This window comes from Amycolatopsis pithecellobii (assembly GCF_009707865.1).
In the GTDB taxonomy this organism is placed as follows: Bacteria; Actinomycetota; Actinomycetes; order Mycobacteriales; family Pseudonocardiaceae; genus Amycolatopsis_E; species Amycolatopsis_E pithecellobii.
Genome location: NZ_WMBA01000034.1, coordinates 1 through 57,671, shown reverse-complemented (window position 1 = coordinate 57,671; position 57,671 = coordinate 1). Strand labels below are relative to the sequence as shown.

Sequence of the window (57,671 nt, the reverse complement as noted above, 5' to 3'; positions counted from 1 at the left end):
CGGGAATCCCGCGCAAAATCGCGCCCCAGCACTGTGGTTGGTGTGGACGCCGGCTGGAAAACGCCGCCGCCAAAGGACGGCGGCGGCGCTATTGCGGGCAGTCATGCCGGCAACGAGCGTACGAGCGGCGGGCCGCCGTGCAACGCAGCGGCTTGCCGGAGGACGCGGTCGTGTTGTCCGACACGGAACTCGCGGCGTTACAGGACCGGTTGTTCCAGCTGCGCTGCGCCGCGGAGGACGTCGTGACCGCCGCCGACGACGGTGCGGCGGCCGACGAGCTGCGGCGGATGGCGTTCGAGCTCGCCGAGTCCGCACGCGAGCTCGAACGCCTGCGCTGAGGCCCCTCTTCCAGCCTCCTGGTTCAAGCGCCGATAATGTACATTATGTTAAGTAAGGGCGGCCTGAACGACGGTGACGTCCTGCTCGCCGGTTCCCCCGCTGGCCGCGATACCTCCGATGGTCCGGCCGTCGGCGACGATCGGCAGCCCGCCCTTGCTGAGCATGAACCGCCCCTGGGTGGCGACCTGGATCGCCGTGGTGAACTGGACACGGTCCGCGAACCGCTCGGCGACGTCGCTCGTCGGCATGCCGAACGACGCTGCCGTGTACGCCTTCCCGATCGCGATCTCGGTGACCACGAACGGCGCGCCGTCCATCCGCGTCAGGCTGACCAGATGCCCCCCGGCATCGACGATCGCGACCGTCATCGCGACACCGATCTCGCGGGCCTTGTCGCACGCGGCGGCGGACAGTTTCTGCGCGTGCTCAAGAGTAAGTTGTGACATGACGCCTTCCTGTTCGTGTTTCTGGTCAGAAGATGCCCTTGGCGAGCCCGCCGTCGATCACCAGCGTGACGCCGGTGATGTAGGCGGCGCAGGCCGAGGCGAGAAAAGCGGCGGCCGCGCCGATCTCCTCGGGACGGCCGAAGCGCCCCAGCGGGATCTCCTCCTCCAGGCCGGCCGGCGGCCCGTCAGGAAAGATGTCGTCGAACCGCTGTGTGAGGATCCGGCCGGGCGCCAGGTTGTTCACGGTGATGCCTTCCGGCGCGAGTTCCGTCGACAGCGTTTTCAGGTAGCCCGCGATGCCGGGCCTGATCGCGTTCGACAACCCCATGCCGGCGGTTGGTTCCTTCACCCCGCCCGTGGTGACGGCGAGGATGCGCCCGGCGGTACTGGCCCGAAGGTGCGGCAGCGCCCGCTCCACCAGGTCGACCAGCGGAACGACGAGCGAGTCGAACGTCGCCCGGGCTTGCTCGGCTGCCATACCCGCCGCCGGTCCCCCAGCCGGTCCCCCGGTGTTCCACACCAGGATGTCCAGACCACCGAACCGTTCGACGGTGGATTCGATCAGCCGCGCACGATCCTCGCGTCGGCTCAGGTCCCCCGTGAACGGATGGCCGCCGATCCGCTCGGCCTCCGTGCGCAGCAGTTCGGCCCGCCGGCCGACCATCACGACCTCAGCCCCCTCGGCGGACAGTGCCCGCGCGATGGCGAGGCCGAGGCCGGAGGTGGCGCCGCCGACGACGGCCACCTTGCCTTTCAGTTCGAGATCCATGTTTTCCTGTGCTCCTCAGGCGGAATGGGCGCCGGTCATCAGTGCGGCGAGGTCCTCGGGCTCGAGGAAGGACGGCGGTGGCGGCGGGCCCCAGCTGTAGAGCCCCTTGAGGCCTTCCCACACGCCGGGCCGCCACAGCTGCTCGTCCACGACGCAGTCGAGGTCGGAGTAGTACTCGCTGAAATTGCCCGCCGGGTCTTTCAGGTACCAGAAGAAGTTCGAGCCGATGTGATGGCGGCCCAGGCCCCAGACATGCCGGCCGGGGTCGGCTTCGAGCATGGCCGTCGCGCCGCGCCCGACCTCGTCGACGTCGTCGACCTGCCACGATGTGTGATGCAGGAACGACACCGGGGCCTGCTGGACCAGCACGTTGTGGTGGTCGGTGGAGCAGCGCATGAACGCGGCCAGGCCACGCACCGAGTCGCTGGTCTTGAAGCCCAGCCCCTCGGCGAAGAACTTCTCGCTCGCCTCCTGGTCGGTCGAGCCGATCACGACGTGGCCCAGTTTCCGCGGCTTGACCGGCCCTTCCCGCAGCGTGGCGTCGGCGCGTTCGTTCGCCCTGTCCACTCGCCCGGGCCCGTTGGCCAGTGCGGGCGCAGCTGACGTCTGTTTGATCGGCTCGGCGATTTCGACGACGATTTCGACGCCGGTGCCCGGCTCCCGGGTGCGCAGGGACGACGCCTCCCGGTCGAACGACGCGTCGAGGCGGGACAAACCGGCGGCGATCCGGTCGAGGTCATCGGGGTCGCTCACGCCGACCCCCAGCCGTAGCAGCCGGCGGGTCGGGGCGTGGGCGATGCGGAGCTGTTCGCCACCCTCGACCGTGCTGAACGCCTGTGTCGTCGCCGGGCCTGACTGCGGGGTGAGGCCGAAGTCGGTGTAGTAGGCGGCCGTTTCCGCCACGTTGGGGACGCCGATCGTGATCGAGGTCAGCCGGTGCAGGGGCATCCGTATCTCCTTCGGTGGTGGCTGTCATCCAGAATCCGATGAATCTGGCGATTTTTCAAGTTTTTATCGATATTTAGTAGGCAGACGTGTCTCTCCCATAGACGCAGGTACTCGGCGTCAGGAAGTGGCGGAGTACTGATCGGCCACCGAGAGCAGCACGTCGGTGGTGTGCTGGATGTGCCGGTGCATCAGCTCGACCGCGGTGTCAGGATCGCGGTCCAGCACAGCAGCCAGCAGTTCGCGGTGTTCCTGGGGAAGGTCACGGTCGTAGTCGTGGCCGATCGGCACCGACCACACCCGGTAGAGCGCCGCCGATTCCCGCAGGCCCTCCGCCAGCTCGGTCAGCAACACGTTGCCGCACCCGGCCAGCAGAGCCGCGTGGAACTTCTCGTGCGACGCCAGCCACTCCTCGTTCGGCTCCCCCGTCTCGGTGTACATCGGGGTGCGCTCCAGCTGGTGATGCGCCGCCACCACGGCCGATTCCCACGCCACATCACCACGTTCGACACTCAGCCGCAGGACGAGACCTTCGAGCTGCTTGCGCGCGTCGGTCAACCGGGTCAGATCCTCGACACTCAGCGGCGCCACGCGGAAACCCTGCTGGGGTAACGCGACGACGAGCCGCTGCTGGGACAACCGGGCCAATGCTTCACGCACGACCGACTGGCTCACCGAGAACCGGGCGGCCAGTTCGACCAGCCGCAGCCGGGAACCCGGGGCCAGGCGCCCGGCGAGGACGTCCGCGCGCAGCGCGTCGTAGACGCGGGCGGTGAGGGTTGGCGCAGAAGAAGTTCCCACAGCGGTATCCACATCTCAACTCAGGGCCGGTCGGTGTTCATGGTCTCACGGCTGGTCACGCCGAAGATCGCGGTCACTCGGCCCCTGCCGGACGCCACCGGCGTAACGCTCGAACTGGGTCAGTGCGGCCGGGTCGTCGACGGCGTCGCGGCTCGCCGCCACGGCCGGTGGCACGCCCTGGATGATCCGTTTGACGGGGATCTCGAGTTTCTTGCCGGTTCGGGTGTGCGGTAACGAGGTGAGCGCGATGATGTCGTCGGGCACATGGCGAGGTGAGGCCTGCGATGCGATCGCCGAGCGCAGGCGGGCGTCCAGCTCGGTGTCGAGCACGACGCCCGGCGCGAGCACGACGAACAGGGCCAGCCAGTAGCGTCCGCCGTCGAGTTCGGCGCCGATGACCAGCGCCTCGGCTATCTCGGGAAAGGCCTCCACGACCTGGTAGATCTCGGCGCTGCCGAGGCGGACCCCGTGCCGGTTGAGCGTGGAGTCCGAACGTCCGGTCACGATGACACTGCCGCGCGGGGTGACGGTCACCCAGTCACCGTGGCGCCACACCCCGGGATAGCGCGAAAAGTAGGCCTCGCGGTATTTGCGGCCGTCCGGGTCGTTCCAGAAGGCCACCGGCATGCTCGGCATCGGCCGCGTCACCACAAGTTCGCCGACTTCGCCGACCTGCGGGTGCCCGTCGTCGTCCCAGGACTCCAGTGCGACACCGAGGTTCACCGCGGAGATCTCCCCCGGCCACACCGGAGTGTTCGGCGTGGAGCCGGCGAATCCGCTGACCACGTCGGTGCCGCCGGTGCCGGAGGCGAGCTGCACGCGCGGGCCGAGATGGTCACGCACCCAGAAGTAGGACTGCGGTGGCAGTGGCGAGCCGGTCGAGCCGAGGGTGGTGAGCGCCCCGAGATCGAGATCGCCGACCTCCACGCCGGCTTTCTCGGCGGCGAGCAGGTAACCGGGGCTGACACCGAGCATCCGGGCGCGGGTCTCGGCGGCCAGCTCGAACATCCGGCGTGGCGTGGGGTGCACCGGGCTGCCGTCGTAGACGACGATCGTGGCCCCGGTCAGCAGGCCGGACACCACGAGGTTCCACATCATCCAGTTGGTCGTGGTGTACCAGGTGAACCGGTCACCGCCGGACAGGCCGAAATGCAGGCCGAGGAGTTTGCAGTGTTCGAGCACCACACCGCCGTGTCCGTGCACGATTCCCTTCGGCTGCCCGGTCGTTCCCGAGGAGAACAGCACCCACAGTGGCGTGTCGAAGGCGACGCGGTCGAACTGGAGTGGCGCCGGGTCGGCGATGGTGTCCTGCCACGGCGTCCACAGCTCGTCATCCCGGATGGCCAGGCCGAGGTGGGGCACGTGGACGCACTCGCGCAGTGTCGGCAGTGACCGCCGCAGCTCTTCGGCCGCGTCGCGGCGGTCACGGGTGGTGCCGTTCCAGTGGTAGCCGTCGGCGGCGATGAGGACAGTTGGTTCCAGCTGCCCCAGGCGCGCGGCAGCGGCGGCCGGTGAGTAGTCCTGCCCGCACACCGACCAGACGGCACCGATCGATGCCGCCGCCAGCAGGCCGATCACCGCATGGGGGCCGTTGGGCAGGTACCCGACGACCCGGTCGCCGTTGATGACGCCACGACGTCGCAGCCACGACGCGAGCGATGCGACCTGCGCGCGCAGCTGTCCCCAGGTGTAGGTGACCGACGTGCCGGGCTCGACGACGCCGATCATGGCCACGGCGTCGTCGGCGCCGTGGCGCAGGGCATGCTCGGCGTAGTTCAGATACGCGTTCGGGAACCAGTGGATTCCGGGCATGGTCGAGCCCGACAGGACCGGTTGCCGCTCACCGTCGGCAGCAATGTCGAAGAAGTCCCAGATGCTTTGCCAGAATTCGTCACGGCTGTCGACCGACCATTGCTGCAACTCGGCGTAGGACGATATCGGCGCACGGTGCTTCTTCGCGATGAATTCGCAGAACTTCCCGAGCTGGGAACTGCGGGCTTCCGCGTCATCGGGCAGCCATATCGGTGGATTCCCGTGGGCCGTGTCAGCCGGCATCTGCTGCCACCAAAGGGTTGCGCAGCTCGCCGATCTGGTCGATCCAGCTGACCAGGACATCGCCCGGTTTCAGAAACATCGGTGGTTTCCTGGCCATTCCGACGCCGGATGGGGTGCCGGTGAAAATGAGATCACCCGGCAACAGTGGGCACACCGCGGACAGTCGTGCGATCAATTCCGGCACACCGAAAATCAGTTCGCCGGTGCGGCCGAGCTGGAGTGTCTCCCCGTTTTCGATCCGGCAGCCGAGTTCGAGATCATCGGGATCGGTCAGTTCGTCGGGGGTGACGAGCACCGGCCCGGTCGGCCCGAAGCCCGGATAGGACTTGCCCAGCGAGAACTGGGGCGCCGGGCCGGCCAGCTGCACGGCGCGCTCGGACAGGTCCTGGCCGACGGTCACACCCGCCACGTGCTCCCAGGCCTTTTCCTCGCTGACCCGCTCGCCGCGCCGCCCGATGGCCACGACGAGTTCGACCTCCCAGTCGACCGACTCGCTGGGGAGGCGGACGGACTCGGCCGGGCCCGCAAGGCACGTCGGGAACTTGGTGAACACGGCCGGGCTGTCCGGCTGCGCCAGGCCGGACTCCCCCACGTGCTCGGCGTAGTTCAGGCCGATGGCGAAGACCTGGCGGGGACGCGGAACGGGCGGGCCGAGCTCGAGATCACCGGGCAGCGCCGGGGGCGTATCGGACTCCCCCAGGTAGGTGTGCGCCCAATCGGTGAACTCCTCCCACACGTCGAACACGGCTTGCGGGTCGGGCTGGAAACGACCGCCGCTTGCCGATGCGACGTCGACGAACCCGGTGGGGCCTTGCAACCCCAGGCGACCCTGCACAGTTGCCACACGCACGATCGAGCACCTCCAGAAATATCGATACTCGAGCACAATATCGCCGTTTGGGTCTCGGGGAAAGTGCATGTGATCCAGGCCCGGGTGAGGGCGTGGCGAGGGTTGTCACCGGTGTGGGCCACGCGGGGGGCTTCGGCGGCGAACTGGGCGAGTGTGCTTGGTGTGACGTAGCCACATCTTCTGGGCGTAGTCGCGCAACGCAGGATGGTTTGACCCTTCGGTTGCTCGCGGCGCCCCATCGGGGCAGGACCCGGCGGCCTGACCTGCGGGGGAGTTCCCCCAGCTGGCCCGCCCTGAGGGGCAGGGGCTGCGCCAGGTGGACCCGGCCGGCACGGTCCTGTTCCACGCCCCCGCCGACGGTGAGCGGTTCAAGCCGGAAATCGATCGCGGCCGCCCCCGGCAGCTGCACTTCGCCGACGGCTCCACCGTCGAAGCGGACCTCGTGGTCGGTGCCGACAGGCGATCGTCACCCACCACCTCGACCGCAGCGCGATCACTCGTTCACCCGGGACGTGCCACGGAGAACGGTGGCGCCCAGGTCTTCGCTGGTGGTGACCGCCGGAGTCAGGCCTGCGCGCGCGAAGATGCCGGTGGCCGCCGGTGCTTGGTGTTCGCTCGTTTCGACGAAAAGGTGACCGCCGGGTGCGAGCCAGGCGGGTGCCGCGGCAGCCACCCGGCGCAGCACGTCGAGTCCGTCGTCACCGCCGTGGAGTGCGGTCCGGGGTTCGTAGAGCCTCGCTTCCGGTGGCATGGTCGCGATCGCGTCGGCGGGGACGTACGGGACGTTCGCCAGCAGCAGCGTGACGCGGCCCCGCAGCTCCCGGGGCAGCGCTGAGAACAGGTCGCCCTCGAAGACGCGCCCCGGCACGTTGCGGCGCGCGCACCGGACCGCCGCCGGGTCGATATCGGCCGCGTAGAGTTCCGCGCCCGGCACCGCAGCGGCCACCGCCGCGCCGATCGCGCCGGTGCCACAGCACAGATCGACCACGACGGGCGCCGGGCCGGCGACCTGGATTGCTTGGGCCACAAGGAATTCCGTGCGGCGCCGGGGGACGAAGACGCCCGGTTCGACCGCGATGCGCAGGCCGTGGAACTCCGCCCACCCCAGGACGTATTCGAGGGGTTCACCGCCGGCGCGGCGTGCGACCAGCGCGTCCAACCCGGCTTCGTTCCCCGCGGCGGCGACGAGCAGCGCGGCCTCCTCCTCGGCGAACACACACCCGGCGGCTCGCAGTAACGCCGCGATCTCCTCCACCCCGGCACGATACCCATCAACGGGCCCGCCGCGTCGTCAGTCCTGGTGCTCACTGGTTTCGGCGGCGGGAGTGTCGTCGAGGAGGATCGTCAGCAGGTCGTCGCGCAGGGCGGTGGGTGGTTCCGCCGCTGCGGCCAGAGCGCGGCGGCGCACCCGTGACAGCAGCGCGGTGAGCTGCTTGTGGCGGGCGGCCGACTCCGAGAGCTGGGTACGGACCGCCTCGAGTTGGCCACCGACACCAGCCAGCTCGGCGTGGGCTTCGCCGAGTCGTGTCCGCAGTTCCGTGTCGCGGGTGTGGTGCTCGGCGATGAGGTTCTGAGTGCGAACCTCGGACTGGCGCAGCTGCCCCTGGATGTTCTCCAGCTCGCCGGTGAGTTCGGTTTTCTGGGTGGTCAGGATGCGTTCCAGGGTTTTGGCCTGGTGCTGGAATTCCTGCAGTGCGGCCTGCGCGGCGTCGCGTTCGGCCGTGCGCGCGGACAGCTCCTCGGCACGGCTCGACAGCTGACCGGCCAGGTCGTCAGCGCGGGCACGCTGAGCCGCGGCGTCCGCAGCGGACTTCTCGGCTTGCTCGCCGATCGCGGCCGCGGCGGCTTCGGCCCGAGCCTGGTCCAGCTGCGCCACCGAACGAGCGTGGACGGCCTCTTGTGCCGCCGTCTCCGCCACGGCCTGGGCTTGTTCAGCCTCCTCGACTTTCACCGCGGCGTCGCGGACCGCTTCCTGCGCTTCGGTCGCCGTCGCCAGGGCGGCGTCCCGCTGCCGCTCGGCGTCGCGGACGGCCAGCTCCGCGGTTTCCGCGCGGGTCACCGCGGCCGTGACTTCCTGCTGCAGCCGCGCGGTGATGGCGTCGAGCGCGTTGCTCAGTGCCCGCAGCGGTTCGCTCACCGCGGCGGCGGCGCTACCGAAGGCCTCCCCCGCCTCGCGTAGCGCCGCGGTCGGCACCGCGTCCTCGCCCAGCGCCTCGCGCAGAGCCTGCTCCGCCGCGGTGAGCTGCTTGCAGCTTTTGCCGCCCGGCCACGTCCGGTCCGGACAGAACTCGTACGGCCGCCCTCCGCGCGGCCCTGGCGGGGGTAACGGCTCCCGGCATCGGCGAAACCCGCATCGAGCCACGTCGGACGCACCGTCGGTCTTGGACAACTCCTGCTCAACCACAGTGTCAGCTTAGCTAATCAGTTATATATCTCTTAACTTGGGTTGTGGTAACTCTTACTTGAACATAACTCAGCTACAGAAGATTCATTTTGTAGCCGAGTTCATTTTGGCACGGTTAGTGATCGAGTCGTTGCGCAAAGTGATGGAATGTTGTGCGGGTCGCCGAAGCATCCGGAAATTCCGGGCGCAAATGATCGACTACGCTCACGAGCGGGAGCCGATCACCCGCTCGCGGTGCATGTTCCGGGCGATGAGTTTGCCCGCCTCCCAGCACAGCAACAGCCCGGCGGCCGGCGCGAGGGCCAGCAGGAACTGCGTCAGGTTGAGCTGAGTCGTCCCGAGGAGCCGGTTGAAGACGTCCATCTGGGTGACCAGCACGGCCAGCACACCCTCGACGAGCAGTGCCCGGTTCATCTGCTTGCTGTCGAATGTGGTGGTCGTGAGCACGGTTTCCGTGCCGCTGCGGCATTCGAGCGCGGCGACGATCAGGCAGACCGCGAACGCCGTGAAGGCGATGGACCGGCTGACATCGAGGCTGCCGAAGGCCCCTTCGCCGAAGCTGATCAGCAGGAGCAGCGAAACGGCGATGTACAACCCGACGAGCCCGATCGTCGTGACCAGGCCGGGTGTCAGCACGGACTCGCCACGCGGGCGCGGGCGCCGCCGCATCAGCCCCGGCGTCTCCCGGTCGAAGCCGAGGGCGAACCCGAATGCGGCGTTGACGAAGAAGTGGATCCAGAGCACCTGGGCCGGGCTGAACGGTTCACCCGCGGCGATGTTGAGCAGGCTGGCACCCAGGAACGTCAGGACGAAGACGACCAGGAGGATCAGCACGAAGCGGATGTACTTCGTCAGGTTGTCGTAGATCTTTCGGCCCTGCTCGACCGCGAAGACGATCGTCGCGAAGTTGTCGTCGGACAGGATCATCCGCCCGGCGTTCTTGGCCACCTCGGTGCCACTGCCCATCGCGATGCCGATGTCGGCCGCCTTGATCGCCGGCGCGTCGTTGACGCCGTCACCGGTCATCGCGACGACGTCCCCGTTCTTCTTCAGCGTGTCGGCGAGCAGCACCTTGTGCTCGGGGGCCACCCGGCCCAGGACGCCGATCTCGTCGATCCGCGCGAGCCGGACGTTCTCCGGCAGCGCCGCGAACTCGGCGCCGGAGACCGCCGAACCGGGAATCCCGAGCTGTGCGGCGATTGCCGCGCCCGTGGTGATGTCGTCGCCCGTGACCATCCGGACCCGGATGTTGGCGGCCTGGGCGTTCGCGACCGCGGCCTTCGACTCGTCGCGCGGGGGATCGACCATGCCGACGAGGCTGGTCACCCGCAGGTCGGTGACGTAGCCGAGCAGGTCACCGTCGGGGTCGAAGTCCGCCGCGTCGAGATCGCGGACCGCGGCCGCCATGACCCGCAGGCCCTCGTGTTCCATCCGCTCCATCTGCGCGACCGCGCGGTTCTGGGCTTCGGTGTCCCAGGGGATCTGCCCCTCGTCGGACAGGGCGGCGGACGCCCGGCTCATCACTGCCGGCGCGGCGCCCTTCACGAAGCACCGGACGACCCGCCGCCCGTGCCCGTCGGTGCCGGCGTTGAACGTGGCCATCAGCTTGTAGGTCGGGTCGAACGGGAGCGTGGCCAGCCGCGGCAGCTTTTCCCGTGTCGCGTCGATGTCGAGGCCCGCCTTGTGGCCGAGGACGACGAGGGCTCCTTCGGTCGGGTCGCCGACGACCTTGCCGTCGGTCAACTGCGCGTCGCTCGCCACGACGAAGGGGAGGATCGCGGTCTCGACGGACGGCGAGGTGCCCACGTCGTGGTGGATCTTGCCGTCCAGGCCGTAGCCGGTGCCCGAGACGGTGTAGCGGTTACCCGCCGTCACGATCTCGACCGCCGTCATCTGGTTCATCGTGAGCGTGCCGGTCTTGTCGGAGTTGATCGCCGACGTGAACGCGAGCGTCTCGACGGACGGGAGTTCCTTGACGATGGCGTTGCGCTTGGCGAGGTCGATCCCGCCGAGGGACAGGATCGTCTGTGTCACCGTGGGCAGAGCTTCCGGAATGGCCGCGATCGCCAGCGCGACCGCGCTGATGAACAACACGTCCCACGCGTCACCGCGGCTGCGCCCCAGCACGAACATCACGATCATGGTGAGGCCGGCCGCGGCCGCGATCCACAGCGTCAGCTGGTCGAGTTCCTTGGTCAGCGGCGACTTCTCCCGCGCCGTGGCGGTGAGCATGGCCGAGATCTTGCCGACTTCGGTGTCCGCGCCGGTCCCGGTGACGATCATGACGCCGGTCCCGTGGGTCACCGGGGTGTTCATGAAGGCCATGTTCGTCTGGTCGCCCGGACTCGCCTGCGCGCCATCGAGGGTGCGCGCTTCCTTCGCCACCGGAACGCTCTCGCCGGTCAGTGCCGATTCGTCGATCTGCAGGGAGTTCGCGTCGACGATCCGCCCGTCGGCCGGGACCTGATCGCCCGCGGACAGAAGAACGACATCGCCGACGACGAGGTCCTCGGCGGCCAGCTCCAGCACGGCGCCGTCGCGGCGCACCCTGGCCGTCGCCTTCACCAGCGACCTCAGCGCGTTCATCGCACTCTCGGCCTTGCCCTCCTGGCGAAGTCCCACGACCGCGTTGAGCACCGTGAGCACCAGCAGCAGCAAAGCCGTGCCCCACTCGGCGATCACCGCGGAGACCACGACCGCCGCGAGAAGGATGATCTGCATGTAGGAGCGGTACTGCTCCAGGAACCGCCGCCAGCCCGGTTTCCCGCGCTCTTCGGGCAGGGCGTTGGGTCCGTTGGCGCGCAGGCGTTCCGCCGCGGTCGCCGATTTCAGCCCGTCGGCGGGGTCGACGGCCAGTGTGGTGGCGACGTCATGGGCGGAGCGCGCGTACCACTCGTTGCTCACCGGGACGCCGACGTGCGACGCCTGCGTTGTCTCGGCCATCACGATCGCACCTTCCGGCGGTCCTTCGCGTGCCCGTCATGGGCGGCCAGGTACGGGTCCGGAAGCGCTCCCTTGGGTGCCTCGGCCTCGAGATCACGCCGCACATCGGCCAGTTCCGCCCGCTTCGCCTCGGTCACGGCAGGGAACTGCGGATCCAGTTCGATCAGGGTGTGCGCCAGCACCGCCCCGACGCAGATGCGGGCGAACCACTTGTGGTCGGCCGGGACGACATACCACGGAGCCCAGTGGGTACTGGTCGCGGACAGCATTTCGGAGAAGGCCGACTGGTAGTCCTTCCACCGCCCGCGCTCACGGACATCGGCGGCGGAGAACTTCCAGTTGCGCTCGGGGACGTCGATCCGCTTGAGGAAGCGGATCCGCTGTTCTTCCTTGGAGAGATTGAGGAAGATCTTGACGACCGCGAACCCGTTGTCGGTGAGATACCGCTCCCAGTCGTTGATCTCGCGGTAGCGCCGCTTCCAGATGTCCTTCCCCCTGGCCGATCCGGGCAGCTTCTGCCGGTCAAGGTGTTCCGGGTGCACGCGCACCACGAGCACCTCCTCGTAGTGCGAACGGTTGAAGATCCCGATGTCGCCGCGTGCCGGCAACCGGCACGCGTAGCGCCACAGGTAGTCGTGGTCCAGTTCCTCCGCCGACGGGACCTTGAACCCGGTGACGTGCACTCCTTGCGGGTTGACCCCGCTCATCACGTGCCGGATGGTGCCGTCCTTGCCGCCCGCGTCCAGGGCCTGCAGGCACATCAGCACCCCGTAGGTGTCCTGAGCGGCCAGGCGCATCTGGTAGTCCGCCAGCAGCTTGATACCGGTGCGGAGCAGGTTCACGCCGTCCTTCTTGCGGAGGAAGTCGGCCCGGTAGCCGGGGTCGAAGTCGTGCGCCAGGTCCACCCGGGTACCCGGCGGCACGCGCAACGGCTCGATGAACTTGGCGATTCGCTTCGCTCGTTTGCCGCTCATCGGTGACCAACTCCCCTCTTGCGGCGCTGGCCTGACAGTGCGCTCCCCACTGGTCGCGGACCTCGTCCGAAAAGGGTGAGTAACCGAGGGTGCGAACGGTGATCTCACTGGCGCGGGCGAGCCTCGCAGACCAGCACCGCAGGTCAGGCGAAGGCTTGCGTGGGCGTCGTCAGGGACGAACTGCGGTCATCCGGGTTTTGATCGTCACCGGTGGGCGTCGACGCCCAGGTGGTTGCGTTCCCCGTCGTGGTCGAGGATGCACAGGATTTCCGCGGGCTCCCGGTCGGCGCGCAGCGTGTGGGGGGTCATGGTGGAGAAGCCGGCGGCCTGGCCGGCTTCGACCCGGATCACGCGGGTGCCCAGGTAGAGGATGACGGTTCCGGAGAGCACGGTGAACCAGTCCCGGCCGGGGTGGACGCCGAAGTCGTCCGGGGTCGTGGTGCCGGCCTGTTCGGTGATGCGCATTTTCGCGACGGTCATTCCGCCGGGGCCGTTGTCGCGGCTGAGGAGCCAGGTGGTCAGTCCGCGGCGCTCGTCCTGCTCGGGCCGGATCACGACGTCGGCGTCGTTGGCGGATTCCACCAGTTGATCCAGTGAGGTGTTCAGGGCGCCGGCGAGCGCGGTCAGCTGGTCCAGTGCGATGCGGCGGTGACCGGTCTCGAGGCGGCTGAGCTGCGACGGGCTGATGCCGGCACGCTCGGCGAGGTTGTCCAGCGACCAGCCGCGGGCCTTGCGCAGGCTGCGGATACGCAGGCGGACGATGGCGTCGATGGCTGCTTCTTGCCGCATAGGCAAGAGTGTATGACGCGCTGACAAGGCGTCGTTAGCGTGGAAGCCATGAACACACACGCGAGCGCCGCCGATATCGCCATGGCAGAGCTGCTGGAGCTGGATGCCGAGGTCCTGCAGTCCCATCTCACGAATCTGATGGGCCGGCTCGCCACGTTCACCGATGGCTCCACCGAGCGGATCCTCGACGCGGGCAGCGGTCCCGGCACCGGCACTCTCGCGCTGGCAGACCACTTCCCGCGAGCCACGGTCACGGCCGTCGACACCTCGGCGCCCATGCTGCACCGCCTGGTCAAACGGGCTCTCGCGCACGGTGTCGCGGACCGGATCCGCACGCTGGAGGTTGACCTGGACGGGCCGTGGCCGCGCGGCGAGCCTTTCGACCTGGTGTGGGCCGCGGCGTTCCTGCACCACCTCAAAGACCCCGACCGCGCGTTGCGGCACGCGTTCTACAGCCTGCGGCCGAGGGGGTTGCTCGCGGTCACGGAGATGGACTTCTTCCCCCGCTTCCTGCCTGAGGACGCCGGCATCGGGCGGCCGGGACTGGAGGCCCGCCTGCACGCCGCCACGAATACCGTCCCCCCACCCGACTGGACCGGCCACCTGCTGCGCGCCGGATTCGCCCTGGAAGCACGCCGGCCCGTGACCATCGACCTGCCGCCCCCACCGGCACCGGCGGTCCACCGCTACGCACAGGCCTGCCTGACCAGGTTGTACCAGCACGCCGCAACCGAGCCCGAAGATCTGGCCGCCCTCGACACCCTTCTTCGCGGCGACGGACCGCTGAACATCGCCAACCGCGACGACCTGACCGTGCGCACCACACGCACGACGTGGGTGGCGCGCCGCCCGTAACGGCCCCTTATCCGACGACCAGCGAAGCGGATGGATGCCCCCATGACCGACCTGCACGGATTCGCCGACGAGGGATTCGGCTCCGTCGCCGACGCCTTCCGCGCCCACTTCGACCACGGGCTCGAAACCGGTGCCGCCGTGGCCGTGTACCACCATGGCCGCCTTGTCATCGACCTGCACGCCGGCCTCGCCGACGCCACCACCGGCGCGCCGTGGACCCGTGACACCCTCGCCGTGATGTTCTCGGCGACCAAAGGGCTCATGGCGTTGTGCGGCTACCTCGCCCAGCAGGACGGGCTGCTCGACTTCGACACGCCCGTCACCACACTGTGGCCCGAATACGGGGCCCACGGCAAAGAAGCCACCACGATCCGCGACGTGTTCTGCCACCGGGCCGGCGTCGTCGCCCTCGACACCGAGCTCACCCTCGCCGACCTGACCCGCTGGACCCCGGTGATCACGGCGATCGAGAACACCCGGCCCCAGTTCACCCCGGGCACCACCTTCGCCTACCACCCGCTGACGTACGGCTGGCTCACCGGCGAAATCCTGCGCCGCGCCACCGGCAAGCTTCCCGGCGCACTGCTCGAGCACTACCTGGCGGCGCCCCTGGCCGCACAGGCATGGATCGGGGTACCCGACCACGTCCAGCCCCGCGTCGCCCGCATCACCCCCGCGCCCGCGGACACCTCGTCGCAGGCGGCCGAGCTGATGCGGAAGGTGCTCGCCATGCCCACGTTCATCCGGGCGGTCACCCTCGGCGGGCTCCTGCCGGCGCGCCTCATCGACCCGGGCAGCACGCTGGACTTCAACTCACCCGCACTGCACGCCGCCCAGATCCCCGCCGCGAACGGCATCACCGCCGCCGGCGACCTCGCCCGCATCTACAGTGCGGCCGTCACCCCTACCGACGGCCGCACTCCCTTGCTCACCAAGGAAAGCATCACCGACGCGTGCACCGTTCGCTCCCACGGCACCAGCTGGCCCGGCGTCGTGGCGCAACCCGGTATCCGGTACTCCACCGGGTTTCTCCTCAACGGCTTCCCCGCCCGGCCCCTGTTGTCGGACACCTCATTCGGCCACGACGGCGCCAATGGCGGGCTCGCCTTCGCCGACAGCGACGCACACCTCGGCTTCGCCTACCTCAACAACCAGTTGCCCCCGATGGACGACGAACGGGCCAACCGGCTCACGCGAGCGCTGCGCCACGCACTCGACCGGTTGTGAGACACGCGCCCGGACGCCATGCGGCACCGCGCTACAGTGCGCGCGTGATCAAGGTGGCACCGTGAGAGAACCGGCGGGGCATGCCCTGACACCGGCGAGTACCGAGCTGGAGGCAGCAGGACAGCTGTGGCCGGGGGTGGCCGACCCGGCTGCGCTGCTGCAGGCAATCGAACAATGGCTGCTGGGCTACGGCAATGTGCAGACCCGCCGCACGTATGCCGAGGGGCTGGGGCTGCCGGTATCCGCCTCCGATATCGCGGACTGGGGGCAGGTCGAGGACGCCGGGGAACGCTGGGTGCACGCGGTCCTTCGCTACGCCGAGGCGGTCGGGATAGCGAAAGACCGTCCGGCTGCCGGGGCCGCTCCCCCGCCCGCGGCCCGGGGCCGGTTGCGCCACCTGCACTGGTTCCGGTGGTGCGCCACCCGCGGCCTCGATCCGACCGTGGTCACCTCCACCGAGATCAAACGCTGGCTCGCGGACCTCACCACCGGTGGGGCGGCGGCGGCCACCCGCGACCGGATGCTGGCGACCGTGAAGGTGCTCTACGCCTATCTGGCCGACATCGAGCTGGTCGCCGCGAACCCCGCGGCCCTCGACCGGCGCCGGCTCGGACTCGCCACCGCGGCGAGCAGCACCTCGGCCACCGTCACCTTGACCGCCACCCAGGTCCGGGCGCTGCATGCCGCGGCCGGGGCGCCGCGGCGCGGGGCCAGCCCGCTCGACACCGCACGGGCCGTCGCGATCGTCGCCCTGTTCACGCTCGGGTTGCGGGTCAGTGAGCTGTGCGGGCTCAACGAACCCGACCTGCACGTGACGCGCGGTCGTCGCGCGCTGCGGGTTTTCGGCAAGGGCGGGAAGACCCGCGTGGTCTACCTGAGCGCCCCGGCTGCCGAGGCACTCGCCGGATACCGGGCCGCGCTGCAGGCCACCGCTCGTCCGGTGACCACCGTGGTGCAGCCACACCTGGCGGGCGGTGGCACCACGGAACGGCCGCTGCTGGTGACCCGCACCGGGCGGCGTTTCCAGCGCCAGGCGATCTGGCAGTTACTGCGCCGGTGCGCCGCGGCGGCCGGCCCGGAACTGGCCGATGTGGCCGCCGCGATGCACCCGCATGCGCTGCGGCATTTCTACGTCACCGCCGCCGTGGAAGCGGGCGCGCAGCTCGCGCACGTCCAGGCGGACGTCGGGCACGCCAGCGTCGACACCACGCAGCGGGTGTATGACCACGCCGCACGTGACCCTGCCCGCAGCGCGGTCGACCTGGTCGCCGAGACCTGGCACTCGCCTCAGGACCGGGACGCCGCGGCGACGAGCACCCCGCGGAGTTCGATCAACCAGGTTCCGCACAGGCAGCGGCAGTAGCGCACCGGCCCGTCCGCGCTCCGGTGTAGCGAATCGGCGAGCAGTTCGGCCAGCGGGCAACCACAACGGGGACAACGACTTTCGCTCATGTCCCCCAGCGTGCTGTAATGAGTTTGTGCATTTCAACCCTTACGGCGGGACGGGGGCGCTCGCCGCGGCTGAGCTGGTGAATCTCGGGGCGGCGCCCGCGGCGAGGATGACGAGTGCGCTGCGCGGCGCCGGCATGGCGCTCGGCCGCCTCACCGCCGCCGAGGCCACCGAACTCGGCGCATGGGCACACCGGCTGCGCGCGGTGTTCGCGGAGTCCGATGTGGACATTCGCGTAGACCTGATCAACCGGCTGCTGGCCGAATCCGCCTGCAGCCCGTACGTGTCGCGCCATGACGGCAAACCGCCGCACCTGCACTACGCGAGCGAGCACGCCGGCCCGGCGCAGCGCGTACGCGCCCACACCGCGGGCGGGCTGGCGCATCTGGTGTGCGAGGACCCGGGCCGCCTCGGCGTGTGTGCGCGGGAGGGCTGCGGGATCGTGTTCGTCGACACCTCCCGTAACGGACGGCGCCGGTTCTGTTCCACGCAGTGCGCGACCAGGGTGCATGTCGCGGACCATCGTGATCGACAACGCTTACCCACAGGTGCCCGCCGACAGTGAATGTCCGTCTGGGTCTGGACTTTGTCGGGTTTCTCAGCAATCGTGGCTCGCATAGTGATGTCGGTCACTGGAGGCCAGGATGGTTCTCGGACGCAACGAAGCGAACAAGGTCATCGACAGCCAGGCCACCGAACGGCGAACCCAGGTGCGCCGCGCCGCGGTCGCCAGCGCGATCGGGACGACCATCGAGTGGTATGACTTCTTCCTCTACAACACGGCCGCGGCGCTGATCTTCCCGCAGCTGTTCTTTCCCGCGTCCAGCAGTTATGCGGGCGCGATGCAGTCCTTCGCCACCTACGCGGTCGGGTTCGCCGCACGCCCCGTCGGCGCGGCGATCTTCGGCTACTGGGGTGACCGGATCGGCCGCAAGGTCACGCTCATTGTCACGTTGCTGATGATGGGGCTGGCCTCGGCGCTGGTCGGGGTGCTGCCTGGAGCGAGCGCGATCGGGATTGCCGCGCCGGTGATTCTCGTTGTCCTGCGGCTGGTTCAGGGCATCGCGATCGGTGGCGAGTGGAGTGGCTCGGTGCTGCTGGCGATGGAATGGGGTGATCAGCGCAAGCGTGGGCTGCTGGGCAGTTTCGCGCAGATCGGGGTGCCGGTCGGGCTGGTGCTGGGCACCGGTGGCATGACGCTGCTGTCGGCGCTGCTGTCCGACCAGGCGTTCACTTCGTGGGGCTGGCGTATCCCGTTCCTGCTCAGCTTCGTGCTCGTCGGTGTCGGCCTGGTGATCCGGCTGCGCATCCTGGAGACCCCGATGTTCGCCTCGGCTGTGGCGAAACAGCAGATCTCGCGCAGTCCGGTCACCGACGCGATCAAACATCACTGGCGCGAGATCCTGCTCTCGGCGGGGCTGCGGTTCAGCGAGCAGATGCCGTTCTATCTGTTCACCAGCTATGTCCTGATCTATGTGGTGGCCGAGCACCACTATTCGAAGACGTTCGTGCTCAATGCCGTGCTGGTGGCGGCCGCGCTGGAGTTGTTCACGATCCCGTTCTTCTCACAGCTGTCCGACCGGGTCGGCCGCAAACGGGTCTACCTGGCCGGTGCGGTGTTCACCGGTGTGCTGGCGTTCCCGTACTTCGCGGTGCTGAAGGACGGCGGGATGGTCGCGATCTTCCTCATCGTGATCGTGTCCATGATCGCGCACGCGATGCAGTACGGGCCGCAGGCGGCGTTCATCGGCGAGAGTTTCCCGACGCATCTGCGCTACGGCGGCGCGGGCCTGGGTTACCAGCTGGCGTCGGTGTTCGCCGGTGGCCCCGCACCGCTGCTGGCGACCTGGCTGCTGCACGTGACCGGAACGCCGTTCTCCATCTCGGCGTACATCGTGTTCTCGGTCGTCGTCACGGTGCTATGCGCCGTGTTCATCACCGACCGGTCGCGAGCGGACATCAGCGACCACGCCAGCTACGCCCGCTGAAACGGCAACCGCCGCTCCCCGGTGTGAGGAGCGGCGGTTGCGGTGAAAGCGCTTACTGACGCGGCGGCTGACCCGGGTTCTGCGGAGGCTGCTGCGGCGGGTACGGGCCGCCCGGCGGCGTGCCCGGCGGCGTGCCGTAGTGCTGACCCGGCTGGCGCAGCGGAAGTCCCGGCTGCGGGCCGGTCTGCGACGCGGGCGGTTCCGGCTGCGCCTGCGCCTGCGGCGGCGCGGCGGGTGGCGCGGGCGGCGGGTTGTCCACCGGCGCGACCTGCGGTTGCTGCCCGGACGTTCCGCGCAGCACGTTCGCCGCGGATGACGACGTCGGCGTGCCCAGCGGTCCGGGAACTTCCTGCCGCGCGACCTTTTCCGCCTCCCGCACCGCTTCGGCGATCCGCGGGTCGGTGGAGGTGTCGAACCAGCTGGACACCTCGTCGTCGTCGAAGCTCGGCGGCTTCGCGTCGTCGACAGGCTGCTCGTAGCGGAACACCCCGTCGTCGCCCTGCTTGGCGAACGCGCGGGCGAACTGCTGCAGCGCGTTGCCGTAGTCGCTGGGCAGCAGCCACACCTTGTTCGCGTCGCCCTGCGCCATCTGCGGCAGGGTCTGCAAGTACTGGTATGCCAGCACTTCCGGGGTCGGGCGGCCCGCCTTGACCGCGGCGAACACCTTTTCGATCGCCTTCGCCTGCCCCTGCGCCTGCAGGTAACGGGCCGCGCGTTCACCCTGGGCACGCAGGATCCGCGACTGCCGGTCCGCCTCGGCGGCCATGATCGTGGCCTGCTTCTGGCCTTCCGCGGCGAGGATCTGCGACTGCTTCTGCCCTTCGGCGGTCTTGATCGCGGCTTCCCGCTGGCCTTCGGCGTTGAGAATCATCGCGCGCTTCTCCCGGTCCGCGCGCATCTGCTTCTCCATCGAGTCCTGAATGGACGGTGGCGGCTCGATCGCTTTCAGCTCGACACGCGCGACCCGGATGCCCCACCGGCCGGTGGCCTCGTCCAATACGCCGCGCAACTGGCTGTTGATCTGGTCGCGCGAGGTCAGGGCCTGCTCGAGGGTCATACCACCGACCACGTTCCGCAGCGTGGTCGTGGTCAGCTGCTCGACACCGACGATGTAGTTCGAGATCTCGTAGACCGCGGCCCGGGAGTCGGTCACCTGGAAGTAGACGACGGTGTCGATCGAAACCGTCAGGTTGTCCTCGGTGATCACCGGCTGCGGCGGGAACGTCACGACCTGCTCACGCAGATCGATGCGGGCACGCACTCTGTCCAGGAACGGCACCAGGAAGTTCAGGCCCGGGGAGGCCACCGTGCGGAAACGGCCGAGCCGCTCGATGACGGCGGACTGCGCCTGCGGCACCACCATGATCGCCTTCGCGATCGTGATGATCACGAACAAGGCGATGATTGCGACAACGATGATCGCTGCGGTTGCCAAGATCTCTCCTGTTGCTACCGGTTTTTCTGGTTACGGCTCCGGGGTCACGACGGCCGTGGCACCGGAAATCTCGATCACCGTCACTTTTGTGCCGGGTTCGAGTTGTTCGTCCTCGACGTAGCTGCGCGCCGACCACACGTCGCCACCCAGCCTCACCCGCCCGCCGTGCCCGTCCACAGTGGACACGACGATACCGTGCGTGCCGACGAGGGCGGCGACGCCGGTCTTGATGTGCGGCCCGTGCAGGAAGCGGCGTTTCAGCGCGGGCCTGGCGAGCCAGATCAGACCCCCCGACGCGGCGGCGAACACGATCACGTCGATGATCGCGTTGCCGGTCAGCGCCGCGGTCCCGGCGGCCACCAGTGCTCCGGCGCCGAGCATCACCAGGACGAAGTCGCCGGAGACCACCTCGGCCGCGATGAGCACGACGGCGGCGATGAGCCAGATCAGCGCCGGTGTCATGCGCTCATCGTGGCAGATCGTGAGCACTCACAGCCAGTGAACACGCAAAAAGTTCACGGGGCCGGGCGGCGGTTCAGCCTTCCGGCAGAGTCACGAAGTCGATCAACCGTTCGACGGCGCCGATGAGCGGGGTCTCCAGGTCGCGGAAACTGGACACCGCGCCGAGCACCCGCTGCCAGCCTTCGTAGGGTTCGCCCCAGCCGAGCGCGGCGCAGATTCCTTCCTTCCACGGCGTTCCGCGCGGCACGACCGGCCACTCGCGGATGCCGACGGCCGCCGGTTTCACGGCCTGCCAGATGTCGATGTAGGGGTGCCCGGTCACCAGCACGTTCGCGTCGGTGATCGCGTCGACGAGCCGGGATTCCTTGCTGCCGGACACGAGATGGTCCACCAGCACCCCGAGGCGCCGATGCGGGCCGGTGCCGAATTCCCCGATCCGCCCGGCGAGCACGTCCACCCCGTCGAGCGGTTCGACGACGACACCTTCGACGCGCAGGTCGTGACCCCACACGCGTTCGACGAGTTCCGCGTCGTGCTTGCCCTCGACCCAGATGCGCGAGTCACGCGCGGTGCGTGCCCGCAGGCCTTCGACCTTGACCGACCCGGACGCCGAAACCGTGCGGGCCGGTTTCGCGGTGGCCTTCGGCGGCACGAGCGTCACCGGTTTGCCCTCCAGCAGGAACCCGGCGGGGCTGAGCGGGAAGACGCGATGTTTGCCGCGCCGGTCTTCGAGCACGACGTTGCCGTATTCGAGCCGGACGACCGCGCCGCAGAACCCGCTGCCCGGTTCTTCGACCACCAGCCCCGGCTCGGCGGCGACCTCCGGGATCTTCCGTTTGCGGGGCGCGGCGAAGACGTCGTCATACGAATGGGAACGCACGATTCGCGACGGTAGCGCCGGATTCACCGTCGCGTCGCGCCGCCACGCCGGGAGTTCACAGCGCGGCGGCGAGCGCGAGCAGCCGGTCGGTGGTCGCCGATGGTCCCTGCTCCCGGAGCGGGCGGATCGCCACGAGCACGGCCAGGGCTTGCGACCAGCGGCGCAGCCGGACCGGATCCTGTGACGGCAGCGCGGCGATCGCGTCCTCGAGTTCGCCGTCCGCGCGCAGAACCCAGTCCACGGCGTCGAATGCCGGGTCACCGACGCACGGACGCGGGTCGATCACCATGACCCCGTCGTGTCCGGCGAGGACGTTGGCCGGGTGCAGGTCACCGTGCAGGAGCGCGCGCGGGCCGCCGGTGGCGAGTTCGAGGGACGCGGCACGCGAGGCCGCCATCAGGCGCGGTTCGATGACGCCGTGCGCGCCCCGGCCGGCGAGCTCGAACATGAACCGCACGCGGTCGGCCAGCGGCGGGAACCCGTCCGGTATCGCGACGGCGCGCAGCGGCGGCAGGAGCTCGTCGATCTCCTCGTGTGTCCAGCCGCGCTCGGTGAGCGGGGTGCCGGGTTCGACGCCGGCGAGCAGGATCGCGCCCGCGTCCAGATCTGCCGCCAGCACATCCACCACCCGCGGGCAGTCCCGCCAGGCACGCAACGCCCTGGCCTCGGCTTCGGCGATGGCGCGGTCCGGGGTGAGTTTCAGCACGGCCCGCTCGCCACTTTCGTTGCGGCACAACAACGTCCGGGCGGTGTTGCCCGCCGCGGCGCGTTCGGCACGCAGGCCCCAGCGGCGGGTCAGGCGCGCCACGAGCTCCGGCAGGTCGTCGCACCACGCGGTGACCTGCGGGCCGAATCGCTCGATCAAGCGGGTGCGGGCGGCGGCGTCGAGGTTCAGAACAGCGGCCACGGGATGGCACGCCAGTCGTCACCCGGCTCCGGGAACACCCCGGCCGCCAGCAGCGCCTCCGCGCGGTCGGAGATCGCCTTGATCTCCAGGCCGGTCAGGTGTTCGGCGAGTTCCTCGCCGAGGGAACCGTAGATCTTTTCCGGCAGTGCTTGCAGTTTCTCCACCGCCTCGGCCGGCAGCGCGTCACCGATCCAGCCCCACAGGACCGTCCGCAGCTTCGGCTCGGCGTGCAGGCAGATGCCGTGGTCCACGCCGTAGACGCGGCCATCGGTCCCGGCGAGGACATGCCCGCCCTTGCGGTCGGTGTTGTTGGCGATGATGTCGAGCACCGCGAGGTCCCGGATGCCGGGATGGTCGGCGTGGGTGAGCACGGCGGGTTCGCCGAGCCGGTCATGGGCGTGGAGCACGACACGCCAGCCCGGTGGCACGTCCTCGGGGGCGCGGATGTCGATGAACTCGTCGTCGGAGGTCTCGATCCACAGCTGCACCATGCCCACCCCGAACGGGCCGTCACGCAGCACCGTCGGCGGGACCGCGCCGAGACCGGTCGCGTCCGCCAGCAGGTAGGTCGCGACCTCGCGGCCGGCGAGCGTGCCGTCGGGGAAGTCCCACAGCGGTCGCTCCCCGTTGACCGGTTTGTACACCGCGTTCGCGCGCAGCCCGTCGAGTTCGACCGCGCAGAACAAGGTCACGTTGGAGGCGTCCACCAGGCGGCCCTCGACGTCGAGCTTGCCGTGGACGATGAGGTGCTTCGCGGCGGGGTCGGTGGGGTTCGGGGAGGTGGACACTAGTCTCCGGCCAGATCGGTCTCGCGGCGGTAGCCGTTCTGCCGCGGGCAGATGTGACCGGCCGGGTCGAGCGGCTCACCACACAACGGGCACGGTTTGCGCCCGGCGTTGACGACCCGGTCGGCCCGCTCGGCGAACGCGCGCGCCGCCGCGGGAGTCAGGAACACCCGCACCGCGTCGGGGCCTTCCTCGGTGTCGTCGAGCACGACCGTCTCGTCGACCTCGCCCTCGGTGACGGCGAGCAGTTCGACGACGACGGCTTTGCTTTCGGCGTCCCAGCCCAGCCCCATCGTGCCGACGCGGAACTCCTCCTCCACCGGCACGGTCAGCGGGTCGACATCGACCAGGTTGTCGGGAACCTGCTCGGGCACATCGGCCCCGAACCGGCTGGCGATCTCCTCGAGCAACGAGGCCAGCCGCTCGGCGAGAACCGCGACCTGCTGCTTTTCGATGGTGACGCTGATGGTGCGGACATCCTCGGACGCCTGCAGGTAAAAGGTGCGGTCGCCAGGTTCCCCGACGGTCCCTGCGACGAACCGGTCGGGCTGACGGAAAACGTGGATTACACGAGCCATGGCACCTTCGACCCTAAGCCACCGCTTCATGATCGGCATCCGCCCCCCTGGGATACCGGTTGCGCGGACTTGCTTGGCGGTGCGTGCGGCGGAACCCGACGCGGCCCTGCGCGAGTTGCACGTTCCCGCTGCGCGAGTTGCACGTTCCCGCCGCACGCAACGCTCAACTCGCGCGCTCCCAACGCTCAACTCGCGCGGGCCAATGCCGACTAGAGTGCGGCGGGTGGCTCGGACTGCACCGTATGGAACTTGGCTGTCACCGATCAGTGCGGCGGATGCTGCCGCGGCTGGGGGCGGGCCGCAGTGGCTTGATGTGGTCGATGGCGAGGTGTGGTGGGCCGAGGCCCGGCCGGCCGAAGGTGGGCGCATTGCGCTGGTTCGGGCGGACGGCGCGGAAATGCTGCCCGCACCGTGGAACGCGCGCAACAGGCTGCACGAATACGGGGGCCGCCCGTGGCTGGTCGCCGGGCGCTCGCTGTACTTCACGCACTGGGACGACCAGCGGGTCTACCTCCGCGACCTGGACACCGGTGACGTTTCGGCCGTCACGCCGGAACCCGCGACACCGCACGGCGTTCGCTTCGGTGATCTGCGGCGTGGCACCGGCGGTGAGGTGTGGGCGGTCCGTGAGACGAGCACCGGGCCGCGGCGCACCGACATCCGCCGCGATCTTGTCGCGTTCGCGTACAGCGAAATCCGATCTCTCGCCGCGAGCCACCATTTCCTCACCGCGCCGCAGCTGTCACCGGACGGACAGCATGCCGCGTGGCTGGGCTGGAACCACCCCGCGATGCCGTGGGACGAAACGGAACTGTGCGTAGCCGAGGTGCGACTCGACGGCACGTTCGGCCAGCATCGGGTGCTCGCCGGTGGCGCCGGGGTCTCGGTGTGCCAGGTGGAATGGGAGTCACCGTCGGCGCTGCTGGCGCTCGCGGATCCGGACGGCTGGTGGAACCTGCACCGCATCACTCTCGACGGCACCACGACGAACCTCGCGCCCGTCGCGCGGGAACTCGGCGGGGCGCTGTGGAAGACCGGCTCACGCTGGTTCGTCCCGCTCGGCGAGCGCAGGCACGCGGTGCTGGACTCCGGGCGGCTCGCGGTGCTCGACGAGCATGCCGCCACGGTCACCACCGTCGCACCCGGGCTGAGGTGGGCGGCCTCGATCGCCGCACATGACGGCGGGGTCGCGGGCATCGCGGCCGGGGCGGACTCCGAAAGCGCCGTCGTCCGGGTGGAGCTGCCCTCCGGCGCGGTCACCACGATCGCCGCGGGCGCGGACGCACCACCGGCGCGCTTTCTGCCGGTACCGCAGGAGAGGGTGTTCACCGGCCCGGAGGGCGAACAGATCCCGGCCTTCCTGTACCCACCGTCCAATGTGGACTACACGGGGCCGGACGGGGAGCTGCCGCCGTATCTCGTGCATGTCCACGGCGGACCCACCGGCCGCAACCTCCCGGTGCTGGACCTGGATTTCGCGTACTTCACCAGCCGCGGCATCGGCGTCGTGGCCGTCGACTACGGCGGTTCCACCGGCTACGGGCGCGAATACCGCGAGCGGCTGCGCGAACAATGGGGCGTCGTCGATGTGCGGGACTGTGTCACGGTCGCGCGGGCGCTGGTCGCCGAAGGGCTCGCGGATCCGGCGCGGCTGGCCATCCGCGGTGGGAGCGCGGGCGGGTTCACCACCGCGGCGGCGATGACGACGGAGCGCGTTTTCGGTGCGGGCACGATCAAGTACCCGATCCTCGATCTGGCGGGCTGGACCGGTGACGGCGGCGAGACCCATGACTTCGAGTCCCGATACCTCGACGGCCTGATCGGCCCGCTACCGGAAACCCGGGGCCGCTACGTCGAGCGTTCCCCGTTGGCGCACGAGGATTCGCTCGCCGGGCCGGTGCTGGTGCTGCAGGGGCTCGACGACCAGATCTGTCCGCCGGAGCAGTCCGACCGGTTCGTGAAGTCGTTACGTGGCAAGGGGATCCCGTACGCCTACCTGACCTTCGACGGGGAGCAGCACGGGTTCCGCAAGGCGGAGACGATCATCGCCGCGCTGGAGGCCGAACTTTCCTTCTACGGTCAGGTGTTCGGGTTCGCCACGCCAGGTGTGCCCGAGCTGGAGCTACACCGGTGACGGGTCTGCGCGCCGGGGACACGGTCGCGCTGGTCACCCCGGCCGGGCCGGTGCGGGCGGACCTGCTCGACCGGGCGACCGCGGCGCTGGAGACGTGGGGGCTGACCGTCAAACGGTTTGCCACCGCGGGAAACCGGCACCCGGCGCTGCGCTACCTCGCCGACACCGACGAGCGCCGCGCGGCCGATTTCCAGGCGGCGTGGCGGGATGCGAGCGTCTCCGCGGTGATCTGTGCGCGCGGCGGCTACGGCACCCAGCGGATGCTGGACCTGCTGGACTGGGACGCGTTGCGGGCGGCGGGGCCGAAGATCTTCACCGGCTCCAGCGATGTCACCGCGCTGCACCAGGCGATCGCGGCCCACCTCGGCGTGCCCACACTGTTCTCCCCCATGCCCGGCGGTTCGCTGTGGGACGAGGACGCGGCGGCGCACCTGCACCGCGTCCTGTTCGATCCCGGGACGCCGGTCGTGATCCACGCGCGGGACACCCTCGTCCCGGGCACCGCCGACGGCATCACCACCGGCGGGAACCTGAGCCTGCTCGCCTCCAGCGTCGGTGCTCCCGAGCATCGCCCGGTGCGCGGGGCGATCGCGATCCTGGAGGACGTCGCCGAGGATCCCTACCGGCTCGACCGGATGCTGACCCAGCTGCTGCGCGCCGGCTGGTTCGCGGACGTGACCGGAATCGTGCTCGGTTCCTGGACCGGGTGTGGTGACCCGGCTGAAGTGCGCACGGTACTGGCCGAGCGGCTGGGCCCGCTGGGCGTGCCCGTGCTGTGGGAGGCCGGGTTCGGGCACCTGCCCGGTTCCGTCACCGTCCCGCTCGGGGTGCCCGCCACCATCGACGGGGTAGTCCTGACCTGTGGACCCTACTGCGCCGTTCGTTACTGATGCGACCACAGCCACGGCGATCCGGCCTGCGCAGCAACGTTGCGGACTGCTCGATGTCCGCCTACTTTTGGTCGCATCAGTAAAGCCCGCTTCGCCGCCGCCCGGGTCGCCCGGCTCGCCACCGCCGACGCGTCGGGTGTGCCGCATCTGGTGCCCGTGACGTTCGCGCTCGACGGTGGGGCGATCGTGTTCGCGGTCGACCACAAACCCAAGCGCAGCACCAACCTGCGGAGGTTGCGCAACATCGCCGCCAACCCGGCGGTCAGCTTCCTCGCCGACGGCTACGACGAGGACTGGTCACGCCTGTGGTGGGTCCGCGCCGACGGCGTCGCCCGCATCCTCGCCTCCGCGCCGAGCGCGGTGGAAGCCTTGCAGGCCAAGTATTCCCAGTACCGTGAGCATCCCCCGGAGGGACCGGTGGTGCGCACGGAGGTCAGGTCGTGGCGGAGCTGGTCGGCGAGGTGACCGCGCCGCCCTCAGCGACGCTCTGGCGCCGCCACGCGCCGAGAAGGCCCAGCGGGTCCGGGCGCAACAGCGAGGCGGCGGCGTACACGCCGACGCCGATCATCAGCACCACGAACCACCAGTCGTAGAGCGCCTGCTCGCCGGTCGGGTAGTACGCCATCACCAGGAACACCGCGACCCCGACGACGATCGCCAGATGCCGCCGGCGCCACGGGAACGCCGCCGCCACGACGAAACCCCAGGTGAGATACCAGGGCAGGGTCGGTGGCGCGAGGATCGCGGTGGCCAGCAGGGTCATCGACATCCGGAAGACGGCCTCGTTGCCGCCGAAGCGCGACTTCCACCACTGCCGGACCGCGAACACCCCGAGTGCCGCCACCGCGAGCAGCCGCGCGACGTTGATGAACGGCGACTCGGGCACGTTGATCACCAGGTGCACCAGGGTGTGCGCCAGCTGCCCGATCCCGGTCGGGAAGTTCATCCAGTTCGTGACCAGCGTCGGTGCCTGCAGCCCGGCGACCCAGCCGAGGTTGAACGAGCCGAGCGACACCCAGGTGCCGACGACGAACACGACCCCGAAGATGCCGACCGAGGCCGCGCCGGCCTTCAGGAAGTTACGCCCCCGGTTGTCCCCGGGCAGGTGGTTCGCCCACACCCACACCAGGAACGGCAGCGCGACCGCGGCCGTCGGCTTGATCAGCATGCCGAGGGTGACGAGCACGATCGCGACCACATGCTTGCTTTCCAGCGCGGCGAGCACACCGACGGTGAGGAAACCGAGCATCAGCAGGTCGTTGTGCGGGCCACCGACGAGGTGGATCACGGTCATCGGGCTGGCCACCGCGAGCCACAGCGTGATCGGCAGTTTCCCGCCGAGGCGGCGTACCAGCCGCGGCAGTGCCCAGACCATCGCGCCGAGACCGAGCAGCAGTACCAGCCGCGTGACGATCACCCCGGCGATCACGTCGTCCCCGGTCAGCGCCACGACACCCTTGGCGACCAGCAGGAACAGCGGGCCGTAGGGCGCGGGCGTGGTCTGCCACACCGGGTGCACGTTCTGCACGACGTCGGGCAGCACATTCAGTTCGGCCGGGCCGTGCGCGTACGGGTCGAGCCCGTGCAGCAGCTGCGCGCCCTGGCCGAGGTAGGAGAACACGTCGCGGGTGAACAGCGGCGGCGACACCAGCAGCGGGCCCATCCAGCACGCCGCGGCGATGAGGATCGGGCGGCTGCCGATCCGCCCGGCGAGCATGTACCGGCCCAGCCGCACCCACGCCCACACCACGAGCCCGAACCCGGTGTAGAGCACCGCGTTGGCGAGCATCCGGCCGTGCCCGTACCGCACCCACGACAGCGGCCCGGTGCCGATGACCGGGTCACGGATCAGGACGCCGCCCGCGCCGAGCGCGCCGAGCAGCAACAGCACACTGCCGATGGTCCCGAGGGAAATGGTGCGATACGGGAACCGGGAGGGTACGCGCGCGCGTACCCGGTGCGCCTCGTCGGGCGCCCCGGGTGCCAGGGAGGGAACCTCCGGCGCGGGGTCAGTGGTGGTCGCCATTTCGCTTCCGGAGATTACACACCGCGCTGGAGCGGATTCGCGGCGGCGGCGGATTTCGCGCCACCCGGCAACGCGCCGAGGAGGGCCTTCGTGTAGTCGTGCCGTGGGTCGAGCAGGACCGTGTCGACGGTACCGACCTCGACCAGCCGGCCGCGATACATCACCGCGACCCGGTCGGCGATGTTCCAGGCCAGCCCGAGATCATGCGTGATGACAAGCGCGGCGAGCCCGTGTTCGCGGCGCAGGCGCAGCAGGAGCCCGAGGATCTCACCGCGGACCGACGCGTCCAGGGAGGCCACCGGCTCGTCCGCGACGAGCACGCTCGGCCGCAGCGCCAGCGCCCCGGCGATCACGACGCGCTGGCGTTGCCCGCCGGACAGCTCGTGCGGCAGGCGGGACAGGAACCGTCGGGCCGGACGGAGTTCAGCGGCTTCGAGCGCTTCGATGACTCTCTGTCGTTCGTCACCCGGCAGGCCGTGGATGCGCGGTCCTTCGGCGACGGCCTCGTACACGGTGTGCCGGGGGTTGAGCGCGCTCGCCGGGTCCTGCAGGACGAGCTGCACCTGACGCCGGTACGCCTTCAGCCCGCGCGCGGTGACCGGGCTGCCTTCGAACAGAACCTCGCCCGAGGTCGGCTTTTGCAGGCCCAGCAGGGTGCGGGCGAGCGTGGTCTTACCCGAGCCGGACTGCCCGACGAGGGCGACGATCTCGCCGGCCCGCACTTGCAGGTCCACCCCGGCCACGGCGTTGATGTCCCCGAAGGTGACCCGCAGATCGCGGGCGGCGAGCAGCACCTCGGAGGCGGCCGGGCGGTCCGGTTCCGGCGGCAACGGGGTACTCGTGGCCGGGGCGAAGCGGGACGCCGGGTCACCCACCACCGGGAACGCGGCCGCGAGCGCCCGGCTGTGGTCGTGTTCCGGTGCGGCGAGCAGCTGGGCGCCCGGCCCTTCCTCGACGACTTCGCCCCGGTACAGCACGGCGATGCGGGCACAGGTCGCCGCGAGCACGGAGAGGTCGTGGCTGATCATGATCAGCCCGAGCCGCTGCTCGGTGACCAGCCGGCGCACCAGGTCGAGCACCTGTGCCTGCACGACGACATCCAGCGCGGTGGTCGGTTCGTCGGCGATGATCAGCTGGGGCCGGCAGGCCAGCGCCATCGCGATCATCACGCGCTGGCGCTGCCCGCCGGACAGCTCGTGCGGGTACGCGCCGGCGCGCGACACCGGCAGGTCCACCTGCTCGAGCAGTTCGGCCACGCGGGCGGTGATTTCGGCTTCGGACGGCGGTTTCCGCGCGTGCAGCCGGATCGGCTCGGCGATCTGCGTGCCGACGCGGCGGACGGGGTTGAGCGCGTGCATCGCGCCCTGGAACACGACCGACGCCTCCGCCCACCGCACCGCGCGCAGCCGACCCCAGCGCATCGCCGTCACGTCCTCGCCGCCCAGCAGGATGTCCCCGGTCACGCGCGCGGACTTGGGCAGCAGCCGCAGCACGCTCATCGCGACCGTCGACTTGCCCGAGCCCGACTCCCCCGCCAGACCGAGGGTGTCACCCGACTCCAGCCGCAGGTTCACGCCACGTACGGCCGTCACCTCACCGTCGCCGGTGCGGTAGGTGACGCCGAGATTTCTCAATTCCAGCAAGGGATTCACGGGCGCCGCCCGGGGTTCACGACGTTTTCCAGCGCGCGGCCGACGAGGGTGAAGCACAGCACGATCACCACGATCGCCAGTCCCGGCGGGAGGAGGTACCACCATGCGCCGCCGGTGACCGCACCCGAGGACAGGGCGCGCTGCAGCATCGAGCCCCACGACACCGCGTTCGGGTCACCCAGGCCGAGGAAGGACAATGTGGACTCGGCGATGATCGAATTGCCGACTACGAGCGTGGTGTTGGCGAGTACCAACGGAAGCACCCCCGGCAGCACGTGTGTGCCGATGACGTGGGCGTGTCCGCCGCCGAGTGCCTTTGCGCGTTCGATGTACGGGCGGGCTTCGATGGTCAGTGTCTGTGCCCGCACGAGCCGCGCCGTGGTGGGCCACGACGTGACGCCGACGGCGAGGATGATCGTCGCGATGCCTTGCGGCAGCACGGTGGACAGCGCGATGGCCAGCACCAGCGACGGCAGCACCAGGAAGAAGTCGGTGAATCGCAACAGGATCGCGGCGACCCACCGTCCAAAGTGGCCGGACGCGATACCGACGATGGTGCCGATCAGCACCGACAGGATCGTCGCGGCGAACCCCACCAGCAACGACACCCGGGCACCCCACAGGGTCAGCACCAGCACCGGCCGGCCGTCGATATCGGTGCCGAGCGGGAACCGGCCGCTGGGCGGCTGCAGTGGACGGCCGGGCGCGCCGGTCACATCGAGCCCGGCCGGGTCGGTGATCACCGGCGCCAGGATCGCGAGCACCACGATGAGCGCAAGAATCCCCAGCCCGGCCAGTCCCCCGCGGTGTGCGGCGAACGCCCGCCACCCGCCGATGACGGCCGCGCGGCGGCGCTGCCACACGAGCGCGGTCATCGGGCCCGCACCCGCGGGTCGAGCACCCGGTAGAGCAGCTCGGCGATCAGGTTCAGCACGATGACCGAACCGGCGAGCACCAGGAAAACTCCTTGCAGCAGCGGAAGATCCGGCACGCGCAGCGCCTCGTAGGTCAACAGCCCCAGCCCGGGCCAGGAGAACACGGTCTCCACCGTCACGGTGCCGGACACGACCATGCCGAACTGCAGGAACACCAGCGTCACGGTCGGCAGCAGCGCGTTGGGCACCGCGTGGCGGCGGCGCACCAGATCGTCACGCAGCCCTTTCGCCCGTGCCGTGGTGAGGTAGTCGGCACCCATCTCCGCCAGCAGCGACGAACGCATCACCAGCATGTACTGCGCGTAGAGCACCGCCAGCAGCGTCACGCACGGCAGCACCAGGTGGTAGGCGATCGTCCCGGCCTGGGCGAGGAAACCCGGCCCGGCGCCGGGTGAGCGCATGCCGCCGCTGGGGAACAACCCGTGGGTGGCGATGAGCAGCAGCAGACCGAGCCAGAACTGCGGCACCGACCACAACGTCAGCGCGACACCGGTGTGGGTGCGGTCGAACACGCTGCCGCGGCGCCATGCCGCCCGCACCCCGAGCCACAGCCCGAGCGCGACCGCGAGCACGGTCGCGGTGCCGACGAGCAGCACGGTGGGCCAGAACCGTTCCGCGATCAGGTCGGCGACCGGCCGGTTGTAGCCGAACGATGTGCCGAGATCACCGCGGGCGAGATCGGCGAGGTACCCGGAAAACTGGTGCCACAGCGGCTTGTCCACGCCCAGGCGCTCCCGCAGCTGCGCGATCTGCCCTGGACTGGTCGGCCGGTCGCGGGTGATCGTCGCGACCGGGTCACCGGGGATCATCCGGAACAGCAGGAAACCCAGCGCCACCACGAGCAGCAGACTGGTGACCGCCGCGCCGAGCTTGCCCAGCACGAACCGGGCCGTGCCATAACGGGCGCGCCGCTCGCCGGTCAGGGCGGCGCCGGTGAGGGTGTCCGTCACGGCTACTCCCGGTCGTCCGCGGAGGACCGCCGCCGCGCTGCCGCCACCCCGCCGATCGCGACCACGACGAGCACCGCGGCTCCGATCCCGGCCCACGCGCCGGCCGGCAACCCGTTGCCACCGCCGGAATGTGCCGCGGGCACGGCGCCGTAGAAACCCCAGTAGCCGCTCTGTTCCATGATCGTGCCGGTGTGCGCGGGCTGCTGGGGAAACCCGGTGAACCGGTCGGAACGGTAGGCCTCCAGCGGATTGTCGTAGTCGATGACGAAGCTGGGCACCTGATCGTAGTAGCGGGCCTGCGCCTGCTTGACGAGGTCCGCGCGCCGCGCTGGGTCCAGTTCCGCGCTTTCCTGCGTATACAGCGCGTCGAATTGCGGGTCGCAGAAGAACGAGGCGCTACTGCTGCTGCCGGAGGTGGCCGGCAGCGCCCCGCAGCTCTGCTTCGCGAGCGTGTAGTCCGGGTCGGGACTGGTGCCCCAGCCGGAGAAGGCCAGATCGTAGGTGCCGGCGTTGGTGCGGTCGTCGACCTCGTTGTCCGACACGAGTTGTTTCGTGACGCCGATGCCGATCGCCCCGAGCCAGCTGACCACATAATCGGCCGCTCGCTGGGAGAAATCCTCACTCGCCTTGCCGAGCAAGCGCAGCCGCAGCGGTGCGCCGTCCCGGCCGGTGCGGCTGCCGTCGGCGCCCCTGAGGTAGCCGGCGGCGTCGAGGGCGGCGTTCGCCGCGGCCGGGTCGAACCGGTAACGCTGCGCGTCGGCCGGGTCCCAGTGGTATTTCGGGTACGCCGTGGGCAGCAGCCCGCCGCCGAGCCGGCCGTCGCCGCCGAGGACCTTGTCGATGAGCGTCCGCGGATCGATCGCCTGCGCAATCGCCCTGCGCACCCGCACGTCGGTGAGTGCCGGGTTCCCGTCCCCGATGGGCCGGCGGGCCAGTGTCTGCGCGCCGGGGTTCATCAGCAGCTCGCGGTAGCGGCGGCCGGTCGCCTTGTTCGTGGTGATCCCCGGCTGGCCGGTCAGTGCGTCGAACTGGGTCGAGGTGAGCCGGTTGACCAGGTCCACTTCGTCGTTGCGCAGCGCGTTCACCGCGGCGTCGGCGTTTTTGTAGGTGATGAACTGCAGCTCGTCGTAGCGGGCTTTGCCGCGCCAGTACTCGGGGTTGGCTTTCAGGCGCACCAGCTCGTTCGGGCGGTACTCGGTGATCAGGAACGGCCCGTCACCGACGCCGACGACCGGCACCGAGTCGGTCCGGGGATCCTCCATGTCGCGGATCCCGGCCCAGACGTGTTCGGGCACGATCGGCACGTCGAGCGCGGTCATGCTGGCCTGCGGCGCCTTCGTGGTGATCACGAGGGTGTGCTCGTCGGGCGCGGTGACGCTCGCGAAGTTTTCGACGTAGGTGCCGTTGGCTTCTTGCGCCTTGTCGTCGGTGATGATCCGGTTGAAGGTGAACGCCGCGTCCTTCGCGGTCACCGGTTCGCCGTCGGACCAGTGCACGTCCTGGCGGATCCGGTAGGTCCAGGTCAGCTTGTCGGCCGAGGTGGTCCACGATTCGGCGAGCCCGGGGCTGGGCGTGTTGTCCTCGGCCGAGGGCAGGGTCAGGAACTCCCACGACAGCCGCCCGATCATGGTGCTCGACGCGAACGAAGCGAGGAACGGGTTGAGATGATCGACGTCCTGCACGAGCGCGACCCGCAGCACCGCGCCTTGCTGTGCCTGGGCCGGGACCGGGCCCGCCATGACCGTCACCGCCAGCACCGCCACACCGGCGCGCCATCGTGTGGACACCCGCACCTGGTCCCACCTTCCCGCGACTCCCCTGAGGCGAGAAAGTAACCACATACGCGGTTATCCGCGCAATATCTGACCGCGCTTCGTTACCTTCGAGGTCTGGACCACTGGGGTCAGCGACGGCGGCGCTGCTCGGGCAGCGGCGGCGGCTGGTACCCGAACTCGAGCACCGCCTGCGGATTGACCTGGCCGCCAAGGAAAACACGCAACTCGGGCCGCGCCTTCTGCACGGCTTCCGGCCGCAGCAACACGACCACCGGCGCGCCCTGGACGTGACTGGTGAGCAGCACCCGCTGCAACGCGCGGCCCGCCTGCAACTGGCCGCGGACCGAATCGCTGTGGGAATTCAGCACCGCGAGCAGACCACCGCGAGGCCGCCCGGTGAGCCAGCCCGCCTCGGTGAGCCGGCGGTCGAGCGCACCGACCTCGGCGGCGGGATCCAACAACACCAGCTCGCTCTCCTCGCGAGCCGCGGCGCGCACCAGCGTCGTGCGAACGTTGGCGGGCAACAGGTTTCCGGGCAACGGGCCGTCGTGCTCGTGCAGCCCGGTGACCGCGCCCGCCAGCGCACCGTCGGCCGCGCTCGGGATGCAGGTGGCGCGGATCGACACGGCGGCGACGAGCTCGGGGCGGGTGCGGTCGGGGAACAGGTCCACCGTCGCCGCGTGCCCCTGGGCCCGCAACGTCAGCTGCATGTTCAGCACGGCGGCACCGCAGGCGGCGAGTGTCTCGCGGTCGGTGTCGCCGAGCACCACGTCGATCCGGCCGCGGCCCGGTTCGGCCCGGCACGCCTGGTCGCCGGTGCGCAAGGCTCGCCCGGCGGCGGCGATCGCGGAGGTGATGTGCTCGGGTTCCGACAAAGTCCTCGGCATCGAAATGCTGCTCTCTCGAGGGAAAGGGTTCTGGGGTGCGCGCCGGGCGGCGGCCACGCGGAAGAATACGGCGTCCCTGCCTACGGTCTTTGTACTCTCTCCGGTGCGCGCGCTCCAGACCCTAATCTGGGCGAATGTTCCCCGTGGCCGCCACCTGGTGGAGTGAACCCGTCAGCTCGCCAGTTTCGCGTAGACGATGACGTTGTCGAGGTAGTTCCGGTTCGCCGCGTCGTAGGCGCCGCCGCAGGTGATGAGGCGGAGCTCGGGGTCGGGGGTGTCGCCGTAGACCGCGTCGGTGGGGAATTCCTTCTTCGCCACCTGGTCGACCTTTGTCACCGCGAACGTGAGCGCGGCGCCGTTGGCCTGACCGATGCGGACCTGGTCGCCGGCCTTCACGTCGCGCAGCCGCCAGAAGATGCCTTTCTGGTGGTTGCCGTCGATATGCCCGAGGATCACCGCGGGCCCGACCTGGCCGGGCACCGGGCTGTACCGGTACCAGCCTGCCTGCAACGGCTGGTCCACCGGCGGCACCTCGATGGTGCGGTCCGGGTTGAGCCCGAGCTCCACGAGACTCGAGTGGGCGCTGATACTCGGCAGGTCCACCCAGGTGGGCGGCGCCGTCGCCGGCTGCTGGGCCGACGACGGCGCCGGTGCGGGCGCGGCAGGGGGGACCGCGTCCGCACCGCACCCGGCGAGCAGCACCGTCGCGAACACCGCGAGCAGCACCGCCGCCCAGTGGCGGAAACCGTTGCGCCGCATCAGTTTCCGCTCAGGGCCGCGAGGCTGCCGTCGCCGGTCTGCGGGGCGCCCGCCGGGACGACACGGACCTGCCCGGTGCCGTTCGAGCCGCCGGCGGGGGCGGCCGTGGTGGGCGTGGGGCTGGGTGTGGTGACCGCCGTGGCCGCGCCACACGTCACCGAGGACAGCACGATGTCGCCCGTGCCGAGCGCGCCGGTGAGCTGCCCGCCGAGCAGCTTGAGGTGCAGCGCGTTCACGGTGAGGCTGCCGTCGTTGTGCCGGACCTGCTCGTTGACGATCACCTGCGCGATCTCGGGCACGCTCAGCGTGGTGTCCGGCGGCGCCGCGACCGGGACCTTGCCGAGCCTGCCGAGGTCGAGCCCGGCGACCTGGGCGCTACCGGTGACGCCGTCGGCGGTCGAGGTGCAGGTCGCGCTGATCACGTCGGCGGACGGGGTGCCGCCGGTGAGCCCGGCGAGCACCGGCAGTGTGGCGTCCACGATCGAGGCCTTCGCGTTGACCTGCCCCGTTTTCGGGTCGTGCTGGGCCGAGCTGGTGATCGCCCGCGCGGTGACCAGGCCGCGCAGCGGCGCGTCGACGACGGAGGCGCCGGCCGGGCCCGCGGTGCTGGAGGGCGCGAGCCGGCCGGTGTCCACGGTCGGCCCGGCCTGCCCGAGCACGCCCGGCAGCAGCGACACACTCGCCGACGCGCCGTAGGCGGAACCCTCGCCCGGCCCGGTGGCCGCAGTGGCGGGGGTGAGTGCGCCGGCCAGCAACGTGCCGGCCGCGAGGCCGAGCACACCGCAGGAGCGCAGCACGGTAAGCCGCATGAGATATCCCTTCGAAAGCTTGAAAAATGGCGCCACGCAAGCAAAACCGGTCCCCCGACCACGGTGTGCCGCACCACGTGAGCGAGCGGGCGTCAGGAAGCTACCAAGCCGGCCCACGACAGGAAAACGAGAAGGGTTTCCATTACGCACCAACGCTTGTTCTGAGTAGCAAGCAATTTCGCGTTACTCACACGGTTGTGTGAAACACGGTCAGGCGCGGCCGACCGTACTCGTGACAGACCGTGCCTTTTCGCGGAATTCCCCGGAGCTTTTCGGCTCGATCCACCTGGTGAGGTGATCATTCGGCCGGCGCGCCGGAAATACGGTGCGCAACCGGGCGGCTACGGCTGCCGTGACAAAGGGCCCTGGCCGTCTCGATCGGGATTCGGCGACCAGGGCCCTGGGTGAGAACGGTCCGCCCGGTGGGGCTATTCCATCGGCAGCCCGTCGACCCAGCGCGGCAGCGGGACCAGCCGCCAGTCGTGGGCGTAGAGCACGTGCCGGCGCCCGTCGAACACATGCTCGCCGCCGGGCACGGGATGGCAGTCGGCGAACTCGAGCATCGCCGCCCAGTAGTCCGGGTCCGACCACGTCGAGTAGCTGCGGGCCAGTCCGGGCTCCCGCATCACCGCCGTCAAGCAGTGCTGGAGCATCATGTCCATGGCGTCCGACGGGCGGCGCGGCGCGCTGGGATCGATGAGGAACCGGACGACCCCGAAATGCTCGTCTTCACCGAGCCCGTCGGCGGCCCGGCAGTGCGCCCACGCGGCGGCGACCACCGGGTCGGCTTCGAGCTCACCGGGGTCCTCCGTGGCGAACGACAACCGGACCATGAACGCCGATGGCCGCCCCGAGTCGTAGTCGCGGTACACCGTGACGTTCTGCGGCTGGCGGGCAAGCCAGTACGCGACAAGTCGCGCGGTCTCTTCGCCTTCGGCGCAGCGCGCCATCCCCACCAGCGCCGAGTGGTCCTCGGGCCGGTAGGTGTCCTCGTACAGCCGGTGGTCACCGCTGTGGCTGACATAGCGCGGCGCCATGTCGCCCATGCTGCGGATGTATTGGGTGACCTCGGACATCGCCGCGGGCTCGTGCCCGGAGCGCACGTTGTCCACGAGATGCCGCAGGGCACGCCGGTGCATTTCCTGGTGGGCGCCCGCGCCGCCGTCCGTGTCGCGCCGCAGCGCGTGCCGGACCAGTTCGGGCGAGTACAGGCCACGGCGGTCGCTTCGCACGAAAGGCAGGTCGCGCAACCAGTCGTACAGGGCGTCGGCGTCCTCGTCGGGGAACGCGGCCCGGACGAGGTCGACGGTGACGGTCCGGGCGTGCGCGAACAGTCCGAGGGCGGACCCGTGTGACCGCGACGGCGCATCGTGGAACAGCGCCATCAGGAACGTGTACGCGATGTCTTCCCCGGGCTGCCAGCCGTGATCACGGACGGCGAGTTCCGCCGCGAGCGTCAGGGCGAGCGGGTTCCCGCCTGCCGCGGCGAGAACTCCGGGCTGGAGTTCCGCCGGGACACCGTGCGCGTCCAGCAGCCGGGCCGCGACCGGGCGCGGCAGCTCGCCCAGCGCGATCGTGCGCAGCACGGGGAAAGACCAGCCGGGGTCGGAGCGCCACTGCCGGCCGGGCGGGCGCCGCCCGGCGACGACGATGAGCGTGCCCTCCGGCAGCCGGGGCAGGAAACTGGTGCGCAGCCACGTTTCCAGGCCCTGGCAGTGCTCGAATCCGTCCACCAGCAACAGCACACGGTCCTTGTCGAACGCGGCGCGGGCGGCAGTTTCGAACGCGGTCCGGCAGGCGGCGACGTCTTGGCCGCCGACGCGTACGATCGCGTACCCCTCCGCCGCGGCCTCGTCGGCGAACCGGTGCATCAACGCGGTCTTCCCGATCCCCGCCCGGCCGTGCAGGTACAGCATCACCGGGGCGGCCGGGCCTCCGGCGAGTGCCTGGCGGAACGTCACCAGTTCCGCGACCCGTCCCACGAACATTTGTTCGTGCACGCTGAGGGTGTCCGGCATGGCGCCAGCATAGGCACCGGTCAGTGGCAGGAGGCCGGGATAAATACCGTCGTGACATTTGTTTGACCGGCAGGGCCGTTGCGTTGCCCGTTCGGCTCCGGAACTGCCTTTCGTCCTCAATCGCATTCCGAAATTTTTCGCTGCCACGCGCGGGATAGGGTGCCGTTCATGCGATTCGGACTCTTCGTACCACAGGGCTGGCGCCTGGATCTCACCGGAATCGACCCGGCGAAGCACTGGGAAACGATGCTCGGCGTCGCGAAGCTCGCCGAGGACGGACCATTCGAGTCGGTGTGGGTCTACGACCATTTCCACACCGTGCCCGTGCCGACCGCCGAGGCCACACACGAGGCGTGGGCGTTGATGGCGGCGCTCGCGGCGGCGACGAAACGCGTCCGGCTCGGACAGATGTGCACCTGCATGGCGTACCGGAACCCGGCCTATCTGGCCAAATTCGCCGCCACAACGGATGTCGTGTCCGGTGGCCGGGTGGAGATGGGCATCGGTGCCGGCTGGTACGAGCACGAATGGCGGGCCTACGGTTACGGATTCCCGCCGGCCGGGGAACGCCTCGGCAAACTCGACGAGGGCGTGCAGATCATGCGCCGGCTGTGGACCGAGGGCACCGCGACCTTCGACGGGCGTCACTACCAAGTGGACGGCGCAATCTCGCGCCCGCTTCCCTTGCAGGACGGCGGTATTCCACTGTGGATCGCCGGCGGCGGGGAGAAGAAGACGCTGCGGATCGCCGCGCGGTACGCGAACTACACCAATTTTTCGGGCGACGCCGCCGGCTTCGCGCACAAGTCGGAAATCCTTGCCGGGCACTGCAAGGAGGTCGGCACGGACTTCGACGCGATCGTGCGCTCGGCCAACTACAACGTCGTCATCGGCGAGACCGAAAAGGACGTGCGGGAGCGGCTCGAGTGGATCCGCGCGCAGTACCAGCCGCACCTGCCCGCGGACCGGTTGGACGCGGCATACCAGTCGTTCGCGACCGGCCCGCTGGTCGGCACCCCGGAGCAGATCGTGGCGCGGTTGACCGAACTGCGCGAGCTCGGGATGTCGTACGCGATCACGTACTTCGCCGAAGCCGCCTATGACCGCTCCGGTATCGACCTGTTCGCGCGGAAGGTGATCCCGGAACTGACGGACTGAGCCCTGCGCGGGTCACCGCGTGCCGCCGTGCCAGGATTGCCCGGCAACAGCGGAAGAAAGGGCTTTCCGGTGCGGAGCAAGGTTGCCTGGTGTGCGGCGCTGGCCGTGCTGGGCGCGGTGACAGCGACCTCGTGTTCGACCGCGGTGCCCGGCCACCCGCACGGCGCACCATCCGGATCGACCAGCACGCGCGGCTCGGCGATCACCGTCGGCACCATGCATGTCACGCTGCTCGACGGGATGCGCTACACCGAGGCGGCCTCCCCGGGCGGTCTCGACGGGTGCGTGTCCGCGACCTCGGTGCCGTGCGTCGCACAGCTGCGGGATCTGCGCACCGCCTCGGCGGGCCCGCAGTTCACCGCCCCCAGCGGGAACCGGCCCTACGGCTGGCAAACCGGAACCGACGCGCCGCGATGCGTCACCCCGATGGCCATCCCCGGCGCCGCGGCGACCGGCAGCTCGGTGGTGGAACGCGGTTTCGCCCCGATCGGCCCGAAGAAAGCCGAGTACGCCCGGTTCCAGGTCACCTGCGAGGACCCGGCGCAGAACAGCGAAGTCCGCATGTGGTGGCTGCCCACCAGCAAGATTCTCGTCGTCGAGTACGCGAGCACCCCGGTACTGGATGCGCAGCTGGACCAGGTACTGGCGACCGCGACCTTCGGCTGACAGCGCGGTCCACAGTGGACAGTCGGTGCCCGGGGTTGTTTCCCCCGGGGTGCAGCGGGGCATCCATGGGAGATGGACAACGACCACGTGGCGCCCGTGGTGGCGCGGGAGCGAGAGCGCAAGTTCGATCTCGATGCTGGTCAGCCGGTCCCCACCCTGAACGACACGGGGCCGGTGGTCACGCAGGGTGAGCCGGACCGGACGGTGCTGGACGCCGTCTACTTCGACACCGCTGATCACCGGCTGCTGCGCAGCGGGATCACGCTGCGCAGGCGCACCGGTGGGGCGGACGCCGGCTGGCACCTGAAACTGCCTGCGGGATCCGGCGAACGCGACGAGATCCGGCTTCCGCTCGACGCCGGGGACACCACCGTGCCGCAGGAACTCGCCGAGCGGGTCCAAGATCGGATCAACGGCCACGACCTCGTCGAAGTCGCCCATCTGCGGACCGAGCGATACAGCTACGGCCTGGTGAACCGGGCGGGCAGGCGGATCGCCGTCCTCGCCGACGACCACGTCACCGCGGAGGTCGCCGGCCCCACGGCCCACCTCGACGGCTGGCGCGAACTGGAAGTCGAACTCGAACCCGGCACCGATCCGCGGCTGCTGGACACCGTCAGCGACGAGCTGATGCGCACCGGCGCCCGCCCCGCGCACTGGCCATCCAAACTCAGCCGGTTACTCGCCGACGTCCTGCCGCGGCAGGACGACATCGGCAAACGCGCCACCGCGGGCGAGGTGGTCATGGCCTACCTGCGCAAGCAGGTCGACGCGGTGCGACGACACGACCTGGGGGTGCGCCGCGACGCCGACGATTCGGTGCACCAGCTCCGCGTGGCGATGCGACGGCTCCGCAGCGGCCTGTCCAACTTCCGCCGCGTACTCGACCGCGAACACACCACGGCCCTGTCGGAAGAGCTGAAATGGGCCGCCACGGTGCTGTCCGACGCCCGCGACACCCAGGTACTGCGCGCCTGGTTCGAGGACGAACTGTCCACCCTCGGCGAGGACTCCGACCTCCGCACCGCGCGCCTGGCCCTGACCCGGCACTTCGACCAAACAGCCGCGGACGCCCGCGCCGCCATCCTCGACATGCTCAACGGCCCGCGCTACGCCGCGCTGCTGGGCTCGCTGGAAGACCTGATCGCCGACCCGCCGCTCACCGAGCGCGCCGGCGAACCCGCCCAGACCGAACTGCGCCACGCTCTGGCCCGCGCGCACCGCCGCCTGACCAAAGCCGCGGACGCACTCGACGACACCCAGGACACACACGAGGTGGACGCCGGCCTGCACGAAACCCGCAAGAAAGCCAAACAGGCCCGCTACACCGCCGACGCGGCCAAGGCCACGTTCGGTAAGCGAGTGGGGCGCTGGCGCAAAACCGCGAAGGCCATCCAAGGCACCCTCGGCGACCACCACGACCTGGTCGAGGCGCGGGCGCTGCTACAACGCTTGCGGCAGAACGACATCACACCGGAAACCGCGTTCGTATTCGGCAGCCTGCACGAGCGGGCGCGGGCGCGCGGCACGACATTGCACCTGCGGTTCAACCAGCATTGGGAAAAGCTCGGCGAACCCACCTGAGGTCACGAAACCAGGGCCATCCCGAGATAGGCGGCGCCCAGCCCGGCCACCAGGCTCACCACCACGTTCAGCCCGGCCATCAGCCACGCCCGCAGCTGCAGCAACCGAAGCGTCTCGTAGCTGAACGTCGAGTACGTCGTCAGCGCGCCGCAGAAACCCGTGCCCAGCAACGCGAACAGCGCGGACGGCAGACCAGTCAGCACGCCCAGCAGGAAACAGCCGAGGACGTTGACCACACACGTGCCCCACGGGAACACCGAGTCATGCCTGCTCTGCACCGCGCGGTCGAGCAAGTACCGGGCCGGCGCGCCCACCGCGGCCCCCACCGCCACCAGCAGCACCGTCACCAGGCCACCTTTTCCCGGCGGGACAACGCCGCGGTGGTCACCGCGAAACCGGCCGAGACCGCGAGCAGTGCGCCGAGCACGGTAGTCACCATGTACAGCATCGCCAAGGCCGGCTGGTGCGCGTTCAGCTGATGCACCACGTCGACCGTCGCAGTCGAGAACGTCGTGTAACCACCGAGAACACCGACACCGGCGAACGGGCGGATCAGCTGCTGCCGAGGCCAGAGCCGGCCGATCAGCGCCATCAACACCCCGATGAGCAGGCAGCCGGACAGGTTGACCAGCCACGTCGCCCACGCCCACTGCCCTGGCTCGTGCGGGATCAGCACACCGACGCCGTACCGGGCGAGCGCACCGCAGACCCCGCCGAGAGAGATCGCACAGAGCACCGCGGCCGGATGTTCGCGCAGCTCCCGCCGCTGGGCGGGGACAGCAAGGGAGACATCGGGGTCCACCGGTTCCTGCACCAGGCCTCCTACCAGCAGGATCGACACACTGGCAGGGACCGTTGGCGAATGGTTCGCGGTTCACCCTGAGCGGGTCCGGCGGGCCCCACCGCCGACCATCACCCTAAGGCATCGGCCAACGCGCGATCACCCCGGCCCGATCTCCTCGATCCACATCCGCAACGCGGCCCGGCTGTCACGCAGCGCCCGCGCCGGCTCGCCGAGACCGGACAGCGCACGCCGCCGGCGTTCCAGTTTCGCCGACCGGTAGCGCGGGAAGGCCAGCCTCAGGCTCAGGTCCAGCATTTCCGTGTGGTAGCACAGCAGTTCACCGATCCGGCACGGCAGCGATCCCGCCTCGTCGTCCTCGCACAGGTCCAGCGCCCAGCCCTGCAGGCGGGCGTACTCAGCGCCGACCCGGCGGCCACGCCGCGCCACCGACCCCGGCGTCTCCCCCGGCCCGCCACACGCCGCGATCACCGCGTCCGCCTCGGCCTGCAACTCCACGGCCCGGTCCGCCAGCTGCAGCAAGGTGGACAGCCGCAGCAACCGGGCGGCGGCCGGGTCGAGCTGGATCGTGCCCTGGCCGTCGCGGCGGGCGGGGACGCGCCACCACAAGCGCATACCTCACGATACCGTCACCGCACCCGCGACGGTGTCCACAATAGACAGTTTGCCGGACCGCGCCCCACTTGGTTAGCTGGGCCGATGAGCGCTGACGAGGTGCGCGACGGTGTCTCGCTGACCCATCTGGACCAGACGCTGTTCGACGGCGCCGCGGCGGTGAAGCGCGATCTCGTGGACTACCTCGACGCCGTGTCCGCCCGGATGATCCCGCACCTGCGGGGCCGCCCACTGTCGGTGATCCGCGTGCTGCGCGGGCAGGACGCCTTCATGCAGAAGAACCTGCCGAAATACACCCCGGACTGGGTGCCGCGCACCACGATCTGGGCCGAAAGCTCCCAGCGCAAAGTCACCTACGCGCTGTGCGACGACCGGCCGACCCTGCTGTGGTTCGCCAACCAGCGCGCCATCGAGTATCACCCCGCGCTGGCCCACGCCACCGAACCCCACCACCCGACCCATCTGGTACTCGACCTCGACCCACCCGAGCAGGACGACTCGTTCACCCTCGCGGTCCGCGCCGCACACCTGGTCCGCCAGGCGCTCACCGACGCCGGGCTCGCCGGCGCGGTGAAAACCAGCGGCGCCAAGGGAGTGCACGTGTTCGTCCCGCTGACCGGGCATGACGCCGAAGAAGCGGCGGCCGCCGGGCGCGCGCTCGCCGCCAGGGCCGAGCGGCTCGACCCCGCGGTCGCGACGACCGCGTTCATCCGGGAAGACCGTGGCGGCAAGGTTTTCCTCGACTCGACACGGGCCGGCGGCGCGACCGTCGTCTCGGTGTACAGCCCGCGGGCCCGGCCGGGCCTGCCGGTGTCGTTCCCCCTTGCGTGGGAAGAGATCGACGACGTCGCACCCGGCGACTTCACCGTCCACACAGCACTGTCCATACTCGACGGACGGGACCGCTGGGCCGAGCTGATGCCGCGGCCCCAGCGCATCCCCGCCGACGTCCTCGACGAAGGCCGCGCCATCCCGGTGGCCAGGGTGCAGGCGATGCACGAAGGCAAGCGCCGCGCCAAGGCCCGCCGGGAGGCCGGCGAGAAGTGACCCGGTGCCCGCGGCCGCGGGAGAGCGCGGGCACCGGATCTCGGGCGTGGGCTACCGGCGGGCGGTCAGCCCGTAGCCGTACGGGAACAACGGCTGGTAGTCACGGTCCCCGACGTTGACCGGCTCCTGAGCCTCGCTGCGCGGCCACGACACCGGCAGCTTCCCGGTGAACGGCTTCGTGCCGAACAGCACATCCGCCACCCCGGCGCCCTCGCTGCCCGGCAGCCACGACATCACCAAAGCGTCCATCTTGGACAGTTCGTCGGTGACGATCTGCGGGCGCCCGGCCACATCCAGCACCACACAGGTCCTGATCGCGCCACACACCTTGTCGATGTTCGCCCGGTCGGCCGCCGAGATGTTCAGCGTGTGGCCGTTGCCGACATCGCCGACCCCCTCGGCGTACGGGGTCTCGCCGATGACCACCACGCCCACATCCGAACCGGCCGTCGGCGCCGACGCGTCCGCGCTGTAGGTGACATCATGCGCCACCTGCTGGATGCCCTGCAGGATCGTGGTGCCGGGGAAACTCGTGTTCCCCGGCTGGCCCTGCCAGGTGACCGTCCAGCCACCGGCCTGGTTCCCCAGATCGTTCGCGTTCACCCCGGCCACATAGATCTTCTGTGACGGCTTGAGCGGCAGCGCCCGGCCGGAGTTCTTGAGCAGCACCTGCGACTGCGCGACCGCCTGACGGGCCACCGCCCGGTGCTGCGGCGAACCGATCGTGCCGATGTTCGTGCGGTCGGTGTAGGGATGCTCGAACAGGCCCAGCTCGAACTTCGACGTCAGGATCCGGCCCACCGCGTCGTTGATCCGGGCGAGCGAGACCCGGCCAGCCTGCACCTCGGCGGTCAGCGCCTGCTCGAACTGCGGCGCGCTAGACGGCTCCATGAACATGTCGATGCCCGCGTTGACCGCGGTCCGCACCTGCGTCGCGTAGTCCCCTGGCAACTGGTGGATGGCCTCCCAGTCACTGATCAGGAACCCGTCGAAGCCGATCTTGCGCTTGAGCACGTCGGTGAGCAGTTCCTTGTTGGCGCTCATCTTCACCGGTGCGCTGCCGGGCCGGTCGGTCCACTGCACACTCGAGAACGACGGCATGATGCTGCTCGCGTCGTGCTCACGCACGGCCGTGACATACGGCGCGAGGTCGATCCTGGCGAAATGCTCCCAGTCGGTGATCGTGACGCCCTGGTCGATGGTGTACGTGCCATTGGCCGACGTGCCGTAGGTGGTGTCCCCGTCACCGGCGAAATGCTTCGGCGTGGCCAGCACCCGGTCGTTGCGCGCCAGGTCCCTGCCGCCGTCGCCCTGGAAGCCGTCGATCGCGGTTTCCATTTGCTGCACCAGCTTCGGGTCCTCACCGAAGCTTTCGTAGGTGCGCCCCCAGCGCTCGTCGCGGGTCACGCACACACACGGCGCGAACACCCACTGCGGACCGGTCGCCCTGGTCTCGGTCGCGGTGATGTGCTCGACCTGTTCGACGAGACCGGGATCGCGGGTCGCGCCAAGCCCGACGTTGTGCGGGAAGATCGTGGCGCCGACAAGGTTGTTGTCGCCGTGCACCGAGTCGATGCCGTACAGCAGCGGGATGTGCAGGCGGGTCGCCAGCGCCTTCGACTGGTAGCCGTCGATCATGTCGGCCCAGCCGGACGGGGTGTTCCGGGCCGGGGTCGAGCCGCCGCCGGAGAGGACGGATCCGAGGGCGAGCGACGTGATCTGGTCCTGGTCGGCGTCGATGGCGCCGCGCTCGGCCTGGGTCATCTGGCCGATCTTCTCCGCGAGTGTCATCCGGCCGAGCAGGTCGGCGACCCGTTGCGGGACGGGCAGCCGGGCGTTGAGGTAGGCGGGAGTCCGTTCGGTGAGGTCCGGGGCCGCGGTGGCGGGCACCGTGGTGGCGGTCAGCGCGACGGCCGCCAGCACGACACCGGCGAACCAGGCGCGTCTGAGTACATGCGCTCTCACGCAGTCCTCCTTCTTTGCAGGACGAAGCACAAAGTTGCGGCTCACAACATATTCCGGAATCGGGCAGCACGGAATACGCCGAAAGTCGCATTCACGACAGTGGTTCAGTCCAGAAGGTCTAGTCCAACCGCTCAGCGCCACCACGGCCGGTGCCGCACCCGCGCCACCGCCGTCGCCGGGCCGGCCAGCTCGGTCAGCCTCGGCATCAGATGCTTGAGATGCTCACTCACCCACAGCGCACACGACAGATCCGCCACGGTCACCCCGTCGCCCGCCAGCGGATCCCGGTACGACGGCGGCGCGAGCGTCGGCAGCGTGCCGCGGTCCGTCCGGTCCAGCCGCGAGCCGAGGTAGTCACACCACGCCGCGATCTGCCCCGCCTGCTCACTCAGCGACTGCCGCACCGGATCGGCGCCGACGTCCGGGCTCGGCAAGCCCGCCAGCGAATGCGCCGTCAGCCGGGCCCGCAGCGTGCCCGACGTCAGCCGCCACAGATCTTCCTTCGGCACCCGCTTGGACCCCCGCTCGGCGAGATACCCGCGCAACGCGTCATCCAGCCGCACCCCCGCGGCGATCGCGGCCGCCGGTTCGGGCAGCGTGTGCCGGAGCCCGAGCGCCCAGTCCACCGCGTGTACCAGGTACGCCCCGCCGGTGCGCAACGCGTCGGCGAGATCATCGGCCACCAGCCTCGACGCGCCACGCGGCCAGAACAACACCCCGATCACGACGCTCACCGCGCAGCCCAGCGCCACGTCCTCGATCCGCACCACGCCGATCTGCCACCCCGCCGGCGCGAGCAGGTTGAACAGCACCGAAATCACGACCGTGAACGCCGCCTGCCCCGCGGCGAACGGCAACGCCCCCGGCGCATACGCCGCCACGAACACCGCCACCGGCAACGCGATCCACAACGCCACCGGTCCCGTGCCGATCCCCAGCAACAACACGGCACCCAGCACGAACCCGACGGCCGTGCCCAGCAACGCGCGCAGCGCCGTCGCCCCCGTCGACGTCGCATTGGTGCGCAGTACCGACAACGTGCCCAGCACCACCCAGAACCCGTGCTCGACCCCGGTCAGATCGGCGACCGCGACCGCCGCGGCCAGCGCCAGCGCACCGCGGACACTGTTGAGGAACCACACCGACCGCAGGCTCGCGTGCCGCGAGGCGATCCCGGCCGCCGCGGTGAGCCGTCGCTCGACCACCTCCGGCTCGGCCCGGCCCACCGCGATCAGCGCATCGGCCGCCGCCGTGTGCGCGGCAACCGCCGTCGTCCGCGCATGGAAGGACAGGTGCAGCGCGTCGGCATAACCGTCGCGATCGGCACGCAGCCGCCGCAGGTACGCCACGCTCTCGCCGAGACTCCGCTCGAGCCGGTCGAGCTCGACCCGCGCCGGCTCACCGTCGAGCACCACCCCGATCGTGCGCAACACCTCGCTGGTATCGGTCAGCAGCCGCCGTTCCACTTCGGCGACACCGCGCAGATCGCGGAACTCCCCCAGGCTGTCGATCACCACGAACGTGCACCACTCCAGCAACGCGACGAGACTGTCCATCGCCTGGTCGGCCGCGGCCAGCCCGGTCGGCCGGTACGGGGTCGCGGTGAACGTCGTCATCAAGTCGTGCTTCGCCGCGATCGACGCCGCGCGGTACTTCGCGTCGGTGTCCCCGCGCAGCGCGGCATCGAGCTGATCCGCGAGCGTATGGGCGCTGCGCGCGGCAGCCCGCCGCAACGCGAAACCCGGGGACCGCGGGGAAAACACCAGCACCGCGATCGTCCCGGCGACCGAGGCCAGCCACCAGCCCTCCAGGCGCGACAACACCAGGCTCAGCTCACCCGGCGACGCCGCCGGCAGCACATACGCGAGCAAGGCGGCCGGGCCGGCCGAGGCCGCATTGGGTCCCCCGACCCCCGCGAACAACACGGCGAACGCCAGCGGGACAGCCACCAGCGAAGCCAGCACCACTGACGAACTCACCGCCGTGCCGATGACGAGCAGCACACTGCCCGTGACCGCCAGCCCGAAATGCGCGCGCAGCTTCCGCCGCCAGTCACCGCCGAAGGACGCCAGCACCAGCGTGGCGAACCCGCCGAACGCGGCGAACGTCGCGACCTGCAGGTCACCGATCACCTGGTAGCCGATCGCGAAGATTCCGGGCAGGACGACCGTGGCCCGCACCGCGCGCATCGCCGCCGGCTTCGACCACACCGGCAGCCAGCCCGGCCGCGTGCGGGCCGGCGGAGGCGACTGCTCCCCGGATCTGGCGTCGACCGCCGAACCGCTGGACACCGCCCGATGATAGGCCGACCCGCCGCTAAAGTAGATGCCGTAACAACGGACGAGGGGTCATGGAACTCGGCATCTACAGCTTCGGCGACCGCACCGCCGACCCACTGACCGGCGAGCAGGTCTCGGTCGCGGACAAGCTTTCCCAGACCCTCGAGCGGATCAGGCTCGCCGACGAACTGGGCCTGTCCTTCTACGGCCTCGGCGAGCACCACCTCGACCAGTTCGCGATCTCCAGCCCCGGCACCGTACTCGCCGCCGCCGCGAGCATCACCAGCCAGATCACCCTCTCCACCGCGGTCACCGTACTGTCCACAGAGGACCCGGTGCGGCTGTACCAGCAATTCACCACCCTCGACCAGCTCAGCCGCGGCCGCGCCGAACTCCTCGCCGGGCGTGGCTCCTTCACCGAGTCCTTCCCGCTGTTCGGCGCGGACCTCGACGAGTACGACGAACTGTTCGAGGAAAAACTGGCGCTGCTGCTGCACATCGACCGCGAAGACCCGATCACCTGGTCCGGGAAGTACCGGCCGCCCTTGCACAACGCCCGCGTCCTCCCCCGCCCCTACCGCGACCACCTGCGCATCTCCGTCGGCACCGGCGGCCACCCCGAATCCTCCATCCGCGCCGGACTCCTCGGGCTGCCCGTGGTGTACGCGGTCATCGGCGGTGAACCCGAACGGTTCGCCCCGCTGGTCGATCTCTACCGGCGCGCCGGGGAATCCGGCGGCCACGGGAAGGAGGACCTGCACGTGACGATGGGCGCCATCGGCCTCATCGCACGGGATTCGCAGGACGCGAAGGACACTTTCTACCCGTACTGGCTCGAGACGATGAAGTACGGCGCCCGCGCCCGCGGCTGGACCGTGCCGACCCGCGCGCACTACGACGAATGGACCCGCGGCGCGCGATCGATCTTCGCCGGCAGCCCGGGTGAGGTCGCGGACCGGCTGATCAGCGTCGGCAGGCTGACCGGCGCGGACCGGTACGCGATGCAGATGGACTGGTCCGGTGTGCCGCACGACAAGGTGATGACGGCGATCGAACTGCTGGGCACCGAAGTACTTCCGCTGGTACGCAAGGAACTCGGCGACTGAAATCCCGCGGCGGCCCGTGTCCTGGGTACCGTTGCGGGAAGAGGTGCCGCATGCCCCCTGAATTCACGCCCACCCGGCGCCGGGTCCTCATCGGCGGGGCCGCCGCGCTCGGCGCGGCCGCGCTGGCCGGCGTCGCCATGCCCACCGGACGCCACGGTCAGTTTTCGCTCGGCGTCGCGTCCGGAGATCCGTTGCCGGACGGGGTGATGTTGTGGACCCGGCTCGCGCCGGACCCACTGGCACCCGACGGCGGCATGACCGGCGACGGTGTGCCGGTCGAATGGCAGGTGGCCACCGACGAGCGGTTCGCGACCATCGTGCGCTCCGGGGTCACCACGGCACTGGCCGCCGAGGCGCATTCGGTGCATGTCGCCGTGTCCGGGTTGCGGCCGGGCGCGGAGTATTTCTACCGGTTCCGGGCCGGCGGCGAGCTGAGCCCCGTGGGACGCACTCGGACAGCGCCCGCACCCGGCGCGCGGGTGGACCGGTTCTCGTTCGCCTTCGCCAGCTGCCAGCGGTACCCGGACGGTTTCTACAACGCCTACGACCATCTGGCGCGCGAGGATGTCGATCTCGTGGTGTTCCTCGGTGACTACATCTACGAAGGTGGGTCCCAGGGCCGGATCGGGCGCGGGCACCGGCCGGACCACCAGCTCGCGACGCTGGCGGACTACCGGATCCGGTTCGCCCAGTACAAAAGCGATCCCGCGTTGCAGGCGGTCCACGCGGCATTCCCGTGGATCCCGGTGTTCGACGACCACGAAGTGGAGAACAACTGGGCCGGCGACCGTTCCGAAAGCGGGATACCGGTGCCCGAGTTCCGGGCGCGACGGGCCGGCGCCTTCCAGGCCTACTGGGAACATCAGCCGCTGCGCGCCCGTCCCGCCGGGCCGTCGCTGCTGATTCACCGGCGGCTGACGTTCGGTGACCTCGTCGATTTCCATGTCCTCGACACCCGGCAGTACCGCAGCGCGCAGGTTCCCGAAGCACAGCGCGGAAACCCGGGGCGCACGATTCTCGGCGCACAGCAGAAGGCCTGGCTGTTCGCGAACCTCGCCGCGAGCCAGGCGCGGTGGAATGTGCTTGCGCAGCAAGTGTTCTTCTCGCAACTGAATCCGGCACCCGGCTGGCAGACTCGCAACGACGACGCGTGGGACGACTATCTCCCCGAGCGCGAGGAAGTACGGGATCACCTTGCCACTACCCGGAATCCGGTGGTGATCACCGGCGACGCGCATTGCGGCTACGTGTGCGACATCAAGGCGGATTTCGACAATCCGTTGTCCCGCACGGTCGGCGCGGAGTTCGTCGGCACCTCGATCACGTCCGAAGGCGACGGTGTGGACCGGACCCCGGGTGATATCGCGCAGCTGCGCGTCAATCCGCATATCCGTTTCGTCAACCGCAAACGCGGATACGTGCGATGCTCGGTCACGCCCGATTCCCTGGTGGCCGATTACCGCGCCGTCGATTACGTGTCACGACCCGGTTCACCCGTCGGTACCCTTGGCCGGTTTGTGATCGTGAGTGATGAACCCGGGGCGCGCCAAATTTTTTAGCCCGGAAATCGGCGGCTGTATAGGTCGTTATACAGCTTGAATCGGAGCCGAACCGTGGCTTTCCCGCGTCGCCTCGTCGAACGCGACGATGGCCGCCGCGAGCGCGGACGCTCGTGCCTCCAGTGCCGCTGCGCCTTTCTCGGCCGTCGCCTCCGTGGCGCCGCCCGTCGAACCGCCGGCGCGGGCCCACTCGCCGTGGCGTTCCACGGTGAGACCCGGATAGGGCCGCTGTGCGAACAACCCGGCCACCTCCGGACGCGGGCCCGGTTCGCCGACCAGTTCCGGGTGGGTGGCGAGCATCAGCGAGGTCTCGAACTCCCCCGCGTGCCCGACGTTCTGGAACTCCCCGAGCGACCAGTACGAGCAGGCCGCGAGCGCGACATCGGCCCGCAGGGCGTACTGCTTCACCGCGAGCCGCATGATCTCGTCGTTGCCACCGTGGCCGTTCACGATCAGCACGCGCCGGAATCCGCTCTGTACCAACGAATCCAGCACGTCGGCGAGGACCGCCTGCAGGGTATGGGCGGTGAGTGAGACCGCGGCCGCGAACAGGTGATGCGGGCTGTGGCCGAACGGCAACGCGGGTAACCGCACGAGGAGCGGGTCGTCACCGAGCCGCGCCAGCGCACCGTCCACGACCGCCGACACGAGCATGGTGTCGGTCCCCATCGGCAGGTGCGCGCCATGCTGTTCCTGCGAGCCGATCGGCAGCACGGCGACGGCCCCACCACGGCCGGCGGCTCTCACCTCGTGCCAGGTCATCCGGGTCAGTTCACGCATGCGGACTCCGTCCCACGTCAGGTGTGATCACAGATCACATTACTGCAGCGAGCGCCGGAGGATGCGCATCAATTCCGGGCGCAGCCCGGGGCAGACGGCGATCGTCGCCGCGGAATCCACGGTGTGGCCGGTGTCGTCGGCGTCGAGGACGAGCCCGCCCGCTTCCCGGACCAGGAGCACCCCGGCCAGCGTGTCCCACGGCAGGTTCGCCAGGATGACCGCCGCCTCGAGCTTCCCGTCCGCGACCCACGCGAGATCGACCGCGGCCGTGCCGAGCATCCGGATCCGTTGCGCGCGGGCACCCAGCTCGGCCAGCAATGCCAGCCGGGCGCGGTTCTTGGCCTCGGCGCCCTCCCCCACGGCGAAGTCCCCGATCGCGATCATCGCGTCCGCCAGCTCGGTCGCGCCGGACACGCCGATGCGCGAATCTCCCGCATACGCACCGAAACCTTCCACCGCGGCGTACCCGGCGCCGAGGAACGGCAGATCGATCGCGGCCAGCACGGCACGCTGCCCGTCGACGAGCGCGAGCGACACCCCGCACAACGGGATGCCGCGGGCGAAGTTCGCGGTCCCGTCCACCGGATCCAGCGTCCACCACATCCCACCAGGCGGACCGGTGCGGCCGTGTTCCTCACCGAGAACCCCGATCTCCGGGGTCTCCCGGGTGAGAAACTCACGCACCGCCTCCTCGACGGCAATGTCCACATTGGTCACCAGATCGCGTTCTCCCTTGCTGGAGACCGAAAGCGGGGTGTCCCCACGCACGATCCGGCGCGCGATCGCGACCGCTTCCCGCGCCAGCGGCAGCAGCGCCCGGTGATCAGCCATGCCGCTCGCGCACCGCGACCTGGTCCAGCTGCGGCAGATCATGGCCCAGCCTGTCCCGTTTGGCGCGCAGATACGCGATGTTGTTGTCATTGGGCGGCATCAGCAACGGCACCCGCGCGGTGACCTCGATCCCGTGCGCCTCCAGTGAGGCGATCTTGTCCGGATTGTTCGACATCAACCGCACCGACCGGACCCCGAGATGGGTCAGGATCCGCGCCGCCGGGGTGTAGTCACGCACGTCCACGGGCAGGCCGAGGCTCGTCGCCGAGTCCACCGTGTCCAGTCCCTGTTCGTCCTGCAGCACATGGGTCCGGACCTTCGCGACCAGACCGATCCCGCGGCCCTCCTGCCCGCGCAGGTACACCAGGATCCCGCTGCCCTCACCGACAATCGTGTCGAGCGCGGCCCCCAGCTGCTCACCGCATTCGCACCGCATCGCGCCGAAGATGTCACCGGTCATGCATTCCGAATGCACCCGCACGAGCACGTCGTCACGCAGCGGCGGCCCGCCGTGCACGAGCGCCATGTGCTCGTGGCCGCCGTGGGCGAACGCGACGGCGCGGAACTTCCCGCGCCGCGTGACCAGTTCGGACTCGGCGACGTCTTCGTCAGCGAACATCGAGTGCATCCGCTCCCCTCATTCCCATGGTTCGGGCCGCGCTTTCCCGGTATACACGACAAATGGACTTGTTGCCGTTCACGACCAGCACCGAAACCGCCGAAAGTGAGGCGGCGGTGGCCATCCTGCCGGTCGGAAGTTTCGAGCAGCACGGCGCTTTTCTGCCGTTGAGCACCGATACCGTCATCGCCTGCACACTGGCCGCGGAAATCGCGGGCGCATATCCGCTGCGACTGCTGCCGCCAGTCACGATCTCATGTTCGCACGAGCACGCGGCGTGGCCGGGCACGGTCAGCATTTCCGCGAAAACCCTGTATTCGGTCATCACCGACATCGCCGATTCCCTTCGTGACGGCGGAATCCGCCGGCTGGTTCTCATCAATGGCCATGGTGGCAACTACGTGCTCTCCAATGTGGTCCAGGAAAGCCGCGGTGGCATGGCCCTTTTCCCCGGTCTCATCGAGTGGGACGAAGCACGGGCCGTGGCCGGGCTCGAGACCTCCGGCGACACCGACATGCACGCCGGCGAACTGGAGACCTCGATCCTGCTGCACGCCCACCCGGAGCTTGTCCGGCCCGGCTACGAAACGGCCGATTCAGTCCACGACGACCGGCGCCATCTGCTGACGACGGGGCTGGATCACTACACGAAGTCCGGGGTACTCGGGCGCCCGTCGCTCGCCTCCGCCCGCAAGGGCGAGCTCGTGCTCGGGGCGCTCGTGACCGCGTTCGGCAGCCACCTGGCGCGGCTCGGGTGACCGGCGCCGGAACAGCACGATCGCCCCGGGCAGTGCGGCGAGCAGCGTCAGCACGCCGTACACGACGGCGGCGGTGACACCCTGGGCCGCGCCGAGGCCCGCGGCGCCGAACGCGACCGCGGAGAACGCCTCGCGCGGCCCGTACCCACCGACGTTCACCGGCAGGCCCATCACCAGCAGCGTCAGCACGATCAGCGGGACCAGTGTGGTCAGCGGCGCGACCACGCCGGTGGCCCGGATCGCGACCAGATACATCGCCACATAGCCGGCGACGGTGAACGCCGACAGCAGCGTCACGCCCGGCAGCGTGGACCGGCCGAGCAGACCGAGACGCGCGTCGGTGAGCGTCGTCGCGATGCCGCCGCGCACCCGGGCCGCGCCCCGGCCCCACCGCGCCCAAGTTGCGAGCGCAGCCACCACGGCGAGCGCGATGATCACCCCGTACACGACACCCCTGGCCGGAACCACCGTCCCGGCCAGGCCGGGGTCGGCCAGCAACACCACGACGGCGACCGCGATCAGCATCAGCTGACCGGCGAACCGTTCCAGCACCACCGCCCGCACCCCGCGCCCCACATCGCCCGACTGCTTGCCGTGGTCGAGCGCGCGATGCACGTCACCGAGGACGCCCGCCGGCAGCACGGCGTTGAGCAACAGCGCCCGGTAGTAGTCCGACACAGCCTCACCGAGGGTGAGGGACAGCCCGAGGCGGCGGGCGATGAGGCACCATCGCCACGCACTGGCCACAGTGGTCAGCAGACCGATCACGAGTGCGGCGGCGATCGACGGGATGTTGATCACCCGCAGACCGTCCACAAAGGCGCCGGTCCCCACATGCCAGACCAGCACACCGAGAATGCCGAACGCCAGCAGCGTTCTCAGCCAGGGCCAGAGTCTGTCGAGCAAGGTGCACCACCGATCGCGAGCAGGTCGACGTGGCCGACCACGACCTCGGCGTGCAGTCGGCGACGTTGGTAGTCCGCGGCGTGCGGCAGCAGCTCGGGCCGCTGTTCGCACGCCGCCTGTACCCATCCACGAAGCCACTGCCGGAAAAGTTCATCCGGACGCAGGTGCCACGCGCTGTCGCGGCGGTGCACGACCGCGCCGCGCCGGACGAACGCCGCCGTCGCGGCCTCGGCGGCATCGGGCCCGAGCAGCCTCCGGCCGCCGGTCACGCGCCGCTGGTGCTCGTTGAACGCGGCGCTGAACTCCGCGTCGAGCGGGTCGGGCGGGGTGAACCCGACCTCACCGGCGACCGAGAGAGTCAGCAGGGCGGGACAACCGGCACCGGTGCATGCCTCGGCGAGCGCGTCGACCTCCTCGGCGGTCAGCAGGTCCAGCAGCGCCGACGCGGTGACGAGCGAGGCGCCTTCCAGGTCCCGCGCGGTCAGTTCGGTGAGATCCCCGGCGCGGATTTCAGCCGGTACCCCGACGTTCGCGGCGGCGCGGGCGAGCAGGCCCGGGTCGCGGTCGTGCAGTACCCAGCGTTGCGGCTGCGGCAGCAGCGGCGCCAGCCAGCGGGCCATCGACCCGGTGCCGCAGCCGAGATCGTGCACGACGAGCGATGTGTCCGGCAGCGCGGCGAGCAACGGATCCAGCAGATCGGCCGCGCGGGCGGCGGCGTCGGCGGATTCGCGCAGGGTCAGCCAGTCCGGGCTGAACCCGGGCGTCACAGCCGGGCCAGCACCGCGGACATCGCCCGGGAAGTTTCGGTCCACGGCGTCAGCTTGCCACGGCGCACGCGCGCCTCGCCGCGCAGCGCGTCCCGCAGGGCGGGGCCGGTGAACCACGACCGGAGCCCGTCCGTCAGCGCGGTCACGTCACCCGGCGCCACGACAATCCCTGCCGCGCCAAGGGTTTCCGCGATTTCGGCGACATCCGTGGCCAGTACCGGAATCCCGCGGGCGAGCGCCTCGGTGACGACCATGCCGTAGGTTTCCGCGAGGGAAGGCAGGACCACCAGATCAGCGCCGCGGTAAGCGCTTTCCAGCGCGTCGCCGGTCAGCGGACCGGCGAGGTGGATGCGCTCGGCGAGCCCGCGGAAGTCGATGAGCGCCCGTACTTCGTCCACATAGGCCGGTGCCCGCCGCAGTGGCCCGGCGAACGTGCACTGCCACGGCCGGCCGATCGAGGCCAGTGCCTCCACCAGCAGCCGCTGGCCTTTTCGCGGGGTCACCGAGGCGACGCACAGCAGCTGCGAAACCCCGTCCGTGCCGGCGGCGAGCGGCGCCGGGTCGGTGCCGGGCGGGACGACGTGGACCTTGGCGGCCGGCAGTTCGTGATGCGCGGCCAGCTGCCGCGCCGCCCATGAGCTGGTCGCGACGACCGCGTGCGCGGCGTGCAGCGTTTCGCGTTCACGCGCGTCCAGGTCGGCCGCGTCACCGGGCGCGAGACCCGTCTCGGCGGCCAGCGGCAGGTGCACCAGCACCGCGACCCGGAGCCGTTGTGCTTGCGGCACCACGACTTCCGGTAGTCCACATGCGACAATCCCGTCCAGCAACACGACGCCGCCGTCCGGGATCGCCGCGAGTGCCGAGGCCAGCCCGGCGCTGGACGCGGGACGCGGCCACGCCCCGGGAAGCGCGATCTCGTGCACGCCGGGCAGCCCTTCGCACACCCGGCGGTCGTAGCTGTTGCCACCGCTGGGCACCGTGACGTCGTCGACGTCGCCGGGCAGCACGACGTGCACGGTCACAGCTCGCGCTCGTAACTCGCCCATGCCACATGGGATTCGTGCAGCGCCACCGTGATCCCGGCGAGCCCGCGGGCACCTTCGCCGAGCGCACCGGCGTGCACGCGTTCGGCGAGCTGATCGGCGATGTGCCTGGCGAGGAACTCGGTCGTGGTGTTGACGCCCGCGAACGCCGGCTCCTCGTCGAGGTTGCGGTAATTGAAGTCGGCGAGGACCTTGCCGAGTTCCGTGGTGGCCAGTCCGATGTCGGCCACGATGTTGTCCTCGTCCAGCTCCGCCCGGCGGAACGTGGCGTCGACGACGAACGTCGCGCCGTGCAGGCGTTGCGCCGGCCCGAAAACCTCGCCGCGAAAACTGTGGGCGATCATCACATGATCGCGAACGGTGATGGAGTACATATGGGCAATCTAGCGGCGCGAAGCGCCTCGACGGGACGACACCGCGGCGCGAAGCGTCACCATCAGGGGTGGTGGCCGGGCGACGGGTGGGGGGT

53 protein-coding genes and 1 pseudogene (1 of these 54 running past the window's edge) are annotated in these 57,671 nt (G+C 70.0%); 16 read left to right on the top strand and 38 right to left on the bottom strand.

Features of this window, described 5'->3' with window-relative positions; genetic code table 11:
- On the top strand, positions 1-338 hold the 3' portion of the coding sequence (locus GKO32_RS21135) for a hypothetical protein (protein WP_312868273.1). It extends 25 nt beyond the left edge of the window; only the last 338 of its 363 coding nucleotides appear in the window; its start codon lies off the left edge, out of view; the stop codon is at positions 336-338.
- A gap of 48 nt (positions 339-386) precedes the next feature.
- On the opposite strand, the gene GKO32_RS21130 is transcribed toward GKO32_RS21135, so the two are convergent.
- The 11 genes from GKO32_RS21130 to GKO32_RS21080 form a co-directional block, all read right to left on the bottom strand.
- Positions 387-785 carry a GlcG/HbpS family heme-binding protein gene (locus tag GKO32_RS21130; RefSeq protein ID WP_154758610.1) on the bottom strand — a complete coding sequence of 133 codons (399 nt, stop codon included), beginning with the start codon at positions 783-785 and terminating at the stop codon, positions 387-389.
- Between the two features lie 25 nt (positions 786-810).
- A complete protein-coding gene (locus GKO32_RS21125; protein WP_154758609.1) occupies positions 811-1,554 on the bottom strand; it encodes an SDR family oxidoreductase in 744 nt (247 codons plus the stop codon).
- 15 nt (positions 1,555-1,569) lie between these two features.
- Positions 1,570-2,502, bottom strand: a complete 933-nt coding sequence (locus tag GKO32_RS21120) for a VOC family protein (protein ID WP_154758608.1) — start codon at positions 2,500-2,502, stop codon at positions 1,570-1,572.
- Between the two features lie 117 nt (positions 2,503-2,619).
- Positions 2,620-3,300 (bottom strand): GntR family transcriptional regulator, encoded by a 681-nt coding sequence (locus tag GKO32_RS40205; RefSeq protein ID WP_312868272.1) that lies wholly within the window; start codon positions 3,298-3,300, stop codon positions 2,620-2,622.
- Between the two features lie 45 nt (positions 3,301-3,345).
- Positions 3,346-5,355 carry an acetoacetate--CoA ligase gene (locus tag GKO32_RS21110; protein WP_154758607.1) on the bottom strand — a complete coding sequence of 670 codons (2,010 nt, stop codon included), beginning with the start codon at positions 5,353-5,355 and terminating at the stop codon, positions 3,346-3,348.
- Entirely contained in the window at positions 5,345-6,205 is an 861-nt protein-coding gene (locus GKO32_RS21105) for a fumarylacetoacetate hydrolase family protein (protein ID WP_312868271.1), read from the bottom strand. Before GKO32_RS21105 ends, GKO32_RS21110 begins: the two co-directional genes overlap by 11 nt.
- Positions 6,206-6,698: 493 nt before the next feature.
- Positions 6,699-7,460, bottom strand: coding sequence for a putative protein N(5)-glutamine methyltransferase (locus GKO32_RS21100; RefSeq protein ID WP_312868270.1), 762 nt, complete (start codon positions 7,458-7,460; stop codon positions 6,699-6,701).
- 36 nt (positions 7,461-7,496) lie between these two features.
- Positions 7,497-8,609, bottom strand: coding sequence for a coiled-coil domain-containing protein (locus GKO32_RS21095; RefSeq protein ID WP_312868268.1), 1,113 nt, complete (start codon positions 8,607-8,609; stop codon positions 7,497-7,499).
- Positions 8,610-8,813: 204 nt separating this feature from the next.
- Positions 8,814-11,552: a cation-translocating P-type ATPase gene (locus tag GKO32_RS21090; RefSeq protein WP_154758605.1), complete on the bottom strand. Its 2,739-nt coding sequence runs from the start codon at positions 11,550-11,552 to the stop codon at positions 8,814-8,816.
- On the bottom strand, positions 11,552-12,526 hold the full coding sequence (locus GKO32_RS21085; RefSeq protein ID WP_154758604.1) for a polyphosphate kinase 2 family protein: 975 nt from the start codon (positions 12,524-12,526) through the stop codon (positions 11,552-11,554). The genes GKO32_RS21090 and GKO32_RS21085 overlap by 1 nt, the downstream gene beginning before the upstream one ends.
- A 204-nt stretch (positions 12,527-12,730) precedes the next feature.
- Entirely contained in the window at positions 12,731-13,315 is a 585-nt protein-coding gene (locus GKO32_RS21080; RefSeq protein ID WP_154758603.1) for a helix-turn-helix domain-containing protein, read from the bottom strand.
- Positions 13,316-13,363: 48 nt separating this feature from the next.
- Here GKO32_RS21080 and GKO32_RS21075 point away from each other — a divergent pair, with 48 nt between their 5' ends.
- From GKO32_RS21075 to GKO32_RS21055, 5 genes are all read left to right on the top strand, one after another.
- The gene (locus GKO32_RS21075) at positions 13,364-14,170 is read left to right on the top strand and encodes a class I SAM-dependent methyltransferase (RefSeq protein WP_208024479.1); all 807 of its coding nucleotides are present in this window, start codon (positions 13,364-13,366) and stop codon (positions 14,168-14,170) included.
- 42 nt (positions 14,171-14,212) lie between these two features.
- Positions 14,213-15,397 (top strand): serine hydrolase domain-containing protein, encoded by a 1,185-nt coding sequence (locus GKO32_RS39205; RefSeq protein ID WP_246244225.1) that lies wholly within the window; start codon positions 14,213-14,215, stop codon positions 15,395-15,397.
- A 61-nt stretch (positions 15,398-15,458) separates the two neighbouring features.
- The gene (locus GKO32_RS21065) at positions 15,459-16,760 is read left to right on the top strand and encodes a tyrosine-type recombinase/integrase (RefSeq protein WP_312868267.1); all 1,302 of its coding nucleotides are present in this window, start codon (positions 15,459-15,461) and stop codon (positions 16,758-16,760) included.
- A 115-nt stretch (positions 16,761-16,875) separates the two neighbouring features.
- Positions 16,876-17,412, top strand: coding sequence for a CGNR zinc finger domain-containing protein (locus GKO32_RS21060; RefSeq protein WP_312868265.1), 537 nt, complete (start codon positions 16,876-16,878; stop codon positions 17,410-17,412).
- A gap of 79 nt (positions 17,413-17,491) precedes the next feature.
- Positions 17,492-18,835 carry an MFS transporter gene (locus GKO32_RS21055; protein WP_154758600.1) on the top strand — a complete coding sequence of 448 codons (1,344 nt, stop codon included), beginning with the start codon at positions 17,492-17,494 and terminating at the stop codon, positions 18,833-18,835.
- 52 nt (positions 18,836-18,887) lie between these two features.
- Here the strand turns inward: GKO32_RS21055 and GKO32_RS21050 are convergent, their stop codons facing one another.
- From GKO32_RS21050 to GKO32_RS21025, 6 genes are all read right to left on the bottom strand, one after another.
- A complete protein-coding gene (locus tag GKO32_RS21050) occupies positions 18,888-20,270 on the bottom strand; it encodes an SPFH domain-containing protein (protein WP_166459670.1) in 1,383 nt (460 codons plus the stop codon).
- Positions 20,271-20,300: 30 nt separating this feature from the next.
- Positions 20,301-20,732 (bottom strand): NfeD family protein, encoded by a 432-nt coding sequence (locus GKO32_RS21045; protein WP_154758599.1) that lies wholly within the window; start codon positions 20,730-20,732, stop codon positions 20,301-20,303.
- 73 nt (positions 20,733-20,805) lie between these two features.
- Entirely contained in the window at positions 20,806-21,612 is an 807-nt protein-coding gene (locus tag GKO32_RS21040) for a DUF3097 domain-containing protein (protein ID WP_312868264.1), read from the bottom strand.
- Positions 21,613-21,667: 55 nt separating this feature from the next.
- The gene (locus GKO32_RS21035; RefSeq protein ID WP_312868262.1) at positions 21,668-22,519 is read right to left on the bottom strand and encodes an aminoglycoside phosphotransferase family protein; all 852 of its coding nucleotides are present in this window, start codon (positions 22,517-22,519) and stop codon (positions 21,668-21,670) included.
- A complete protein-coding gene (locus tag GKO32_RS21030) occupies positions 22,504-23,307 on the bottom strand; it encodes an Rv2133c family protein (RefSeq protein ID WP_312868261.1) in 804 nt (267 codons plus the stop codon). The genes GKO32_RS21035 and GKO32_RS21030 overlap by 16 nt, the downstream gene beginning before the upstream one ends.
- Entirely contained in the window at positions 23,307-23,882 is a 576-nt protein-coding gene (locus GKO32_RS21025; RefSeq protein ID WP_154758596.1) for an Rv2134c family protein, read from the bottom strand. Before GKO32_RS21025 ends, GKO32_RS21030 begins: the two co-directional genes overlap by 1 nt.
- A gap of 223 nt (positions 23,883-24,105) precedes the next feature.
- Between GKO32_RS21025 and GKO32_RS21020 the strand changes: the two genes are divergently transcribed.
- The 3 genes from GKO32_RS21020 to GKO32_RS21010 are packed head-to-tail and all read left to right on the top strand — an operon-like array spanning position 24,106 to position 27,371.
- Positions 24,106-26,016, top strand: a complete 1,911-nt coding sequence (locus GKO32_RS21020) for a prolyl oligopeptidase family serine peptidase (RefSeq protein ID WP_312868260.1) — start codon at positions 24,106-24,108, stop codon at positions 26,014-26,016.
- The gene (locus tag GKO32_RS21015; RefSeq protein ID WP_312868259.1) at positions 26,013-26,906 is read left to right on the top strand and encodes a S66 peptidase family protein; all 894 of its coding nucleotides are present in this window, start codon (positions 26,013-26,015) and stop codon (positions 26,904-26,906) included. The genes GKO32_RS21020 and GKO32_RS21015 overlap by 4 nt, the downstream gene beginning before the upstream one ends.
- 39 nt (positions 26,907-26,945) lie before the next feature.
- On the top strand, positions 26,946-27,371 hold the full coding sequence (locus GKO32_RS21010; protein WP_154758594.1) for a TIGR03668 family PPOX class F420-dependent oxidoreductase: 426 nt from the start codon (positions 26,946-26,948) through the stop codon (positions 27,369-27,371).
- Here GKO32_RS21010 and mptB read toward each other — a convergent pair.
- The 9 genes from mptB to GKO32_RS20965 all read right to left on the bottom strand — a co-directional run bounded on the left by mptB (position 27,340) and on the right by GKO32_RS20965 (position 38,717).
- Complete coding sequence (gene mptB / locus GKO32_RS21005) at positions 27,340-28,932, bottom strand: polyprenol phosphomannose-dependent alpha 1,6 mannosyltransferase MptB (protein WP_154758593.1); 1,593 nt, start codon at positions 28,930-28,932, stop codon at positions 27,340-27,342. The genes GKO32_RS21010 and mptB overlap by 32 nt on opposite strands.
- A 14-nt stretch (positions 28,933-28,946) precedes the next feature.
- Positions 28,947-30,584: a nickel ABC transporter ATP-binding protein NikE gene (gene nikE / locus GKO32_RS21000; protein ID WP_312868257.1), complete on the bottom strand. Its 1,638-nt coding sequence runs from the start codon at positions 30,582-30,584 to the stop codon at positions 28,947-28,949.
- Positions 30,581-31,459, bottom strand: a complete 879-nt coding sequence (locus tag GKO32_RS20995; RefSeq protein WP_154758591.1) for an ABC transporter permease — start codon at positions 31,457-31,459, stop codon at positions 30,581-30,583. Before GKO32_RS20995 ends, nikE begins: the two co-directional genes overlap by 4 nt.
- Positions 31,456-32,469, bottom strand: a complete 1,014-nt coding sequence (locus GKO32_RS20990) for an ABC transporter permease (protein WP_312868256.1) — start codon at positions 32,467-32,469, stop codon at positions 31,456-31,458. Before GKO32_RS20990 ends, GKO32_RS20995 begins: the two co-directional genes overlap by 4 nt.
- A gap of 2 nt (positions 32,470-32,471) precedes the next feature.
- A complete protein-coding gene (locus GKO32_RS20985; protein ID WP_246244238.1) occupies positions 32,472-34,208 on the bottom strand; it encodes an ABC transporter substrate-binding protein in 1,737 nt (578 codons plus the stop codon).
- A gap of 164 nt (positions 34,209-34,372) precedes the next feature.
- The gene (locus GKO32_RS20980; RefSeq protein ID WP_154758589.1) at positions 34,373-35,131 is read right to left on the bottom strand and encodes a hypothetical protein; all 759 of its coding nucleotides are present in this window, start codon (positions 35,129-35,131) and stop codon (positions 34,373-34,375) included.
- Between the two features lie 171 nt (positions 35,132-35,302).
- Positions 35,303-35,890 (bottom strand): class F sortase, encoded by a 588-nt coding sequence (locus GKO32_RS20975; protein WP_154758588.1) that lies wholly within the window; start codon positions 35,888-35,890, stop codon positions 35,303-35,305.
- The gene (locus tag GKO32_RS20970) at positions 35,890-36,699 is read right to left on the bottom strand and encodes a choice-of-anchor P domain-containing protein (protein ID WP_154758587.1); all 810 of its coding nucleotides are present in this window, start codon (positions 36,697-36,699) and stop codon (positions 35,890-35,892) included. The genes GKO32_RS20975 and GKO32_RS20970 overlap by 1 nt, the downstream gene beginning before the upstream one ends.
- A gap of 428 nt (positions 36,700-37,127) precedes the next feature.
- Positions 37,128-38,717 (bottom strand): P-loop NTPase family protein, encoded by a 1,590-nt coding sequence (locus tag GKO32_RS20965; RefSeq protein WP_154758586.1) that lies wholly within the window; start codon positions 38,715-38,717, stop codon positions 37,128-37,130.
- A 168-nt stretch (positions 38,718-38,885) separates the two neighbouring features.
- Here GKO32_RS20965 and GKO32_RS20960 point away from each other — a divergent pair, with 168 nt between their 5' ends.
- From GKO32_RS20960 to GKO32_RS20950, 3 genes are all read left to right on the top strand, one after another.
- Positions 38,886-39,875, top strand: a complete 990-nt coding sequence (locus tag GKO32_RS20960) for an LLM class F420-dependent oxidoreductase (RefSeq protein WP_154758585.1) — start codon at positions 38,886-38,888, stop codon at positions 39,873-39,875.
- Positions 39,876-39,944: 69 nt separating this feature from the next.
- Positions 39,945-40,541: a hypothetical protein gene (locus GKO32_RS20955; RefSeq protein ID WP_312868255.1), complete on the top strand. Its 597-nt coding sequence runs from the start codon at positions 39,945-39,947 to the stop codon at positions 40,539-40,541.
- A gap of 72 nt (positions 40,542-40,613) precedes the next feature.
- Positions 40,614-42,125: a CYTH and CHAD domain-containing protein gene (locus GKO32_RS20950; RefSeq protein ID WP_154758584.1), complete on the top strand. Its 1,512-nt coding sequence runs from the start codon at positions 40,614-40,616 to the stop codon at positions 42,123-42,125.
- 2 nt (positions 42,126-42,127) lie between these two features.
- On the opposite strand, the gene crcB is transcribed toward GKO32_RS20950, so the two are convergent.
- The 3 genes from crcB to GKO32_RS20935 all read right to left on the bottom strand — a co-directional run bounded on the left by crcB (position 42,128) and on the right by GKO32_RS20935 (position 43,536).
- Complete coding sequence (gene crcB, locus GKO32_RS20945; RefSeq protein ID WP_312868254.1) at positions 42,128-42,472, bottom strand: fluoride efflux transporter CrcB; 345 nt, start codon at positions 42,470-42,472, stop codon at positions 42,128-42,130.
- Positions 42,469-42,939, bottom strand: coding sequence for a fluoride efflux transporter FluC (locus GKO32_RS20940; RefSeq protein WP_312868253.1), 471 nt, complete (start codon positions 42,937-42,939; stop codon positions 42,469-42,471). The genes crcB and GKO32_RS20940 overlap by 4 nt, the downstream gene beginning before the upstream one ends.
- A gap of 126 nt (positions 42,940-43,065) precedes the next feature.
- On the bottom strand, positions 43,066-43,536 hold the full coding sequence (locus GKO32_RS20935) for a hypothetical protein (protein WP_154758583.1): 471 nt from the start codon (positions 43,534-43,536) through the stop codon (positions 43,066-43,068).
- Positions 43,537-43,626: 90 nt separating this feature from the next.
- Here GKO32_RS20935 and GKO32_RS20930 point away from each other — a divergent pair, with 90 nt between their 5' ends.
- Entirely contained in the window at positions 43,627-44,589 is a 963-nt protein-coding gene (locus GKO32_RS20930) for a DNA polymerase domain-containing protein (RefSeq protein WP_154758582.1), read from the top strand.
- 51 nt (positions 44,590-44,640) lie between these two features.
- Here GKO32_RS20930 and GKO32_RS20925 read toward each other — a convergent pair whose 3' ends face one another.
- Together GKO32_RS20925 and GKO32_RS20920 are read right to left on the bottom strand one after the other, a co-directional pair.
- A complete protein-coding gene (locus GKO32_RS20925; RefSeq protein WP_312868252.1) occupies positions 44,641-46,554 on the bottom strand; it encodes a glycoside hydrolase family 3 protein in 1,914 nt (637 codons plus the stop codon).
- A gap of 131 nt (positions 46,555-46,685) precedes the next feature.
- A complete protein-coding gene (locus GKO32_RS20920) occupies positions 46,686-48,845 on the bottom strand; it encodes an FUSC family protein (protein WP_312868251.1) in 2,160 nt (719 codons plus the stop codon).
- A 59-nt stretch (positions 48,846-48,904) separates the two neighbouring features.
- On the opposite strand from GKO32_RS20920, the gene GKO32_RS20915 reads away from it, so the two are divergent.
- Both GKO32_RS20915 and GKO32_RS20910 read left to right on the top strand, forming a co-directional pair.
- Entirely contained in the window at positions 48,905-49,939 is a 1,035-nt protein-coding gene (locus GKO32_RS20915) for an LLM class flavin-dependent oxidoreductase (protein WP_154758581.1), read from the top strand.
- A gap of 50 nt (positions 49,940-49,989) precedes the next feature.
- The gene (locus tag GKO32_RS20910) at positions 49,990-51,498 is read left to right on the top strand and encodes an alkaline phosphatase D family protein (RefSeq protein WP_154758580.1); all 1,509 of its coding nucleotides are present in this window, start codon (positions 49,990-49,992) and stop codon (positions 51,496-51,498) included.
- A gap of 27 nt (positions 51,499-51,525) precedes the next feature.
- On the opposite strand, the gene GKO32_RS20905 is transcribed toward GKO32_RS20910, so the two are convergent.
- The 3 genes from GKO32_RS20905 to GKO32_RS20895 are packed head-to-tail and all read right to left on the bottom strand — an operon-like array spanning position 51,526 to position 53,737.
- Positions 51,526-52,278 (bottom strand): creatininase family protein, encoded by a 753-nt coding sequence (locus GKO32_RS20905; protein ID WP_154758579.1) that lies wholly within the window; start codon positions 52,276-52,278, stop codon positions 51,526-51,528.
- Positions 52,279-52,317: 39 nt separating this feature from the next.
- A complete protein-coding gene (locus GKO32_RS20900; RefSeq protein ID WP_154758578.1) occupies positions 52,318-53,109 on the bottom strand; it encodes an inositol monophosphatase family protein in 792 nt (263 codons plus the stop codon).
- Entirely contained in the window at positions 53,102-53,737 is a 636-nt protein-coding gene (locus GKO32_RS20895; RefSeq protein ID WP_154758577.1) for a GTP cyclohydrolase II, read from the bottom strand. The genes GKO32_RS20900 and GKO32_RS20895 overlap by 8 nt, the downstream gene beginning before the upstream one ends.
- 53 nt (positions 53,738-53,790) lie before the next feature.
- Here GKO32_RS20895 and GKO32_RS20890 point away from each other — a divergent pair, with 53 nt between their 5' ends.
- The gene (locus GKO32_RS20890; RefSeq protein WP_154758576.1) at positions 53,791-54,486 is read left to right on the top strand and encodes a creatininase family protein; all 696 of its coding nucleotides are present in this window, start codon (positions 53,791-53,793) and stop codon (positions 54,484-54,486) included.
- Positions 54,487-54,576: 90 nt separating this feature from the next.
- Here GKO32_RS20890 and GKO32_RS20885 read toward each other — a convergent pair.
- The 4 genes and pseudogenes from GKO32_RS20885 to GKO32_RS20870 form a co-directional block, all read right to left on the bottom strand.
- Positions 54,577-55,320: pseudogene (locus tag GKO32_RS20885) on the bottom strand (lysylphosphatidylglycerol synthase transmembrane domain-containing protein); the annotation flags it as partial.
- Between the two features lie 44 nt (positions 55,321-55,364).
- Entirely contained in the window at positions 55,365-56,159 is a 795-nt protein-coding gene (locus GKO32_RS20880; RefSeq protein ID WP_312868250.1) for a class I SAM-dependent methyltransferase, read from the bottom strand.
- On the bottom strand, positions 56,156-57,205 hold the full coding sequence (locus GKO32_RS20875; protein ID WP_154758575.1) for a glycosyltransferase family 4 protein: 1,050 nt from the start codon (positions 57,203-57,205) through the stop codon (positions 56,156-56,158). Before GKO32_RS20875 ends, GKO32_RS20880 begins: the two co-directional genes overlap by 4 nt.
- Positions 57,178-57,576, bottom strand: coding sequence for a 6-pyruvoyl trahydropterin synthase family protein (locus tag GKO32_RS20870; protein WP_154758574.1), 399 nt, complete (start codon positions 57,574-57,576; stop codon positions 57,178-57,180). Before GKO32_RS20870 ends, GKO32_RS20875 begins: the two co-directional genes overlap by 28 nt.
- Positions 57,577-57,671 lie beyond the last annotated feature (95 nt).

What these genes read in the sequence shown, in the direction of transcription:
- GKO32_RS21130 (WP_154758610.1), bottom strand. Translation starts at nt 785, where the DNA reads ATGTCACAACTTACTCTTGAGCACGCGCAGAAACTGTCCGCCGCCGCG.
- GKO32_RS21125 (WP_154758609.1), bottom strand. Translation starts at nt 1,554, where the DNA reads ATGGATCTCGAACTGAAAGGCAAGGTGGCCGTCGTCGGCGGCGCCACC.
- GKO32_RS21120 (WP_154758608.1), bottom strand. Translation starts at nt 2,502, where the DNA reads ATGCCCCTGCACCGGCTGACCTCGATCACGATCGGCGTCCCCAACGTG.
- GKO32_RS21110 (WP_154758607.1), bottom strand. Translation starts at nt 5,355, where the DNA reads ATGCCGGCTGACACGGCCCACGGGAATCCACCGATATGGCTGCCCGAT.
- GKO32_RS21090 (WP_154758605.1), bottom strand. Translation starts at nt 11,552, where the DNA reads ATGGCCGAGACAACGCAGGCGTCGCACGTCGGCGTCCCGGTGAGCAAC.
- GKO32_RS21085 (WP_154758604.1), bottom strand. Translation starts at nt 12,526, where the DNA reads ATGAGCGGCAAACGAGCGAAGCGAATCGCCAAGTTCATCGAGCCGTTG.
- GKO32_RS21080 (WP_154758603.1), bottom strand. Translation starts at nt 13,315, where the DNA reads ATGCGGCAAGAAGCAGCCATCGACGCCATCGTCCGCCTGCGTATCCGC.
- GKO32_RS21075 (WP_208024479.1), top strand. Translation starts at nt 13,364, where the DNA reads ATGAACACACACGCGAGCGCCGCCGATATCGCCATGGCAGAGCTGCTG.
- GKO32_RS39205 (WP_246244225.1), top strand. Translation starts at nt 14,213, where the DNA reads ATGACCGACCTGCACGGATTCGCCGACGAGGGATTCGGCTCCGTCGCC.
- GKO32_RS21055 (WP_154758600.1), top strand. Translation starts at nt 17,492, where the DNA reads ATGGTTCTCGGACGCAACGAAGCGAACAAGGTCATCGACAGCCAGGCC.
- GKO32_RS21045 (WP_154758599.1), bottom strand. Translation starts at nt 20,732, where the DNA reads ATGACACCGGCGCTGATCTGGCTCATCGCCGCCGTCGTGCTCATCGCG.
- GKO32_RS21025 (WP_154758596.1), bottom strand. Translation starts at nt 23,882, where the DNA reads ATGGCTCGTGTAATCCACGTTTTCCGTCAGCCCGACCGGTTCGTCGCA.
- mptB (WP_154758593.1), bottom strand. Translation starts at nt 28,932, where the DNA reads ATGGCGACCACCACTGACCCCGCGCCGGAGGTTCCCTCCCTGGCACCC.
- GKO32_RS20995 (WP_154758591.1), bottom strand. Translation starts at nt 31,459, where the DNA reads ATGACCGCGCTCGTGTGGCAGCGCCGCCGCGCGGCCGTCATCGGCGGG.
- GKO32_RS20985 (WP_246244238.1), bottom strand. Translation starts at nt 34,208, where the DNA reads ATGGCGGGCCCGGTCCCGGCCCAGGCACAGCAAGGCGCGGTGCTGCGG.
- GKO32_RS20980 (WP_154758589.1), bottom strand. Translation starts at nt 35,131, where the DNA reads ATGCCGAGGACTTTGTCGGAACCCGAGCACATCACCTCCGCGATCGCC.
- GKO32_RS20975 (WP_154758588.1), bottom strand. Translation starts at nt 35,890, where the DNA reads ATGCGGCGCAACGGTTTCCGCCACTGGGCGGCGGTGCTGCTCGCGGTG.
- GKO32_RS20970 (WP_154758587.1), bottom strand. Translation starts at nt 36,699, where the DNA reads ATGCGGCTTACCGTGCTGCGCTCCTGCGGTGTGCTCGGCCTCGCGGCC.
- GKO32_RS20965 (WP_154758586.1), bottom strand. Translation starts at nt 38,717, where the DNA reads ATGCCGGACACCCTCAGCGTGCACGAACAAATGTTCGTGGGACGGGTC.
- GKO32_RS20960 (WP_154758585.1), top strand. Translation starts at nt 38,886, where the DNA reads ATGCGATTCGGACTCTTCGTACCACAGGGCTGGCGCCTGGATCTCACC.
- GKO32_RS20950 (WP_154758584.1), top strand. Translation starts at nt 40,614, where the DNA reads ATGGACAACGACCACGTGGCGCCCGTGGTGGCGCGGGAGCGAGAGCGC.
- GKO32_RS20930 (WP_154758582.1), top strand. Translation starts at nt 43,627, where the DNA reads ATGAGCGCTGACGAGGTGCGCGACGGTGTCTCGCTGACCCATCTGGAC.
- GKO32_RS20915 (WP_154758581.1), top strand. Translation starts at nt 48,905, where the DNA reads ATGGAACTCGGCATCTACAGCTTCGGCGACCGCACCGCCGACCCACTG.
- GKO32_RS20910 (WP_154758580.1), top strand. Translation starts at nt 49,990, where the DNA reads ATGCCCCCTGAATTCACGCCCACCCGGCGCCGGGTCCTCATCGGCGGG.
- GKO32_RS20905 (WP_154758579.1), bottom strand. Translation starts at nt 52,278, where the DNA reads ATGCGTGAACTGACCCGGATGACCTGGCACGAGGTGAGAGCCGCCGGC.
- GKO32_RS20900 (WP_154758578.1), bottom strand. Translation starts at nt 53,109, where the DNA reads ATGGCTGATCACCGGGCGCTGCTGCCGCTGGCGCGGGAAGCGGTCGCG.
- GKO32_RS20895 (WP_154758577.1), bottom strand. Translation starts at nt 53,737, where the DNA reads ATGCACTCGATGTTCGCTGACGAAGACGTCGCCGAGTCCGAACTGGTC.
- GKO32_RS20890 (WP_154758576.1), top strand. Translation starts at nt 53,791, where the DNA reads ATGGACTTGTTGCCGTTCACGACCAGCACCGAAACCGCCGAAAGTGAG.
- GKO32_RS20875 (WP_154758575.1), bottom strand. Translation starts at nt 57,205, where the DNA reads ATGGGCGAGTTACGAGCGCGAGCTGTGACCGTGCACGTCGTGCTGCCC.
- GKO32_RS20870 (WP_154758574.1), bottom strand. Translation starts at nt 57,576, where the DNA reads ATGTACTCCATCACCGTTCGCGATCATGTGATGATCGCCCACAGTTTT.